Source organism: Streptomyces sp. NPDC059787, assembly GCF_042732315.1.
GTDB lineage: Bacteria > Actinomycetota > Actinomycetes > Streptomycetales > Streptomycetaceae > Streptomyces > Streptomyces atrovirens.
Window position 1 is genome coordinate 1 of sequence record NZ_JBHWHX010000038.1, and the last position, 56267, is coordinate 56267.

General features: G+C 72.1%; 49 protein-coding genes (1 of these 49 running past the window's edge). 18 read left to right on the plus strand and 31 right to left on the minus strand.

The window, feature by feature from the left end; genetic code table 11:
- Positions 1-35: 35 nt before the first annotated feature.
- The 7 genes from ACFV5H_RS28510 to ACFV5H_RS28540 all read right to left on the minus strand — a co-directional run bounded on the left by ACFV5H_RS28510 (position 36) and on the right by ACFV5H_RS28540 (position 9666).
- Complete coding sequence (locus ACFV5H_RS28510; protein WP_385197860.1) at positions 36-731, minus strand: hypothetical protein; 696 nt, start codon at positions 729-731, stop codon at positions 36-38.
- 48 nt (positions 732-779) lie between these two features.
- Complete coding sequence (locus ACFV5H_RS28515; protein ID WP_385058591.1) at positions 780-1085, minus strand: hypothetical protein; 306 nt, start codon at positions 1083-1085, stop codon at positions 780-782.
- A gap of 32 nt (positions 1086-1117) precedes the next feature.
- The gene (locus ACFV5H_RS28520) at positions 1118-3322 is read right to left on the minus strand and encodes a glycoside hydrolase domain-containing protein (protein ID WP_385197862.1); all 2205 of its coding nucleotides are present in this window, start codon (positions 3320-3322) and stop codon (positions 1118-1120) included.
- 593 nt (positions 3323-3915) lie between these two features.
- A complete protein-coding gene (locus ACFV5H_RS28525) occupies positions 3916-5076 on the minus strand; it encodes an acyl-CoA dehydrogenase family protein (protein WP_385058588.1) in 1161 nt (386 codons plus the stop codon).
- A 5-nt stretch (positions 5077-5081) separates the two neighbouring features.
- The gene (locus ACFV5H_RS28530; RefSeq protein ID WP_385058587.1) at positions 5082-6029 is read right to left on the minus strand and encodes a hydroxymethylglutaryl-CoA lyase; all 948 of its coding nucleotides are present in this window, start codon (positions 6027-6029) and stop codon (positions 5082-5084) included.
- Positions 6026-8035, minus strand: coding sequence for an acetyl/propionyl/methylcrotonyl-CoA carboxylase subunit alpha (locus ACFV5H_RS28535; protein WP_385197864.1), 2010 nt, complete (start codon positions 8033-8035; stop codon positions 6026-6028). The genes ACFV5H_RS28530 and ACFV5H_RS28535 overlap by 4 nt, the downstream gene beginning before the upstream one ends.
- 14 nt (positions 8036-8049) lie before the next feature.
- Positions 8050-9666 (minus strand): carboxyl transferase domain-containing protein, encoded by a 1617-nt coding sequence (locus ACFV5H_RS28540; protein ID WP_385058584.1) that lies wholly within the window; start codon positions 9664-9666, stop codon positions 8050-8052.
- Positions 9667-9753: 87 nt separating this feature from the next.
- Here ACFV5H_RS28540 and ACFV5H_RS28545 point away from each other — a divergent pair, with 87 nt between their 5' ends.
- The 4 genes from ACFV5H_RS28545 (at position 9754) to ACFV5H_RS28560 (ending at position 13348) form a co-directional block, all read left to right on the plus strand.
- Positions 9754-10350, plus strand: a complete 597-nt coding sequence (locus ACFV5H_RS28545; RefSeq protein WP_385058582.1) for a TetR/AcrR family transcriptional regulator — start codon at positions 9754-9756, stop codon at positions 10348-10350.
- 184 nt (positions 10351-10534) lie between these two features.
- Positions 10535-11692, plus strand: coding sequence for an acyl-CoA dehydrogenase family protein (locus tag ACFV5H_RS28550; protein ID WP_073931749.1), 1158 nt, complete (start codon positions 10535-10537; stop codon positions 11690-11692).
- 35 nt (positions 11693-11727) lie between these two features.
- Positions 11728-12597, plus strand: coding sequence for an acyl-CoA thioesterase II (tesB, locus tag ACFV5H_RS28555; RefSeq protein WP_385058580.1), 870 nt, complete (start codon positions 11728-11730; stop codon positions 12595-12597).
- 229 nt (positions 12598-12826) lie between these two features.
- On the plus strand, positions 12827-13348 hold the full coding sequence (locus tag ACFV5H_RS28560; RefSeq protein ID WP_385197866.1) for a DUF4232 domain-containing protein: 522 nt from the start codon (positions 12827-12829) through the stop codon (positions 13346-13348).
- Positions 13349-13411: 63 nt separating this feature from the next.
- Here the strand turns inward: ACFV5H_RS28560 and ACFV5H_RS28565 are convergent, their stop codons facing one another.
- Complete coding sequence (locus ACFV5H_RS28565; protein WP_385059227.1) at positions 13412-14203, minus strand: phosphatase; 792 nt, start codon at positions 14201-14203, stop codon at positions 13412-13414.
- Positions 14204-14321: 118 nt separating this feature from the next.
- Entirely contained in the window at positions 14322-16016 is a 1695-nt protein-coding gene (locus tag ACFV5H_RS28570) for a helix-turn-helix domain-containing protein (RefSeq protein WP_385197868.1), read from the minus strand.
- A gap of 152 nt (positions 16017-16168) precedes the next feature.
- Here ACFV5H_RS28570 and speB point away from each other — a divergent pair, with 152 nt between their 5' ends.
- Both speB and ACFV5H_RS28580 read left to right on the plus strand, forming a co-directional pair.
- Positions 16169-17137: an agmatinase gene (gene speB / locus ACFV5H_RS28575; protein WP_004931144.1), complete on the plus strand. Its 969-nt coding sequence runs from the start codon at positions 16169-16171 to the stop codon at positions 17135-17137.
- Entirely contained in the window at positions 17134-18819 is a 1686-nt protein-coding gene (locus ACFV5H_RS28580) for a thiamine pyrophosphate-binding protein (RefSeq protein ID WP_385197870.1), read from the plus strand. The genes speB and ACFV5H_RS28580 overlap by 4 nt, the downstream gene beginning before the upstream one ends.
- Positions 18820-18882: 63 nt before the next feature.
- On the opposite strand, the gene ACFV5H_RS28585 is transcribed toward ACFV5H_RS28580, so the two are convergent.
- The 5 genes from ACFV5H_RS28585 to ACFV5H_RS28605 all read right to left on the minus strand — a co-directional run bounded on the left by ACFV5H_RS28585 (position 18883) and on the right by ACFV5H_RS28605 (position 22338).
- On the minus strand, positions 18883-19068 hold the full coding sequence (locus ACFV5H_RS28585) for a hypothetical protein (RefSeq protein ID WP_385059236.1): 186 nt from the start codon (positions 19066-19068) through the stop codon (positions 18883-18885).
- A 600-nt stretch (positions 19069-19668) separates the two neighbouring features.
- Complete coding sequence (locus tag ACFV5H_RS28590; RefSeq protein ID WP_385058736.1) at positions 19669-20025, minus strand: peptidase inhibitor family I36 protein; 357 nt, start codon at positions 20023-20025, stop codon at positions 19669-19671.
- Positions 20026-20615: 590 nt separating this feature from the next.
- Positions 20616-21227: a hypothetical protein gene (locus ACFV5H_RS28595; protein WP_385197872.1), complete on the minus strand. Its 612-nt coding sequence runs from the start codon at positions 21225-21227 to the stop codon at positions 20616-20618.
- A 117-nt stretch (positions 21228-21344) separates the two neighbouring features.
- Entirely contained in the window at positions 21345-21551 is a 207-nt protein-coding gene (locus ACFV5H_RS28600) for a DUF397 domain-containing protein (protein ID WP_385197874.1), read from the minus strand.
- The gene (locus tag ACFV5H_RS28605; protein WP_385197876.1) at positions 21544-22338 is read right to left on the minus strand and encodes a helix-turn-helix domain-containing protein; all 795 of its coding nucleotides are present in this window, start codon (positions 22336-22338) and stop codon (positions 21544-21546) included. The genes ACFV5H_RS28600 and ACFV5H_RS28605 overlap by 8 nt, the downstream gene beginning before the upstream one ends.
- 160 nt (positions 22339-22498) lie before the next feature.
- On the opposite strand from ACFV5H_RS28605, the gene ACFV5H_RS28610 reads away from it, so the two are divergent.
- Positions 22499-22813 carry a hypothetical protein gene (locus tag ACFV5H_RS28610; RefSeq protein ID WP_385197878.1) on the plus strand — a complete coding sequence of 105 codons (315 nt, stop codon included), beginning with the start codon at positions 22499-22501 and terminating at the stop codon, positions 22811-22813.
- Positions 22810-23124, plus strand: a complete 315-nt coding sequence (locus tag ACFV5H_RS28615) for a hypothetical protein (RefSeq protein ID WP_385058726.1) — start codon at positions 22810-22812, stop codon at positions 23122-23124. The genes ACFV5H_RS28610 and ACFV5H_RS28615 overlap by 4 nt, the downstream gene beginning before the upstream one ends.
- On the opposite strand, the gene ACFV5H_RS28620 is transcribed toward ACFV5H_RS28615, so the two are convergent.
- Positions 23087-23899, minus strand: coding sequence for an endonuclease I family protein (locus ACFV5H_RS28620; RefSeq protein ID WP_385197880.1), 813 nt, complete (start codon positions 23897-23899; stop codon positions 23087-23089). The genes ACFV5H_RS28615 and ACFV5H_RS28620 overlap by 38 nt on opposite strands.
- 222 nt (positions 23900-24121) lie before the next feature.
- Here ACFV5H_RS28620 and ACFV5H_RS28625 point away from each other — a divergent pair, with 222 nt between their 5' ends.
- The 4 genes from ACFV5H_RS28625 to ACFV5H_RS28640 all read left to right on the plus strand — a co-directional run bounded on the left by ACFV5H_RS28625 (position 24122) and on the right by ACFV5H_RS28640 (position 31215).
- Positions 24122-25405: a HEAT repeat domain-containing protein gene (locus ACFV5H_RS28625; RefSeq protein WP_385197882.1), complete on the plus strand. Its 1284-nt coding sequence runs from the start codon at positions 24122-24124 to the stop codon at positions 25403-25405.
- A gap of 90 nt (positions 25406-25495) precedes the next feature.
- On the plus strand, positions 25496-29203 hold the full coding sequence (locus ACFV5H_RS28630) for an ABC transporter ATP-binding protein (RefSeq protein ID WP_385197884.1): 3708 nt from the start codon (positions 25496-25498) through the stop codon (positions 29201-29203).
- A 95-nt stretch (positions 29204-29298) separates the two neighbouring features.
- Entirely contained in the window at positions 29299-29685 is a 387-nt protein-coding gene (locus tag ACFV5H_RS28635; RefSeq protein ID WP_385058719.1) for a hypothetical protein, read from the plus strand.
- Positions 29686-29781: 96 nt separating this feature from the next.
- Positions 29782-31215: a S28 family serine protease gene (locus ACFV5H_RS28640; RefSeq protein ID WP_385197886.1), complete on the plus strand. Its 1434-nt coding sequence runs from the start codon at positions 29782-29784 to the stop codon at positions 31213-31215.
- A gap of 14 nt (positions 31216-31229) precedes the next feature.
- Here ACFV5H_RS28640 and ACFV5H_RS28645 read toward each other — a convergent pair whose 3' ends face one another.
- The 3 genes from ACFV5H_RS28645 to ACFV5H_RS28655 form a co-directional block, all read right to left on the minus strand.
- On the minus strand, positions 31230-31871 hold the full coding sequence (locus ACFV5H_RS28645) for a hypothetical protein (protein ID WP_385197928.1): 642 nt from the start codon (positions 31869-31871) through the stop codon (positions 31230-31232).
- Positions 31872-32018: 147 nt separating this feature from the next.
- Positions 32019-33863: a glycoside hydrolase family 3 protein gene (locus ACFV5H_RS28650; RefSeq protein WP_385197888.1), complete on the minus strand. Its 1845-nt coding sequence runs from the start codon at positions 33861-33863 to the stop codon at positions 32019-32021.
- A 391-nt stretch (positions 33864-34254) separates the two neighbouring features.
- A complete protein-coding gene (locus ACFV5H_RS28655; protein ID WP_385197890.1) occupies positions 34255-35172 on the minus strand; it encodes a LysR family transcriptional regulator in 918 nt (305 codons plus the stop codon).
- Positions 35173-35262: 90 nt separating this feature from the next.
- Here ACFV5H_RS28655 and ACFV5H_RS28660 point away from each other — a divergent pair, with 90 nt between their 5' ends.
- Positions 35263-36192, plus strand: a complete 930-nt coding sequence (locus ACFV5H_RS28660) for an EamA family transporter (RefSeq protein WP_385197892.1) — start codon at positions 35263-35265, stop codon at positions 36190-36192.
- Positions 36193-36220: 28 nt separating this feature from the next.
- The gene (locus tag ACFV5H_RS28665; RefSeq protein ID WP_385058966.1) at positions 36221-36871 is read left to right on the plus strand and encodes a GNAT family N-acetyltransferase; all 651 of its coding nucleotides are present in this window, start codon (positions 36221-36223) and stop codon (positions 36869-36871) included.
- Between the two features lie 139 nt (positions 36872-37010).
- On the opposite strand, the gene ACFV5H_RS28670 is transcribed toward ACFV5H_RS28665, so the two are convergent.
- From ACFV5H_RS28670 to ACFV5H_RS28680, 3 genes are all read right to left on the minus strand, one after another.
- On the minus strand, positions 37011-38249 hold the full coding sequence (locus ACFV5H_RS28670) for an MFS transporter (protein ID WP_385197894.1): 1239 nt from the start codon (positions 38247-38249) through the stop codon (positions 37011-37013).
- A gap of 92 nt (positions 38250-38341) precedes the next feature.
- Positions 38342-39142 carry a sugar phosphate isomerase/epimerase family protein gene (locus ACFV5H_RS28675; RefSeq protein ID WP_385197896.1) on the minus strand — a complete coding sequence of 267 codons (801 nt, stop codon included), beginning with the start codon at positions 39140-39142 and terminating at the stop codon, positions 38342-38344.
- 433 nt (positions 39143-39575) lie between these two features.
- A complete protein-coding gene (locus ACFV5H_RS28680; protein ID WP_385057670.1) occupies positions 39576-40622 on the minus strand; it encodes a LacI family DNA-binding transcriptional regulator in 1047 nt (348 codons plus the stop codon).
- Between the two features lie 243 nt (positions 40623-40865).
- Between ACFV5H_RS28680 and ACFV5H_RS28685 the strand changes: the two genes are divergently transcribed.
- Genes ACFV5H_RS28685 through ACFV5H_RS28695 form a run of 3 tightly spaced genes read left to right on the plus strand, consistent with a single transcriptional unit; the run spans position 40866 to position 43998 of the window.
- Positions 40866-42017, plus strand: a complete 1152-nt coding sequence (locus ACFV5H_RS28685) for a Gfo/Idh/MocA family protein (RefSeq protein ID WP_385057671.1) — start codon at positions 40866-40868, stop codon at positions 42015-42017.
- Positions 42014-43168, plus strand: a complete 1155-nt coding sequence (locus ACFV5H_RS28690; protein ID WP_385057673.1) for a dihydrodipicolinate synthase family protein — start codon at positions 42014-42016, stop codon at positions 43166-43168. The genes ACFV5H_RS28685 and ACFV5H_RS28690 overlap by 4 nt, the downstream gene beginning before the upstream one ends.
- A 32-nt stretch (positions 43169-43200) precedes the next feature.
- Positions 43201-43998 (plus strand): sugar phosphate isomerase/epimerase family protein, encoded by a 798-nt coding sequence (locus ACFV5H_RS28695; RefSeq protein ID WP_385057705.1) that lies wholly within the window; start codon positions 43201-43203, stop codon positions 43996-43998.
- Between the two features lie 363 nt (positions 43999-44361).
- On the opposite strand, the gene rbsD is transcribed toward ACFV5H_RS28695, so the two are convergent.
- The 9 genes from rbsD to ACFV5H_RS28740 all read right to left on the minus strand — a co-directional run bounded on the left by rbsD (position 44362) and on the right by ACFV5H_RS28740 (position 55161).
- Positions 44362-44751 carry a D-ribose pyranase gene (gene rbsD / locus ACFV5H_RS28700; RefSeq protein WP_385197898.1) on the minus strand — a complete coding sequence of 130 codons (390 nt, stop codon included), beginning with the start codon at positions 44749-44751 and terminating at the stop codon, positions 44362-44364.
- Complete coding sequence (locus ACFV5H_RS28705) at positions 44748-45719, minus strand: ribokinase (RefSeq protein WP_385057677.1); 972 nt, start codon at positions 45717-45719, stop codon at positions 44748-44750. The genes rbsD and ACFV5H_RS28705 overlap by 4 nt, the downstream gene beginning before the upstream one ends.
- Positions 45720-45801: 82 nt before the next feature.
- On the minus strand, positions 45802-47760 hold the full coding sequence (locus ACFV5H_RS28710; protein WP_385057678.1) for a substrate-binding domain-containing protein: 1959 nt from the start codon (positions 47758-47760) through the stop codon (positions 45802-45804).
- On the minus strand, positions 47750-49270 hold the full coding sequence (locus ACFV5H_RS28715) for a sugar ABC transporter ATP-binding protein (RefSeq protein WP_385197900.1): 1521 nt from the start codon (positions 49268-49270) through the stop codon (positions 47750-47752). The genes ACFV5H_RS28710 and ACFV5H_RS28715 overlap by 11 nt, the downstream gene beginning before the upstream one ends.
- Complete coding sequence (locus tag ACFV5H_RS28720) at positions 49267-50301, minus strand: LacI family DNA-binding transcriptional regulator (RefSeq protein ID WP_385057682.1); 1035 nt, start codon at positions 50299-50301, stop codon at positions 49267-49269. The genes ACFV5H_RS28715 and ACFV5H_RS28720 overlap by 4 nt, the downstream gene beginning before the upstream one ends.
- Positions 50302-50615: 314 nt before the next feature.
- Positions 50616-51029 carry a hypothetical protein gene (locus ACFV5H_RS28725; protein WP_385197902.1) on the minus strand — a complete coding sequence of 138 codons (414 nt, stop codon included), beginning with the start codon at positions 51027-51029 and terminating at the stop codon, positions 50616-50618.
- A complete protein-coding gene (locus tag ACFV5H_RS28730) occupies positions 51013-51168 on the minus strand; it encodes a hypothetical protein (protein ID WP_385197904.1) in 156 nt (51 codons plus the stop codon). The genes ACFV5H_RS28725 and ACFV5H_RS28730 overlap by 17 nt, the downstream gene beginning before the upstream one ends.
- A gap of 1010 nt (positions 51169-52178) precedes the next feature.
- Positions 52179-54044, minus strand: coding sequence for a hypothetical protein (locus tag ACFV5H_RS28735; RefSeq protein WP_385197906.1), 1866 nt, complete (start codon positions 54042-54044; stop codon positions 52179-52181).
- 64 nt (positions 54045-54108) lie between these two features.
- Complete coding sequence (locus ACFV5H_RS28740; RefSeq protein ID WP_385197908.1) at positions 54109-55161, minus strand: aldo/keto reductase; 1053 nt, start codon at positions 55159-55161, stop codon at positions 54109-54111.
- Between the two features lie 105 nt (positions 55162-55266).
- On the opposite strand from ACFV5H_RS28740, the gene ACFV5H_RS28745 reads away from it, so the two are divergent.
- The gene (locus ACFV5H_RS28745; protein ID WP_385197910.1) at positions 55267-55896 is read left to right on the plus strand and encodes a TetR/AcrR family transcriptional regulator C-terminal ligand-binding domain-containing protein; all 630 of its coding nucleotides are present in this window, start codon (positions 55267-55269) and stop codon (positions 55894-55896) included.
- 59 nt (positions 55897-55955) lie between these two features.
- Here ACFV5H_RS28745 and ACFV5H_RS28750 read toward each other — a convergent pair whose 3' ends face one another.
- Positions 55956-56267, minus strand: partial view of an ATP-binding protein gene (locus ACFV5H_RS28750; protein WP_385197912.1) — the 3' portion only. The gene runs 93 nt beyond the window's last position; the window shows 312 of its 405 coding nt (coding positions 94-405); the start codon falls outside the window, past its right edge — the gene reads right to left on this strand; its stop codon occupies positions 55956-55958.

The window sequence follows — 56267 nt, forward strand, 5'->3', positions numbered from 1 at the left end:
GAACCGGTGACGGGACGGCCCCTCGTGTCGTCCGGTCAGTGCGCCCGCTGCTCCCGGTGCAGGCGCTTCGCGCGCTCGCGCCGGGACGGGGCCAGCACGTCCACGGTGACGCCGGCGCCCAGGCCGGGCGTGACCTCCTGGACGCGGAACCGGTCGGCGACCTCCCGCACCCGTGCGTCGTCCGGGCCGAGACCGATGTAGAACAGCGACTCGTCGGCGGGGTCGTCGTCGCCGCCCCAGCGCACCACGCCCTCGCAGTCGGCGAGGATGTCCCGCACGGTCAGCACCTGCAACGGGAAGAGCGAGCCGCTCGCGCCGGCGCCCGGACGGATCCGCACCGCGGTGCCGGAGGCGAGGTTCGACTCCGGCCCGTCCTTCTTCAGGCCGCCGATCGGCTGCCAGCCGGTGAGGTCGACGCGGGGCAGCTGCTCGACCTCGTAGTGGTAGCGCCGTACGACGTGGAGCAGGATCGCCTCCACGTCGCCGATCCGCACGTCGACCTCCAGCCCGGTGCCGGACACCTGGCGGGTCCACACGGTGGAGACGTGGTTGGCCTCCTTCTCCAGGGACCAGCCGTTCGCCGACGTGGGCGCCTTCTTCCCCGGCGCGGCCGCGGGCCCGGTCGTCGCGCCGTCCCGGGGACCGGCCAGGGCGGTGCCGGGGGCGACGAGCCCCGCGGCGACCGCGGCGGTGATCACCCCGGTGGACTTCACCAGGACTCGTCTCGACATGCCGTTCACGCTGCCGCGCCTCTCGGTGTGCACGTCATTGTTCCCTTCTCACGGTGAGTAGATGATGAGCGCCGTGGTCGGCAGGAAGGTGGCCAGGGCGCTGAGCAGCCAGTAGGTGCGGGGTACGAGCGAACTGCGGCGCTTGAAGGGGCGGTTCACGGCGAGCCAGAGCATGACGTACGGGACGACGATGACTGCGGCGATCGGCAGCCAGAACACCATGGGGTCGTCGTCCGTCGGTTCGGGACCGCCCGCCCAGCTCGCCGCGAGGAACCACAACAGCCAGATCGGTATCACGCCCGGGACGCCGAGAAGCACGTTGACACCCAGGGCGACCTGCCACCGTCCGGTCATCGGGGCCGGCCCTCCTTCGTTCGCCGCCGCCACTAGCCGCGCGACAACGCGTTGTACTGCTCCAGGACGTGGTACAGGCCCATCAGCTCCCGGCCGTACTGCTCGGCGTCCGGACCGGTGCCGTTGTACTGGCCGAGCACGGCCTCCGTGACGTGGACGTTTCCGCTCAGGTCGGGCCGGTCGATGCCGAGCAGCTCCGAGTTCCACAGCAGCACGTAGGCGACGGTGCGGACGTTGTACTCCTGGTCGTCGTGGAGCTGGTACCAGACCTTGCGGAGGTCGGCCGAGGAGTTGTAGTCCATCCCCTCGCCGTTGATGATGCCTTCGCCGATGCAGTAGTTGCGGGCCTTGATGGCGGTCGCGGCGAAGATCTGTCCCCAGCCGGTGCTGCAGTCGTCCCTCTCGCCCGCCTTGACCGCCGCGTCGGCGATGAAGTCGAGCGGGTTGAGCTTGCGCAGCTCCCACAGGACCGGTGCCTGGATGAGCGCCTTGCGCATCCGCAGCGACCGGGCCAGCGAGGTGAACAGCCAGTCCGCGTCCATCACCGCGTCGAACGCCTCGGTGGTGGAGATGCCGCCGAGGGAGGCCCAGTCCTTGTCGGTCCAGCCGTCGCCGCCGGTCTCCGGTACGCCGATCGACTCCAGGTACGCCTTCACGTCCTGGAGCATCGGGGCCCGGTAGGCGTCCTTGTCCAGGTCGGTGTCCAGCTCGTTGAGGTCGGCGCCCGGATTGAAGTCGCTCTGGCCGTAGTCCCGTCCGGACGCGATGTTGTTGTCGATCTCGATCGAGCCCGAACCCGAACCGACCGTGATGGTGGAGATCTGGTCGAACGCCCAGTTGGTGGGCAGCGGGTAACCGAGGTTGCCGGAGAAGCCGCTGGACATGTCGCAGACGAAGCTCGTCACCGCGTAGCCGGCGTCGGAGACGCGCTGGCAGACGTTGCGCGGGCCGTAGATGCCGACGCGGTAGCCGGAGTTCTCGCCGATGGTGCGCATGATCCCGCGGAAGTGCGGGATGACGTAGTCGGTGACCTCGCCGTCCATCGCGTCGTAGTCGACGGCGAAGTAGATGATGGTGCCGGCCTTGAAGCCGTGGTACCTGGCCCACTCGATCGCGCGGAACGCGTCGATGGTGCCCTGGTTGTGGCTGAAGTAGTCCGCGGACCGGCTCCACGTCTGGAAGATCGGGAAGCAGCTGAGCCCGTACTCCTTGATGGTGGCGAGCTCACCCGGCTGGATCTGCTTCTCCGGCAGGCTGGTGGCGGAGGGGTTGAAGAGGTAACGGCCGATGTACCTGTAGCCGGCGTCCTTCAGGGCCTGCGCACGCGCGGGCGTGATCTGGGTGACGCCGTCGCAGGCCGTGCCCTTGCGGGACTGGTCGCCGTAGGAGACCAGCAGCGAGGCCCAGGTCTGGAAGTCGCCCTTGCCGGTCACGGGGAGCTTGCTGAAGGACTGGAAGGTCTCCACGCCGGACTGCACCGCGGAGGTGAAGTTGCCGAAGGGGACGTTCCGCTTGTTCAGGATCATGGCCGCGGTGAAGAGCTGCGCCCAGACGCCGGTGGTGCCGTTCGACACGGTGTGGCTCTTCAGGCCGGACTGGGTGCCCGGTCCGAACACGCCGTTGGCGACGCCGTCCGCCATGCCCAGCTCGTACTGGATCGCGAACAGCATCGACTTGGCCACGTCACGGGAGTGGTGGCCGTCGCAGGGGATGATGTAGAAGTCCTTGCGCAGGATGTACCGGCCGTTCAGCCACTGCTGGATGGAACGGATGGTGTCCGAGCCGTTGCTGACGGTGACGTAGGCGTCCATGTTGAACAGGCCCTTGACCACCTTGGGCCACAGGGAGCTGCCCGGGTAGGTGCCCGAGACGCCCATGTTCTGGTTGAGCTTCACGACCGCGTCCTTGACCCGGTCGTTGTACTGTCCGTCGATGTCGCCGCCGTCGTAGCCCTTGCAGTACAGGGCGGACTGGATGATGCGGCAGAAGTTGGCCGACGGGATGGTCGTCTCGTCGAGCTTGCCGTACAGCTCCCCCAGCTTTCCGAGGGTGGTCGGGCCGAAGGAGTTGGACAGGGCGGTGATGCCCATCTCGTACTGGAGCGCCCGGGTCAGGGCGTACATCACGGGCCAGCCGGTCTGGCCGTTCTCGCTCAGCTTGGATATGCCCAGGGTCGCACCGTCGTTGTACGTGGTGTTGATGAATCTCTGGGCGCGAAGCACCATTTCGTCAGCCATGACTCCGTCTTCTCCTGTCGGTCCGGCACGGAGCGGACCCTGTGGGGCCCGCCGGTCATGAGGTCGTTCGTGGCCTGTACGGCTGCGTCGGGTGCGGCGCCGTCCGCCCGGCCGTGAGCGGTGACGGCGCGTGGGGACGTGTGACGGCCCCGCCCGATGGTGGAGCCGCCGTTCAGGGGCGCGGGTCGGTGGAGTGCCCGCCACCGGATCGTGGCGCGGCGATGTGGGACAGGCCCCCCCGGGTGTCCGTGCGCGCCGCCCGTACGGTGGCGCGCTGCTGGAAGCTGTTGCGCGGCCCCGGACGCCCCCTCGGCTCTGTGCCCGGCACACCGGTCGCGTGCTCCGTGGCAACTTTCGTGATCTTGCTTTTCCCTTGACGCCCGGTCAAGTCCGCTATGAACGGACTGTGTTGTTCCGGGAGTCGGGGAGGGGGGTTCGTGATGGAACCGTGACCGAAGGGGAATGGAGATCGTGCACAACCCGGAGGCCGTGTCGGGCGTCGCGGGACGCGACGCGGGCGTCCGCACACGCCGACCGGCCCCGCGCCTGACGACGCGGGGCCGGTGTCCGCCGGGGCCCGGGCGGGCGGTGGCTCAGCCCGCCAGACCCAGCTCCCGGGCGATCAGCATCCGCTGGACCTCGCTCGTGCCCTCGCCGATCTCCAGGATCTTCGAGTCGCGCCACATACGGGCCACCGGGTACTCGTTCATGAAGCCGTAGCCGCCGTGGATCTGCGTGGCGTCACGGGCGTTGTCCACGGCGACCGTGGACGAGTACAGCTTCGCCAGCGCCGCCTCCTTCTTGAACGGCTCGCCGGCCACCAGACGGCTGGCCGCGTCGCGCCACGCGAGGCGGGCCGTGTGGGCTTTCATCTCCATGTCGGCGATCTTGAACTGGATCGCCTGGTTGGCGCCGATCGGCCTGCCGAAGGCGTGCCGCTCCTTGGCGTACTTCACCGACTCGTCCACACAGCCCTGCGCAAGACCCGTGCCCAGCGCCGCTATGGCGATACGGCCCTCGTCCAGGATGCGCAGGAACTGCGCGTAACCCCGGCCCTCCTCACCCAGCAGGTTCGCCGCCGGGACGCGGACGTCCTGGAAGGACAGCTCCCTGGTGTCCGACGCGTTCCAGCCGACCTTCGAGTACGGGGCCGCCACCGTGAAGCCCGGCGTGCCCGACGGGACGATGATCGCCGAGATCAGCGGCCTGCCGTCGGGTTTGCGGCCCGTCACCGCCGTGACCGTGACCAGGCCCGTGATGTCCGTGCCCGAGTTGGTGATGAAGCACTTGGCGCCGTTGACGACCCACTCGCCCGTCGACTCGTCCAGCCGGGCCGTCGTACGGGTCGCGCCCGCGTCACTGCCGCCGTCCGGCTCCGTCAGACCGAACGCGCCCAGGATCTCGCCCGAGCAGAGCCGGGGCAGCCACTCGCGCTTCTGCTCCTCCGTGCCGAAGAGGTGGACCGGCATCGCGCCCAGCGAGACGCCCGCCTCCAGGGTGATCGCCACCGAGGAGTCCACCCGCGCCAGCTCCTCCAGGGCCACGCCCAGGGCGAAGTAGTCGCCGCCCATGCCGCCGTACTCCTCCGGGAACGGCAGCCCGAATAGGCCCATCCGGCCCATCTCCCGCACGATCTCGTACGGGAACTCGTGCCGCTCGTAGAAGTCACCGATCTTCGGTGCCACCACGTCGTGCGCGAACTCCTCCACCGTGCGGCGGAGTTCTTCCAGTTCGGGGGAGAGCTTGTGGTCCATGTCGTTCACTGCTCCTGGTGGGAGAGGGCTCGTACGGTGCGGGACGGGCTGGGTCGGCCCAGGTGGGCGGCCATCCAGACGCTCGTGGCGACCAGACGGCCGAGGTCGACTCCGGTGTCGATGCCGAGACCCCGCAGCATCCACACGAGGTCTTCGGTGGCGAGATTGCCGGTGGCGGACTTCGCGTACGGGCAGCCGCCCAGTCCGCCGGCGGAGGCGTCGACCGTGGTGACGCCCCGCTGGAGCGCGGCCAGCGTGTTGGACAGGGCCTGGCCGTAGGTGTCGTGGAAGTGCACGGCCAGCGCGGACACGGGCACGTCCGCCTCGCCGAGCGCGGTGAGCAGGGCCGTCACATGGCCCGGGGTCGCCACCCCGATGGTGTCGCCCAGGCTCAGCTCGTCACAGCCCATGTCGAGCAGGGCCCGGCACACCTTCACCACCTGGGGGACCGGGACCGCGCCCTCCCACGGGTCGCCGAAGCACATCGACAGGTAGCCGCGGACGTGGACGTCCTGCGCCTTCGCCCGCCGCACCACCGGCTCGAACATCGCCAGCGCCTCGTCCACCGTGCGGTTGAGGTTGGCCCTGGCGAAGGACTCCGTGGCGCTGGCGAACACCGCGACCCGCCGGGCGCCCAGCGCCAGCGCGCGGTCCAGTCCGCGCTCGTTCGGCACCAGGACCGGCAGCGACACCGGCAGGTCGGACACCGCCGGGTACAGGTCCTCGGCGTCCGCGAGCTGGGGCACCCACTCGGGGTGCACGAAGCTCGTCGCCTCGATGGTGCTCAGACCGGTGCCGGCCAGGCGGCGGACGAACTCCGCCTTGACTGCCGTCGGGACGGTCGCCTTCTCGTTCTGCAGTCCGTCGCGCGCGCCGACCTCGTGGATCCGTACCCGCGCGGGCAGCCCCGCGGCCGGTACGGCCGTCGGCAGGCCCAGTTCCGGGGCGTTCATGCCGTCTCCTCCTCCACCGGTGCGATGACCGCCAGCACCTGGTCCATCGCGACCGTCGTGCCCGGGGCCACGTCCAGTTCGGTGACCGTGCCGGCGTGCGGGGCGGAGATGACGTGCTCCATCTTCATCGCCTCCACCACCAGCAGGCTCTGGCCCGCCGCCACCTCGTCGCCGACGGCGACCTTCACCACCGTCACCGTGCCCGGCATCGGCGCGGTCAGCGAGTCGGCGCCCGCCTGGCCGGCGCGGGTGAGGGACGCGGCGACCGGGTCGTGGTCGCGGACGTGCCAGGCGTCGCCGTCCCGGCCGAGCCAGGTGCCGTCCGGCAGGGCGGCGAAGGTGTGGGCGACGCCGTCGAGCGTGCAGGTGAACCGGTGCCCGCCCACCGGGCCCGCGGACCCCCGCACCGGGGTGCCGGCGCCCGGCAGCAGCAGTTCCGTCCCGCCGTCCGCCGTGCCGCGCACGCGCACGGTCACCGGGTCGTGGCCCGCCACCCGCAGGTGGTGCGCCGTCCACGCCCGCTCGCCGCCCATCCGCCAGCCGTCGGCGGCGGCGAACGGGTCGGCCCAGCCGGATCCGCCGGCGGGCTGCCGGAGGGAGGCCTGGCGCAGCAGCGCCGCCGCCGCGTACGTCTCCGCCGGCACCTCGTCCGGTACGAGCCCGTCCACCTCACGCTCCACCAGCCCGGTGTCCAGGTCGCCGCCGACCACCGCCGGATGCGCCAGCAGCCGCCGCAGGAACCCGGCGTTGGTCTGCACGCCCAGCGTCACCGTCTCCGCCAGCGCCGCCCGGAGCCTGCGCAGCGCCGTCGCGCGGTCGGGGCCGTACGCGATCACCTTGGACAGCATCGGGTCGTAGAGGCTGCCGACCTCCGTGCCCTCGCTCAGCCCGGAGTCGGTGCGGACGCCGTCGCCCTGCGGTTCGCGCAGCTTCAGCACCGTGCCGCCGGAGGGGAGGAAGCCGCGCGCGGGGTCCTCCGCGCAGACGCGGGCCTCCACCGCGTGCCCGGTGAGCCGGACGTCGTCCTGCCCGAAGCCGAGCGGCTCGCCCGCCGCCACCCGCAGCTGCCACTCGACCAGGTCAAGCCCCGTGACCAATTCGGTGACCGGGTGCTCCACCTGGAGGCGGGTGTTCATCTCCATGAAGTAGTACGACGAGGGGTCGTTGCCCGGGACGATGAACTCCACCGTGCCCGCGCCCCGGTAGCCGCAGGAGCGGGCCGCCTGGACCGCCGCCTCGCCCATCGCGGCCCGGGTCCCCTCGTCGAGGAGCACACTGGGCGCCTCCTCGATGATCTTCTGGTGGCGGCGCTGCAGCGAGCACTCGCGCTCGCCCAGGTGGACGACGCCCCCGTGGCCGTCGGCCAGCACCTGGATCTCGATGTGCCGGGGGCGGTCGATCCACCGCTCGACGAGCAGTGTGTCGTCGCCGAAGGAGGCGCGGGCCTCGCGCCGCGCGGCGGCGATCTCGTCGGCCAGCACCGACGCGTCCCGCACCAGGCGCATGCCCTTGCCGCCACCGCCCGCCGACGGCTTCAGCAGCACCGGCACACCGATGTCGCGGGCCGCGTCGGCCAGCTGCCCGTCCGTGAGGCCGCTGCCGCTCGAACCCGGGACCACCGGGACCCCGGCCGCCTTCACCGTCTCCTTCGCGCGGATCTTGTCGCCCATCAGGGCGATCGCGTCCGCCGGGGGCCCGATGAACACCAGCCCCGCCCGATCGCACGCCCGCGCGAAGGCGGCGTTCTCGGCGAGGAAGCCGTACCCCGGGTGCACCGCCTGCGCGCCGCCGAGGGCGGCGGCCTCGAGCAGCCGCTCCACCGACAGATAGCTCTCCGAGGCCGGCGCCGGCCCGATCCGTACCGCCGTGTCGGCCTCCCGCACGTGCCGCGCGTCGGCGTCCGCGTCGGAGTACACCGCCACCGAGCGCACGCCCATCGACCGCAGTGTGCGGATGACGCGCACCGCGATCTCGCCCCGGTTGGCCACAAGCACTGTCTCGAACATCGTTGTCCGTCCCCTCACATCCGGAAGACGCCGAACTGAGGGTCACTCAGTGGCGCGTTGGCGCACGCGGTCAGGGCCAGGCCCAGGACCTGCCGGGTCTCCAGCGGGTCGATCACGCCGTCGTCCCAGAGGCGGGCCGTCGCGTAGTAGGCGTTCCCCTGACGCTCGTACTGCGCGCGGATCGGGGCCTTGAAGGCGTCCTCGTCCTCGGCCGGCCACTCCTCGCCGCGTCCCTCCAGCTGGTCCCGCTTGACGGTCGCGAGGACGGAGGCGGCCTGCTCGCCGCCCATGACCGAGATCTTGGCGTTGGGCCACATCCACAGGAACCGGGGGGAGTACGCCCGCCCGCACATCGAGTAGTTGCCCGCCCCGTACGACCCGCCGACCACCACCGTCAGCTTCGGCACGCGCGTGCAGGCGACCGCCGTGACCATCTTGGCGCCGTGCTTGGCGATACCGCCCGCCTCGTAGTCCCGGCCCACCATGAAGCCCGAGATGTTCTGCAGGAACACCAGCGGGATGCCGCGCTGGTCGCACAGCTCGATGAAGTGGGCGCCCTTCTGCGCGGACTCGGAGAACAGGATGCCGTTGTTGGCGACGATGCCCACCGGGTGGCCGTGGATCCGGGCGAAGCCGGTGACGAGGGTCTGCCCGAACTCCGACTTGAACTCCGCGAAACGGGAGCCGTCGGTGATCCGCGCGATGATCTCGCGTACGTCGTAGGGCGTGCGGGAGTCGACCGGCACCGCCCCGTACAGCCCCGCCGGGTCCACCTTGGGCTCGACGGCCGGTTCCACCTGCCAGGGAAGCCGCCCTCGCGCGGGGAGCGTGGAGACGATGGTGCGGACGATCCGCAGCGCGTGCGCGTCGTCCTCCGCGAGGTGGTCGGTCACGCCCGACACGCGCGAGTGGACCTCGCCGCCGCCCAGCTCCTCCGCCGTGACCACCTCACCGGTGGCCGCCTTCACCAGCGGCGGGCCACCGAGGAAGATCGTGCCCTGGTTGCGGACGATCACCGCCTCGTCGCTCATCGCCGGGACGTACGCCCCGCCCGCCGTGCACGAGCCGAGCACCGCCGCGATCTGCGGGATGCCGGCGCCGGACATCCGGGCCTGGTTGTAGAAGATCCGCCCGAAGTGGTCCCGGTCCGGGAACACCTCGTCCTGCATCGGCAGGAAGGCACCGCCGGAGTCCACCAGGTAGACGCAGGGGAGCCGGTTGTCGAGGGCCACCTCCTGCGCGCGCAGGTGCTTCTTCACCGTCATCGGGTAGTACGTGCCGCCCTTGACGGTGGCGTCGTTGGCCACGACCACGCACTCCCGGCCGCCGACCCGCCCGATCCCGGCGATCACTCCGGCCGCCGGGGCCTGCCCCTCGTACATCCCGTCGGCCGCCAGCGGGGCCAGCTCCAGGAAGGGCGAGCCGGGGTCGAGGAGGGTGTCCACGCGCTCGCGCGGGAGCAGTTTCCCGCGCGCGGTGTGCCGTGCCCGCGCCCGCTCGCCGCCGCCGAGCGCCGCCGCGGCCAGCTTGCCGCGCAGCTCCTCGACGAGCGCGCGGTGCGCCTCCTCGTTGGCCCGAAAGGCCTCCGACGCGGGATCGGCCGCGCTGTGAAGCTCCGGTGCCTCATGCATCCTGCGGGTCCCCTCACCTTGTTAATGAGCGTTAACGCATTTCCTTCAGGTTAACGACCGCTAACCGTGCTGTCTAGAATCGTCTTCATGGCCACCAGAACCGACGCCCCCACCCGCCGCGAGCAGATCCTCAAGGAGGCCGCCCGGCTCTTCGCCGATCGCGGCTTCCACGGCGTCGGGGTCGACGAGATAGGCGCCGCGGTCGGCATCAGCGGCCCCGGGCTCTACCGGCACTTCGCGGGCAAGGACGCGATGCTCGCGGAGCTGCTGGTGGGGATCAGCGGCCGGCTGCTGACCGGTGCGAAGCGGCGCCTGGAGGAGGCCGACGGGGTGGCCCCCGAGGCGGTCCTCGACTCGCTGATCGAGGGGCACATCGACTTCGCGCTCGACGACCGCCCCCTCATCACCTTGCACGACCGTGAGCTGGACCGCCTCCGGGACACCGACCGCAAGCTGGTGCGCCAGTTGCAGCGGCAGTACGTCGAGCTGTGGGTGGGCGTGGTGCGCGAGCTCTACCCGGAGCTGGCCGAACCGGCCGCCCGCTCGGCGGTCCACTCGGTGTTCGGCCTGCTCAACTCCACCCCCCACCTGACCCGCACCGGCTCCCTGCCCGGCCGTACCGGCACCGCCGAGCTGCTGCACCGGATGGCCCGGGGCGCGTTCGCGGCGGCGGGCGCGCGATGACCCCGGCGGAGTGACGAGCGTTACGGGGCCCCCGCTCTGGACGGCTGTGGATACTCGCCGGTATCTTGAATGAGCAAGCGCTTAGCCATGCGGGCCGTAGCCATCAACTGAGGAACCCCGACGGCGAGCAACCACGTACGCGAGAGCGGCGCCGGTTTAGGCGCAGGGATTGGGGTGGCGGACAGTGCGCCGTACGGTTTTCAACGAGGATCACGAGGCGTTCCGGGAGACCATCCGCGCCTTCATCGAGGCCGAGGTCGTCCCCGTCTACGACGAGTGGTTCGCAGCGGGCCAGGCGCCCCGCGACTTCTACTACAAGCTCGGTGAGCTGGGCATCTTCGGCATCAGCGTGCCCGAGGAGTTCGGCGGCGCGGGCATGGACACCCACAAGTTCGAGGCCGTCCTCTACGAGGAGACCGCCCGCGCGGGCGTCCAGTTCGGCGGCTCCGGCGTGCACGTGCTGCTCGCCCTGCCCTACCTCAAGATGCTCGCCACCGACGAGCAGAAGAAGCGCTACCTGCCGAAGTTCGTCACCGGCGAGGAGATGTGGGCCATCGCGATGACCGAGCCGGGCACCGGCTCCGACCTCGCGGGCATGAAGACCACCGCCAAGCTCTCCGAGGACGGCTCCCACTACGTCCTCAACGGCGCCAAGACCTTCATCACCGGCGGCGTCCACGCCGACAAGGTGATCGTCTGCGCCCGCACCGCCGCCCCGACGGCCGAGGACCGCCGCCACGGCATCTCCCTCTTCGCCGTCGACACCAAGTCCGAGGGCTACTCGGTGGGCCGCAAGCTCGACAAGCTCGGCCTGAAGACCTCCGACACCGCCGAGCTGGCCTTCGTCGACGTCAAGGTTCCCGTCGAGGACCTGCTCGGCGAGGAGAACAAGGGCTTCTACTACCTCGGCCACAACCTGGCCTCCGAGCGCTGGGGCATCGCCTTCGGCGCCTACGCGCAGGCCAAGGCCGCCGTCCGGTTCGCCAAGCAGTACGTGCAGGAGCGCACCGTCTTCGGCAAGCCGGTCGCCCACTTCCAGAACACCAAGTTCGAGCTGGCCGCCTGCCAGGCCGAGGTCGACGCCGCCGAGGCCGTCGCCGACCGCGCCACCGAGGCCCTGGACGCCGGCGAGCTCACCCCCGCCGAGGCCGCCTCCGCCAAGCTGTTCTGCACCGAGGTCGCGCACCGCGTCATCGACCGCTGCCTCCAGCTCCACGGCGGCTACGGCTACATGAACGAGTACCCGATCGCCCGCCTGTACGCGGACAACCGCGTCAACCGCATCTACGGCGGCACCAGCGAGATCATGAAGACGATCATCGCCAAGGACATGGGCCTGTAAGCCCCCCGAAATCCCTGCCGTATACAACTGACCACATGAGTCAGGCACTACAGGAACTCCTCGATCTGCTCGACCTCGAGCAGATCGAGGAGAACATCTTCCGCGGCCACTCCCGCAGCGCCGTCGTCCCCCGCGTCTTCGGCGGACAGGTCGCGGCGCAGGCACTGGTCGCCGCCGGGCGGACCGTCCCCGAGGACCGGCCCGCCCACTCCCTGCACGCGTACTTCCTGCGCCCCGGCGACCCCGGCGCCCCGATCGTCTACACCGTCGACCGGATCCGCGACGGCCGCTCCTTCACCACCCGGCGGGTGGTCGCGGTCCAGCACGGAAAGCCGATCTTCCACCTCTCGGCGTCCTTCCAGACGTACGAGGAGGGCCTGGACCACCAGGACCCGATGCCGCCGTCCCCCGACCCGGCCACGCTGCCCACGTCGCAGGAACGCCTGCGCGGGTACGCCCACCTCGCCCCCGAGGTCGTGGAGCGCTTCCTGGAGGCCCGCGCCGCCGTCGACCTGCGCTACGTCGACGAGCCGCCCTACGGCCGCTTCGGCGAGCCCCGCGAACCCCACTCCCAGGTCTGGTTCCGCACCAACGGCAAGCTCGCCGACGACCCCCTGCTGCACGTCGTCCTCGCCACGTACGTCTCCGACATGACGTTGCTCGACTCCGTCCTCCTCGCCCACGGCCGCGGCGGCTGGGCCGTCGGCGACGTCGTCGGCGCCTCCCTGGACCACGCGATGTGGTTCCACCGCCCGTTCCGCGCCGACGAGTGGCTCCTGTACGACCAGCAGTCCCCCTCGGCCCACGGCGGCCGAGGCCTCGGCCAGGCCCGCATCTACACCCAGGACGGCCGCCTCGCGGTCTCGGTCATCCAGGAGGGCGTGGTCCGGGTCCCGCGCTCCTGAGCCGGCTCCGGACGCCCTCCCCCTCTCCACGGCGCACGGGCCGGACGGCTGTCCGCGTCCCAGCGGACCGTTCCAGGCGGTCGGCATCCGTGCTGGTCAGAGGCCGTTCCAGCGTTCCGGCGTCCCGTGCTGGGCGTCCGGTGTGGCGGGTGGGACGGATCACGGCACAAGCTGCGGTCATCCCGGCAGCCCGCCGGCCGATCCACCACGTCACACCATGGAGACCACCATGCGTTCTCGCTTCGCCACCCGCTCCGCCCGCCTCGCCCTGGCCGCCGTCGCCGCGCTCGCCCTGGGCGGCGCCGCCACCGCCACGGCCACCGCCGACAGCGGCAGCCACACCACCCGGCCCTGCGCGACCAGCGACCTGAACCTCAAGGTCACGTCCGAGACGCAGGCGGGCGGCTACTACCTGATCACCGCCAAGGCCAAGCCCGGCATCGTCTGCCACCTGGAGGGCGTGTTCCCCTCCGCCTCCTTCGGCTCCCACCCCGACACCGAGGTCTCGCCCGCCGAGCACGGCGTCAGCGACGACGTCGTCCTCGGCGGCTCCGCCGTCGCCTACGCCGGCATCAGCCCCAAGAGCACCAACAACAACAACGGCGTGCAGTTCGACCGGCTCCACCTCTCGGTCGCCGGTGACGAGGAGAACTCCGTCACGCTCCGCCTCCCCGACACCGCCACGGTCGACCGGCCGATCGCCACCAACTGGCACGCCGACCGCGCCGACGCCGTCCCGTTCGTCAACTGACCCCCGCGTCCACCGGCTGCCCCGTCGGCCGGGCGTGTCCCCGCGCCCGGCCGACGGGGCCTTTCACTGCGCCAGACCGGCCTCCGCCAGCAGGTACGCCGTCATCGGGTCGTAGTGGCGGGGGCTGGTGACGTGGTCGTCGAGGGGGACCGTGACCTGGACGGTGCCCTCCGCCTCGGCGACGAACAGGGCCGGGTCGTTGCAGTCGGCGTAGCCGACGGAGTCGACGCCGTACTGTCCGGCCGCACCCGCCCAGCCGTGGTCGGCGACGACCAGGTCCGGCAGCGGGCGGCCCTCGCGCTCCAGGGCGGTCAGGATGGCCTTCATCGGCTCACCGGAATGGGTGTGCCACAGCGTGGCGCCGTGCTCCAGCACCGCCACGTCCGCGAACTGCATCACATAACCCTCGTCCGTCGTCAGCCCGTCCGGGATGACCACGATCTCGCAGCCGACGGCCCGCAGCGCGGCGGCCGTCGCACGGTGCACGTCCAGCAGCCCGCCCGGATGACCGGTCGCGAACAGCACCCGCTGCTGCCCGTCCGCAGCCTTGCGCAGCCGCCCGGCCATGCGCTCCAGCCCGGCCACGGTCAGCTCCGGGTCGATGGTGTCCTGCCCGTACCGGTGCTCGGGGTCGTCGTTGACGCCGACCCGCTCCGCCATCACCGCCAGCACGTCCTGCTCGTCGGTCCAGCGGTCGCCGAGTTCCAGGCCGAGCCAGAAGTGACGGTCGCCGTTCGCCAGTTTGCGGTAGTGGGAGAGGTTGTTCTCGCGCGGCGTGGCGACATCGCCCGCGATGCGCGTGGCGACCAGGTGCTCGACGAGTTCGGCGCGGCTGGGTGTCCCGGGTATCGGCATGCCCCCATTGTGGAGCAGCGGCCTGTGGGCGTCCCTGGCGTATCGCGCGCTGGGACGTGCGTCACGTACTCAGCCGACTCCGTACGGCTACTCAGTGGCTCGGTGCCGCCCGTACGGCTCACGTGCGCCGCAGCGCGAACCACAGCTCCATCCGTACGTCCGGGTCGTCCAGGTCCGCCTCCAGCAGCGCCGCGCACCGCGCGATGCGCTGCCGCACGGTGTTGCGGTGCACGGACAGCGCCACCGCCGTACGGTCCCAACTGCCGTGCAGGGAGAGCCAGGTGCGCAGGGTGTCCGTGAGGGCGGGAGCGGCCGCTATCGGCGCGAGCAGCGACCGGGCGTGGGCGTCCGCGTCGCGCGGCGGGACGAGGTCGGCGAGGGCGGGGCGGTCGCCGTGCCGGAGCAGCGGGGCGCGGGTGGCGCGGGCCCGGGCCAGGGCGCGGGCGGCCTGGGTGTCGGCGTCCGGCCAGTCGGGCGGGGCGGCGGCGGTGCTGACGCCGAGGGTCCAGCCGGGAAGCGGCTCCACGGGGCGGTCGGCGGGCACCAGGACGCGTACGAACTCGCCGGCCGGGTCGACCAGGGGGGAGCCGAGCGCCGTGCCGAGTGCGGAGGTGGTCAGGGGGTCCGGTGCGGTGTGGCCGTCCGGCCGGGCGTGGACCACCTGCCACCGCTCTCCGCCGAGGAGCGGGGCCACGTCCTGGGGCGGGCTGCCCAGCAGGAGTCGTACGAGTGCGGAGGCGCGGGCCGCGGTGGTGCCGCTCTGTTGCCGGGCGGTGAGGAGGGTGAGCAGGACGGCTGCGACGGAGGCGATGCTGTGGTTGCCCGGGTCGCGTTGTGGCGAGGCCACGCCGAGTACGTATCCGGTGCCGAGGGCGTAGGCGGCGAGGTGGGTGCCGTCGACTGTGTCGCTGGCGGTGGTGGGCGCCGCTTGTCGGTGCTCGCCGGGTGCGGGTGTCACTTGCCGGCGTTCGCCGGGTGCCGCCGCGCCCACCCGTGCCGCCCCAGCGGCACGACTGCCCGCGGCTACGTCGGCACGACTGCCCGCGGCTACGTCGGCACGACTGTCCGTAGCTGGGGCGGTGCGGCTGCCCGCGGCTACGTCGGTGCGGCTGTCCGTGGCTGGGGCGGTGCGGCTGTCCGTGGTCGGGGCGGTGCGGCTGTCCGTGGTCGGGGAGGGGCGTACCAGATCGGCCAGGTCCGTCAGGGACTGTCTTGTCTCCGGGGGTGGGGTGGTTCCCGCGGTGGCCAGTTCGGTGGTGTCCGGGGTGTACAGGGCGGCCCAGCCTCCGATCCGTTGGGCCAGTCGGTGGAGGACCGGGCGGACCGGGTCCGGGCGGGACGCCGCGGTGGCGAGGCTCTGCTGGGCCTCCGCGACCCGGCGCAGCTCCGCCAGCCGGGCCTGCGCCATGAGCTGCCAGACCGCCCGCGCCACCCCCGAGAACGTGGTCCGCGGCGGCACCTCCAGCAGCGGCAGCCCGTGCATCTCGCACGCCTCCGCCAGCTCCTTGGGCACCGCCTCGTGCACCGGTGCCACGCCGAACCCGAGCGCCGCCCCGCCCGCCGCCACGATCCGGGAGACGTACGCGTCGAAGTACCCCGCGCCCGCCCCCTCCGGGATGTGCACCCCCGCCGACAGCAGCAGCTCCCCGCCCAGCAGATACGGGTACGGGTCCGCCATCTCCGAGGCGTGCGCCCAGTGCACGACGGCGCCGGGGTCGTCGGGCCCGGCGATCCGGCGCAGTCCGAGGTCCTCGCGTGCCAGGAGCGCGTCCAGACGCACAGGTGGCGTGGGGGGAACCATGGGGTCCGACATGCTGGACACTTCCTCCATTCCGTGTGGCGGGAATGGATGAAACGTACACTTCGCAGGTGCTTTCCGCCGCTCTATGGTCGGGACAGACCGGCAGCCCGCGGGTGCGGGCGGACGCATGAGCCAAGGCGAAGAGCAGGAAAGAAGGCAGTCCCATGAGCAGCAACGAGACGCCCCGCGGCCCCGTCGACTCCTCCCGCGTCCCCCGGTACGCCGGTCCCGCGACCTTCGCCCGGCTGCCCCGTCTCGACGAGGTCGGCCGCGCCGACGTCGCCGTGGTGGGCGTGCCGTTCGACTCGGGTGTCTCCTACCGGCCGGGCGCCCGCTTCGGCGGCAACGCCATCCGTGAGGCGTCCCGGCTGCTGCGCCCCTACAACCCCGCGCAGGACGCCTCCCCCTTCGCCCTCGCCCAGGTCGCGGACGGCGGCGACATCGCCGTGAACCCCTTCAACATCAACGAGGCCGTGGAGACGGTCGAGGCCGCCGCCGACGACCTCCTCGGTACCGGCGCCCGCCTGATGACCCTGGGCGGCGACCACACCATCGCCCTGCCGCTGCTCCGCTCGGTCGCCAAGAAGCACGGTCCCGTGGCCCTGCTCCACTTCGACGCCCACCTCGACACCTGGGACACCTACTTCGGCGCCGAGTACACCCACGGCACCCCGTTCCGTCGCGCGGTGGAGGAGGGCATCCTCGACACCTCCGCCCTCTCCCACGTCGGTACCCGCGGCCCGCTCTACGGCAAGCAGGACCTCACCGACGACGAGAAGATGGGCTTCGGCATCGTCACCTCCGCGGACGTCTACCGCCGGGGCGCCGACGAGGTCGCCGACCAGCTGCGTCAGCGCATCGGCGACCGCCCGCTGTACATCTCCATCGACATCGACTGCCTCGACCCGGCCCACGCCCCCGGCACCGGCACCCCCGAGGCCGGCGGCATGACCTCCCGCGAGCTCCTCGAGATCCTGCGCGGACTGGCCTCCTGCAACCTGGTCTCGGCGGACGTCGTCGAGGTGGCCCCCGCGTACGATCACGCCGAGATCACCTCGGTCGCCGCGTCCCACACGGCGTACGAGCTGACCACGATCATGTCCCGTCAGATTGCGGAGGCCCGCGCGCAGTGACCCACGACCACGACCTGGTGCTCCGCCCGACCGCCGCGCAGACGGAGGCCGCGCTGAATCCTCCCCCCGGCCGCAACGGCGGAGACCTGGTCGTGGAGACCCTGGCCGGGCTCGGCGCGACCACCGTCTTCGGCCTGCCCGGCCAGCACGCCCTCGGCGTGTTCGACGCCCTGCGCCGCTCCGACCTGCGCTACATCGGCCTGCGCGTGGAGAACAACGCCGGTTTCGCGGCGGACGCGTACGGCCGGATCACCGGCGAGGCCGCCCCGCTGCTGCTGTCGACCGGCCCGGGAGCGCTGACCTCGCTGGCCGCGCTCCAGGAGGCGGCGGCGGCCTCGGCGCCGGTGCTGGCGATCTGCAGCCAGGTCCCGACGGCCGGGCTGGGCGGCGGCCGCCACGGCCACCTGCACGAGCTCCCCGACCAGTCGGCCTCGTTCCGGGGGGTCGTCAAGTCCGTCCACACGGTGCGTACGGCGTCCCAGATCCCGTCGGCGATCGCGGAGGCCTGGAAGTCGGCGCTGACCGTCCCGCACGGTCCCGTGTGGGTGGAGATCCCGCAGGACGTGCTCCTCGCGGAGACGGTCCTGCCGGTGGTGACGGCGATGGACGCCACCCCCGACGAGCTGCCCCCGCGCCCCGAACTCACCGCACTCGCCGCCCACCTGCTGGCGAACGCCGCCCGCCCCGCGATCATCGCGGGCGGGGGAGTGGTCCGCTCCGACGCCTCCGGCAAGCTGAAACAGCTCGCCGAGCGCGTCCGGGCCCCCGTCGTCACCACCCCCGGCGGCAAGGGCGCCTTCCCCTGGACGCACCCGCTGTCGCTGCAGTCCTGGCTGGAGGACCGCCACACCACCGACTTCCTGGAGGACGCCGACGTCCTGCTGGTCGTCGGCTCCGGACTCGGTGAACTCTCCTCGAACTACCACACGTTCGAGCCGCGCGGCCGGGTGATCCAGATCGAGGCCGACCTCGGCAAACTGGAGTCCAACCACCCGGGCCTCGGCATCCACGCCGACGCCCGCCTCGCCCTCCAGGCCCTGCTGGAGACGGTGGAAGCCCGCGAGGACGCGACCGCGTCCGAGCGCGTACGGGGAGTGCTGGACCGCGTCCGCGAGCGCCTCGCCTCCCAGGAACTCGCCCTGGAACAGCAGGTGCTGACGGCGGTCCGCCGCGCCCTGCCCACCGGCTCGCCGTCCTTCTGGGACATGACGATCCTGACGTACTGGGCCTGGTCCGCCTTCGACGCCATGGGCCCCAACCACCTGCACTCCGCGCAGGGCGCCGGCGGCCTCGGCTACGGCTTCCCGGCCGCCCTCGGCGCGGCCGTCGCCGACCCCACCCGTCCGGTCCTCGCGGTCTCCGGTGACGGCGGTGCCCTGTACTCCGTCGCCGAACTGGCCACCGCCCGCCAGCACGACCTCGACGTCACCTGGCTGATCGTCGACGACGGCGGCTACGGCATCCTCCGCGAGTACATGACCGACGCCTTCGGCGAACCCACGGCGACGGAACTGACCCGCCCCGACTACGTGGCCCTGGCGGAGTCCTTCGGCGTACCCGGCCTGCGCACCAGCCCCGAAACCCTGGAACAGGACCTCGCGAAGGCCCTGACGACACCGGGCCCGGCGGTGGTCGTACTCCCCGCCGTGCTGCGGATGTTCGCCCCGACCCACATGAAGTGACCCTCACATGGAGTGATCGGCGAGGTCCCGCCCCGGGTTCGGACGTGTGTCGAGTTCCTGTGTCTACCAGGGGTACATGACCACGTAGTTGCCTTCCTGCACGCAGTTGAAGCCCGTCAGCCACCCCTTCTGCGCCAACTGGTTGCCAAGGGTCTGACACTCCAGGAAGGAGGTGGTCACGTGCGGGCGCAGGTTCGTCTCGGCGGCGGCCGAACCGGCCAGCGGAAGCGCGATTGCCGCGGAAGCCATGGCCCCTACGAGTGCGATCCTGGTGGCACGCGGTTTCATCATGGTCCTACCCCTTCAACGTGTCTGATGGCGAGGGGAAACCCTCTGGCAGCCATTACAGCGACGTCTCCCCGGGGAAGGCGCGCGAACCACTGATCATTAAGGGTTCCGCCCCTCGGGCGTCACCGACGCGTCATGAGGTGACGCCCATGTGTCCGCGACCCCTCCTCGCCGTCTCGTCGCCGCCCTTCGGCTCGGTGACGAGATCACGGCCGTTGTCAGCGAGATCGACCGGCGTAGGCGAACAGCGACCCTGACGTGCAGCCGTTCGCCCTCTGACACGGGACCGGGGACCGAACACCGGCACCGAGTCGTCCGGGATCCGGACGTCCGTACGGCCCCGGACGTCCGTACGGCCCCGGACGTCCGTACGGCCCTGGACGTGTACGGCCCCGGACGTCCGTACGGCCCTGGACGCCCTTACGGCCCTGGACGTCTGTACGGCCCTGGACGTCCGTACGGTTCCGGACGCCCTTACGGCCCTGGACGTGTACGGCCCCGGACCCGGGAAGGCCGACCTCGCGAGGGCGTTGCCGGCGCTACCGGGTCGGATCCGCCGGGTCAGCAGCCGCCCGGGCCCACCCCGTCGATGCGTCCGCCGAAGTCGCCGAGGTAGCGGGAGCGCCAGTCGCCGTTGAAGACGTCCCGCTTCTCGGTCGGCTGCCAGTTCACGAAGCAGGCCCGGGTGCTGGCGACGAACGAGCCGACGTGGTCGTGGAGGCGGGGCGGCATGTCGCGGTAGCCACTGCGCGCGGTCCACTCCCAGTAGTCGCCGTCGAAGCCCTCGCCGCTCCAGAAGCACACCGACCCGTCGGAACAGGCGGGGGGTGCGGCCGGGGCGGCGGACGCTGTGTGGGCGGGCAGCAGGAGCGCGGTCAGGGCGAGGGCGGCGGCGAGGGACCAGGAGCGAGTTTTCACGGCATTCTCCGGTAAGGCGTCGTGGAGGCATGGAACGGCCCCGGCGGACGTGCCGGGGCCGTTCCATGGTTGCGGCGGGTCGGGCCGATCGCCCGGCGTCGCCGCTCACACCACCTGATGGAGCGAACCGGAGGCTCGACGGGTGTGCTGTGCGTCGGGCACCGGGCGCCGCCTGCGCGGGGCGCACGGCCCGTGGCCCCGGCGTCCTGCCCGCCGATCGACCCTGCCGATCCATGCGGTGGGGGTGCCGCGCGCGCCGCCACCTGCCTGCGGGGCGCTGGCCGACTCCGCCCTGTGTGCTTTGGCGTCGGCCGGTGTGCTGTGTCCTGTGCGCTCTGGTATCGCCCTGTGTGCTTTGGTGTCGGCCGGTGTGCTGTGTCCTGTGCGCTCTGGTATCGACCTGTGTGCTTTGGCGTCGGCCGGTGTGCTGTGTCCTGTGCGCTCTGGTATCGACCTGTGTGCTTTGGCGTCGGCCGGTGTGCTCTGCTCCCGTGCGCTCCGGCATCGACCGGTCGGCCACAGCCGGGTCGGTGCGCGGCGAGCGCCCGGGTTTGTCGTTCTCCTGACCGCGGGCAGGTCGTCCGCGGCGGTCACGGCGTGGTGGTGCCCCAGGGGGCCAGTAGGTCGAGTGTCAGCTCCGTGAAGGCGGTGTCCAGCGTTGTTTCCCGGTCCTGGTCGCCTACGGCCTCGTAACAGAGGGCGGCGGGACGGGCGACCCACAGGATCTTCCAGGGCCTGGAGGCAAGTGCGGGGTCGCTCCAGACACCGCCGTGCGGATAGAGAGGGTGCAACAGGTCGCTGATGCGTTCCGTCGCGACCTGCATCAGCGGCGCCTCGGTCGCCGACTGGGCCGACCGGAACGCCTCGGGAGAGGAACGCGCGACGGCGGCCGTGGTCGGGTGACGGCGGACGACCCGTACGACCTCGGTCAGGTGCCCGGCGATTCCCCGCGCGGTGCCGTCACTCGGGCGGGCGTGCGCTGCCGTGTTGAAGGCCTCCGCCAGCTCGGTCCTCAGCGCGTGCAGGTGAAGCGCCGAAACCGACTTCCAGTTGGAGTACAGGAAGTTGCGTGTGATCCCGCAATGGCGGGCGATGGAGGCCAAGGGCACGTCCAGGCCGTCGGTGCGCATGAGGGCGCGCGTGGTGCTGATCACGTGCGCCGTGCTGTGGGGGTTGTGGCCGTAGGCGAATCGGGAGGTCATGGGGACCACCTTGCTGAAAAAGAGTGAGCACTACGCCACTGAATGTCACTTGGCCACTCAAATGAGCGACGTGTGGACAGTGAGCGCTCGGATGCTCACGCTTTTCAAGCGAGTGGGTCAGTCCCTGAGAGCGGCAATGAACGACGCCCAACCGGCCATGGAGAAGACCACGGCAGGCCCGTCCGGCACCTTGGAGTCCCGAACCGGCACACCCGCCGGATACCCGTCAAGAACCTCCAGACAGCTGCCGGCTTCGTTTCCGCTGTACGACGACTTGCGCCAGCCTCTCGGCGTTGTGACGTCGGCTATGGATCGATCAGTCATCGGGTCCGTAGTCCTTTGCTGTGGCTTTCAGGAGGGCAAGCGACTCGCGTAGCGGGAGCGCGTCGCTCAGTGCGAGATGGTAAGCGCCTTGCAACTGCTCGACGACGGCCGGGACATCATGGACCTTGGCGACGTGCACGCCTTCGGAGTAGGCCACCGGAGGCTGGTCCTCGAACCACATCAAGCTGAGCATCCCCTGCATCACAGGATAGGCGCCGGTGCCACGCGGCATCACATGAACGCGGACCCGGCTGTTCTCGACGAGACGTACGAGGTGCGTCAACTGCTCCGCCATGACGTCACGGCCGCCGACAACTCGGTACAGCAACCCCTCGTCCAGTAGAGCCCAGAAGGTGGGCGTCACGGGATCATCGAGGATCCTCGCGCGGTCGAGCCGTGTGACAAGGCGTTTGTCACGTTCCTCGTCGCTCAGAGGAGGGAACGTCGTACTCAGGACGGCGCTTGCGTACCTTTCCGTCTGCAGCACTCCCGGTACGAACGTCACCGCGGACTCCCGGATCATCACCGCCTGTTGTTCGAGCTGGCGGGCCGCCTCGAAGTAGTCCGCGACGGCGACGTCCCGCTCCGGCAGGAAACTGCTCAGCACGTTTCCCGTGTTCAACGCTCCATCCAGCCGACGCGCGTCCTCTTTCGACGGCACCCGGCGGCCCGCCTCGATGTGGGCGATGTGCGAACGCGTCATGATCGCCCGGTCGGCCAGCTGCTGCTGGGTCAGGCCCTCCGCCTCGCGCTGCGCCTTGAGCCAGTCCCCGTAGATGCTGCCCAATTCGTCATCCCCCTTGTGACAAAAGCTCTGTCACCTGCTCCTCTCTGGCGAGCCTAGCTCCGCCCGTCCCACTCTGTGAGCACATCGCTACGGAAAGCGAGGGCTCGTGGCCGGTACCGGCCCGAGACGCGGTCATCAACACATCCTGAGAGTCGACGACATGAGCAACCGCACCGCCAGGTTCTTCGAACCGCTGCTACGGCTTCTGCTTCCTGGCCGTGGGCGGCACCGCCACACCGAGGTCCCGCCCGGCCGGCACGCGCGCGTTCCGTGTGCCGGGGCGCCGACCACCCGGCGGTTCGGGGCACCGATCCTCCGGGGCGAGGACGACGCCGTGGTCCGCCCCTACCTCGTGGCACATGAACGCGCGGAGGAAGCCCGGCGCCAACAGGCCCGGCGCCGTGCGCTGCGGCTCGCCGTCCACGGGATCGACATCGAGCCGCGCGTCGTCCACCGCGTGGAGGTGACGGCGTGAGCAGCGGGAACGACCACGCGCGGCTGCTGCCGTGGACAGGGGAGGAGGGCAAGCCCTGCTATCTCCTCACGGACGGAACCGGCCGCCTCTCCCGCCTCGCGGACACCGTCGAACAGGTGCAACTGGCCATGGCCGACGACCTCCTCGGTCACGCGGCGGACCTGCTCGCCGACCGCCGCGCGACCCCGGACCAGCTCCGCTTCCTGCTCGCCCGTATGCACGAGTCGCTGACCGACGTGCGCCGGATCGCCGGGAGCAGGGCCGTCCGCCCGCCTACCAGATCGACTCGACCCACTCCGGGTGGTCGATGAACGGGTTGCGGTTGTGCTGGTAGGAGTCGTAGATGACCTCGTTGCGGTTCTCCTCGAACGCGCTCGGCGGGTCCTCCTGGTGCCACTGCTTCAGCACCGAGAGGCGGCCGTGGTACGGGTCGCTGCCGTTGGTCACGGAGTCGTTGGGCTCCAGGTCGGGCCAGCCGTCGGTGCCCTCGTAGCGGACGGCCATGTAGAGGATCATGCGGGCCACGTCGCCCTTGACCGCGTCGCGCGGCTCGAAGGAGTTCGAGTCGGTCAGGCTGCCGCCGCTGTCGGTGAACGAGCTGCCGCCGTTGTCGAAGTCCTTGTTGCCGCGGACGGAGTTGACCTGGACGTCCTCGGGGCGCAGGTGGTGCAGGTCGGTGCCGGGGCCGGTGGAGGTGCCGAAGTCGCCGTGGGACTTGGCCCACACGTGTTCGCGGTTCCAGTCGCCCACGTCACCGCCGTTGAGGGACTTGCTGCGGGAGATGCCCGAGTACAGCAGGATCACGTTGTTGCTGTTGTCCGGGTCCTGGTCGGTGACCTTCAGGGCGTTCCAGACGGCCGAGTACGAGATCTTCGTCTGGTCGCTGATGATCGTGTGCAGGGAGTCCTTGAGCGCCGTGCCGGACTTGCCGATCGCGGCGGCGTAGTAGGTGTCGTCGTACGCGGTGGTCGCGGCGCCGGCGGTGGGTGCGTTCAGCGTCGGGGCGACGAGGCCGGCGAGGACGGTGGCCGTGGCGAGCGCCACCGCTTTCCGGCGCCGGCCTGCGGATATGCGGATAGCGAGCATGGGAGGCATCCGATCTACGCGGGTTGACGTCTGAGTGATACCGCAGAGAGTGACATGAACATGCGGTCGAGGGCGTGAAGGGAAGGTGGCGGTTGCGTGACGAGGGTCCGCTCTCCCCGCCGGCTCCCGCGGCCTCCTCGCCGGCCCCCGCGGACGGGACGTCAGGTGCGCCGCTGGCATAGTGATCGCCGCCCCCACACCCGAGCGACAGGAGGCAGTGGCGTGGAGCTGGTCAGGGACCTGGCGGACCCGGAGTGGCGGGAGGCCGCCCGGGAGGCCTTGACGTCGCTCGGGGCGGCGGCGGTGCCGTCACTGCTGCGCGAGATGCTGGACGAGGCCTCGCCGGTGGACTGGTTCCGGATCAAGCTGCTCCTGCACGCCATCGGACCCGCGGCCTACGACGACGTGCTGGCGGCCCTGGAGACGGCGCACGACGAGGGGACGAGGCGGCGGGTGAGCGCGGCGTTCAGCGGCCTGGGTGCCGTGGAGCGCTATGTCGAGGCGCTGTCCCACCCCTCGGCGACCGTCCGCGAGTCCGCCGCCTTCGGCATCCAGTCCGCGTGCTCGGTGGCGTTCGACCGCACCCCCGCCTACCGGGGCGACATCGCTCCGGTGATCGAGGCGCTCGTCCCCCTGGTCGCCGACCCGGACCCGGGCGTGGCCCAGCGCGCCCTGTGGGTGCTGCCGATGCTGGGGGACGCCGTCCTCGAACCGCTCCGGCGGGTACGGCGCGACGGACCCGGGGCCCTGCGGGCGGACGCCCTCACGGCGCTGGCCTCGGCCGGCGGCGAGGAGGCCCTGTCCGAGCGGGACCGGGCGGCCGTCGCACGGCTGATCCGCGTCAAGGCGGCCGACGACCGGGCCGAGCCACTGGAGGCGTGCTCCGCCTCCTGGATCGCGGTACCCGGCGGGGACCGGGCGGGAATCGCCGAGGTGCTGGGGCTGTCCGGCGAACGGCTCGCGACGTTCGCGCTGGGATACAGCGTCGTCCTCCGCGACAGCGACGACTGGCCCGACCCCCGCCGCGTGTACGTCACTCCCGAGGTGGACGGCTGGACGCTGGTCCTGGGGCCGTGGTGCAACCCCGTCGATCCGGAACGCGCCGACGAGGTGCTCGATGCCCTCACCGCACTGAGCCGCCGCTACCGCCGGGCCCAGGCGTACCACTACGGCGAGCACGGCGGCGGATCCGGCTGGGCTCTGGCCGAGGACGGGGTCGTGGTGCGCCGCTTCGACGCCTCCGCCCAGGGTGGCGGGCAGATCCCCGAGCTGGGCGAGCGGCTCCCCGAGGAGCTCGCGCTGCACGCCGAGTGGACGCGGGACGAGGAGGACGCCGACTGGGAGGACACCACCCCGTACATGGCCCCGGACCTCGCGCTCCGGCTGGGCGCGACGAACCCCTTCGCCCTGGGCCCGGGGACCGCCGTCCGCGGCCGGGGCGTCGTGGCGCTCACCGCGCTCGCGGCCGAGCAGGGCGCACCGGAAACGGGCGCCTACCGCATCTGAACCGGTCGCCCGCATGTTGCGGAGGGATGAAATCCGCTTCCGGCGGTGTTGGTGCCTTCCGGTAGATCAGGACGATCGGAGGGCACCCGCGTGACACCGCAACGGGGATGGGCACGGCGACTGGCCGCATACGCGTGGCGGCATCCCAAGGACGTCGTCCTCGCGCTGGGCTCCTCCCTCGGCGGCATGGCCGTCATGGCGCTGGTCCCGCTGATCACCAAGGTGATCATCGACGACGTCATCAGTGACAAGACCAGGTCCATGACCACCTGGGCGGGCGTCCTGATCGGCGCCGCGCTCGCCGTCTACGTCCTCACCTACATCCGCCGCTACTACGGCGGCCGGCTCGCCCTCGACGTCCAGCACGACCTGCGGACCGAGATGTACGGGACGATCACCCGGCTCGACGGCAGACGCCAGGACGAGCTGTCCACCGGGCAGGTCGTCGGACGCGCCACCAGCGACCTCCAGCTCATCCAGAGCCTGCTCTTCATGCTGCCGATGACCATCGGCAACCTCCTGCTGTTCCTGATCTCCCTCGTGATCATGGCGTGGCTGTCGCTGCCGCTCACCGCCGTCGCCCTCGCCGTCGCCCCCGCCCTGTGGTGGATCGCCAAGCGCAGCCGCACCCGGCTGCACCCCTCCACCTGGTACGCGCAGGCGCAGGCGGGAGCCGTCGCCGGGGTGGTCGACGGCGCGGTCAGCGGCGTACGCGTGGTGAAGGGCTTCGGACAGGAGGAGCAGGAGACCGGCAAGCTGCGCGAGGTCGGACGGCGGCTGTACGCCGGGCGGCTGCGCACCATCTGGCTGAACTCCCGGTACACCCCGGCCCTCCAGGCCGTCCCCGCCCTCGGTCAGGTGGCGATGCTGGCCCTCGGCGGCTGGCTCGCCGTACGCGGGCACATCACGCTCGGCACGTTCGTCGCCTTCTCCACCTACCTCGCCCAGCTCGTCGGCCCGGTCCGGATGCTCGCCATGGTGCTCACCGTCGGCCAGCAGGCCCGCGCCGGCACCGAACGCGTCCTGGAGCTGATCGACACCGAGCCGTCCCTGACCGACGGCACCAAGGAACTGCCCGCCGACGCCCCGGCGACCGTCGAGTTCGACGACGTCTCCTTCGGCTACGACCCCGGCCGGCCGGTCCTGGAGGGCCTCTCCTTCGAGATCCGTCCCGGGGAGACCCTCGCCGTCGTCGGCGCCTCCGGCTCCGGCAAGTCCACCGTCTCCCTGCTCCTGCCGCGCTTCTACGACGTCGCCCACGGCGCCGTACTCGTCGGCGGCCACGACGTGCGCGAGCTGACCACCGAGTCCCTGCGGGCCGCGATCGGGCTGGTCCCCGAGGACTCCTTCCTCTTCTCCGACACCGTGCGCAACAACATCGCGTACGGCCGCCCGGACGCCACCGACGAGCAGATCACCGCCGCCGCCCGCGCGGCCCAGGCCGACCGGTTCATCGACGAGCTGCCCGACGGCTACGACACCACCGTCGGCGAGCACGGACTGACCCTCTCCGGCGGCCAGCGCCAGCGCGTCGCCCTCGCCCGCGCGATCCTCACCGACCCGCGCCTGCTGGTCCTGGACGACGCGACCTCCGCCGTGGACGCCCGCGTCGAGCACGAGATCCACGAGGCGCTGAAGGGGGTCATGCGGGGCCGTACGACGCTGCTGATAGCCCACCGCCGCTCCACCCTCAACCTCGCCGACCGCATCGCCGTCCTCGACGGCGGCCGGCTCGCCGACATCGGCACCCACGACGAGCTGCAACGGCGCTCCGCCCTCTACCGCAGGCTGCTCACCGACCCCGACGAGCTGGGCGCCGTCTCCCCGGGCCACACCCCGCCCGCCGGGCCGCGGGAGGAGGACACCTCGGTCCGCGCGGAACTGGACGCCGAGTTCGACGCCGAGCGCGGGGTCACGCCCCGGCTGTGGACCGGCGACCGCGAACCCAAGGACACCGCGCTGGCCGGCACCCCGGCCACCCCGGAACTCCTCGCCCAGGTCGAGGCGCTGCCCCCGGCGGACGACGTCCCCGACGTCGACGAGGACCGGGCCGTCCGGCCCGAGGACTCCTACGGCCTGCGCCGTCTCCTGCGCGGCTTCCGCACCCCTCTCCTGATCAGCCTCGGCCTGGTCGCCGTGGACGCCGGGATGGGCCTGCTGCTGCCGGTGCTGATCCGGCACGGCATCGACCAGGGCGTCACCCGGGCCGCCCTCGGCGCGGTCTGGGCGGCCTCCCTGCTGGGCCTGCTCGCCGTGATCGCCCAGTGGGCGGCGCAGATCGGCGAGACCCGGATGACCGGACGCACCGGCGAACGCGTCCTCTACGCACTGCGGCTGAAGATCTTCGCCCAGCTCCAGCGGCTCGGCCTGGACTACTACGAGCGCGAGCTGACCGGCCGGATCATGACCCGGATGACGACGGACGTCGACGCGCTGTCGACGTTCCTGCAGACGGGGCTGGTCACGGCGTTCGTCTCGGTGGTCACCTTCTTCGGCATCATGGCCGCCCTGCTGGTCCTCGACGTCGGGCTCGCCCTCGTCGTCTTCGCCACCCTGCCCCCGCTGGTCGTCGGCACGTACTTCTTCCGCCGGGCCAGCGTGAAGGCGTACGAGCTGGCGCGGGAGCGGGTGTCGGTGGTCAACGCCGATCTGCAGGAGTCGGTGGCGGGACTGCGGATCGTGCAGGCGTTCCGCCGCGAGCGGGACGGCGGACGCCGCTTCGCCGAGCGCAGCGCCGACTACCGCGAGGCGCGCATACGGGGCCAGTGGCTGATCTCGGTGTACTTCCCGTTCGTGCAGTTCCTGTCCTCGATCGCGGCCGCGGCCGTACTGGTCGTGGGCGGCGGCCGGGTCGACGACGGGACGCTGGCGATCGGCTCGCTGGTCGCGTACCTGCTCTACATCGACCTGTTCTTCGCGCCGGTGCAGCAGCTCTCCCAGGTCTTCGACGGCTACCAGCAGGCGTCCGTCTCGCTGGGCCGCATCCAGGAGCTGCTGCGGGAGCCGGCCTCCACGGGGACCGCCGCGAAGCCGCTCGACGTGCCGTCCCTGCGCGGGGAGATCGCCTTCGAGGACGTGCGCTTCGCCTACGGGGACGGCGAGGAGGCGCTCGACGGCATCGACCTCACCGTCCCCGCCGGACAGACCGTCGCCTTCGTCGGCGAGACCGGCGCCGGAAAGTCCACGCTGGTCAAACTGGTCGCCCGGTTCTACGACCCCACCGGCGGGCGGGTCACCGTCGACGGCACGGATCTGAAGGACCTGGACATCACCGCCTACCGGCACCGGCTCGGGGTCGTACCGCAGGAGGCGTACCTCTTCCCCGGCACCGTCCGCGACGCCATCGCCTACGGCCGCCCGGACGCCACCGACGCCGAGGTGGAGGCGGCGGCCCGCGCGGTCGGCGCGCACGAGATGATCGCCACGCTGGACGGCGGCTACCTCCACGAGGTCGCCGAACGCGGCCGCAACCTCTCCGCCGGACAGCGCCAGCTGATCGCGCTGGCCCGTGCCGAACTCGTCGACCCGGACGTGCTGCTGCTCGACGAGGCGACGGCCGCGCTCGACCTGGCCACCGAGGCGCAGGTCAACCAGGCGACCGACCGCCTGGCGGGACGTCGTACGACGCTGGTCGTCGCCCACCGCCTCACCACCGCCGCCCGCGCCGACCGGGTGATCGTGATGGACCACGGCCGGGTCGCGGAGGACGGCACGCACGACGAACTGCTGCGGCTGGGCGGCAAGTACGCCGCGCTGTGGCGGACGTTCGTCGGGGAGGACGTACCGGCGCCGGCGTGAGGGGCGGCGCCCCGGGCGCAACCATCCGACATACGTCATGCGTCCGTACACGCGTACGCCGCCTGACGCGGCAGGCGCGGTACGGGAGGACGACTGTGGGCAGTGGAGCGATACGCCGGCGACTCACGCCGGTCCTTGCGGTGCTGATCACCTCGGGGCTGCTCGCCGTCGCCGCGCCGGGGGACGCGCACGCCGCCTCCCACTGTGCCGGGCGCAAGGTGCGCACGCTGCCGTTCTCCACCGGCTCGGTCGTCGTCTACAAGCGGGGCGGCTACGTCTGCGCCGTCACCCTCACCAAGAAGCCCGGCACCAAACGGAAGATGTCGGTGAGCGTACGGGCGCGCGGGGGCCGCCCGGTCGTCGACGAGGGCGACTTCAAGCACCACGCCGGGCCGGTGACCGTGCACGCCGGCCGCCGCTGCGTGTGGGTGAAGGGCAGGGTCGGCGGGGGGTCCGTCAGCTCCGGCTGGATCCTGTGCTGACCGGCTCCTGACCGAGGGTTAACCCTATGTCCCCTGGTGCTGCGGGGAGTCGGTCCAGTAGCTTCCGGCGCACATCTGTCTCACAGGGGAGTGCGCATGCGCAAGGCGCTCAGATGGCTGCTGGCGCTCACGGTGCTCATAGGCACACTGAGTACGGCCGGGGCGGCCACCGCCGCCGAGCCGGAGGCCACCGGCACCACTGACATCAAGGAGAGACTGCTCTCCATACCGGGCATGAGCCTGATCGAGGAGAAGCCGTACACCGGGTACCGCTTCTTCGTCCTCAACTACGAACAGCCGGTCGACCACCGCAGGCCCTCCAAGGGCACGTTCGAGCAGCGGATCACCGTGCTGCACAAGGACACCGCGCGGCCGACCGTCTTCTACACGGGCGGCTACAGCGTCTCCACGACGCCCCGCCGCGCCGAGCCGACCCAGATCGTGGACGGCAACCAGGTCTCCATGGAGTACCGCTTCTTCACCCCGTCCCGGCCCGAGCCGGCCGACTGGTCGAAGCTGGACATCTGGCAGGCCGCCAGCGACCAGCACCGCATCTTCAAGGCGCTGAAGGAGATCTACTCCGAGAACTGGATCTCCACCGGCGGCTCCAAGGGCGGCATGACCGCCACCTACTACGAGCGCTTCTACCCGCGTGACATGGACGGCGTGGTCGCCTACGTCGCCCCCAACGACGTGGTGAACAAGGAGGACTCGGCCTACGACCGCTTCTTCCGCACCGTCGGCACCAAGGAGTGCCGCGACCGGCTGAACGCCGTGCAGCGCGAGGCGCTGGTGCGCCGGGCCCCGCTGGAGAAGAAGTACGAGGCGGTCGCCGCCGAGAACGGCTACACCTTCGACACCATCGGCAGCCTGGACCGGGCGTACGAGGCCGTCGTCCTCGACTACGTGTGGGGCTTCTGGCAGTACAGCACCCTCGCCGACTGCGAGGACATCCCGGCGGACGCCAAGAACGCCACCGACGACGAGATCTGGACGTCGATCGACACGATCTCCGGGTTCTCGTTCTACACGGACCAGGGCCTGAGCCCGTACACGCCGTACTACTACCAGGCCGGTACGCAGCTCGGCGCGCCGACCATCCACTTCCCGCACATCGAGAAGAAGTACGTCCGCTACGGCTACCAGCCGCCGCGCAACTTCGTGCCCCGCTCGATCGACATGAGGTTCGAGCCGTGGGCCATGCGGGACGTCGACTCCTGGGTCCGCCACAACGCGAACCACATGCTGTTCGTGTACGGCGAGAACGACCCGTGGGGCGCCGAGCGGTTCCGTCTCGGACACGGCGCGCGTGACGCGTACGTCCTCACCGCGCCCGGCATGAACCACGGTGCGAACGTGGCCGGTCTGGTCGCCGAGGAGAAGGCGCTGGCCACGGCCCGCATCCTGGACTGGGCGGACGTCACGCCGAGCACGGTGCGGGAGAACCCGGCGGCGGCGAAGCCGCTGGCGAAGTTCGACGCCAAGCTGGACAAGCGGGACGTCGAGCAGGAGCGGACGCTGCGCCCGTAGGGCACGCGGCGGGACTACACCGGGCGGGCACAGCCCACCGGTGACGTGCCGCCGAGCCGCACGTAGAGGGCCGTGGACGCCGGGCACTTCGACCGGTCGTCCACGGCCCTCACCACCTTGAACTCCGGTTCCCGCTCCTCACTGCCGTCGCACGCCGTCTCGCGGACCTTGCCGTCGCCCAGGTCGTAGACGCAGTCGCCGACGATGGTGCGCGGCCCGCCCCCGCCGCCCGGATCGCCGGGGTGCGGCGGCTGGAGGTGACGCATACAGGCGTAGCCGCGCGGCACCGCGCCGTCGCCGTCCTCGTCGGAGGAGGGGCGCTGCTCGCTGATGTGCAGCACGAAGTCGGTGGTGGCCGGGCAGCGCGGCCCGTCGCGCGCGGTCCCGTCGTGGCGGGCGACGACCCGGGCCGCCGCCCGTTCGCTCCTGCAGGACACCTCGGTGAAACTGGTCCGGCCGAAGGAGCTGCACTCGTCGATCGCGAGGAACACCGTCCCGTACCCGGACTGCCGGACCGGCGTCGGCGTCGCCGTACGCCGCTCGACCGGCCCGCCCTCCTTCTCGGCGCCGCCCGGCGCGCCCTGGCAGCCGGTGAGCAGCACCGCGACCGCCGCCGCGAACGCGGCGCGCGTCCCCCACCCACTTCGCACGTGCATCGTCATCCCCCGGACACCCCCGTCCAGCGTGACCCGGTCCGTCGGGGCACGCCAGACATCTGGTGAGCTTTCACCACATCGGGGAAGGTGCGTCGGATGTGTGACGTACGCGCGCTACGTCCGGCAGGGGGACGCGCCCGCGTGCGTCTAGTACCTCAGCCCGTGCCCGACGGGGTACAGCACCGTCGCCGGGTCGTCCGCCCGCTGCACCGGCACCGGCAGCGTGCCGCGCGGGTCCACCTTGCCCGCGATCACCCGTGCCGCCGCCCGCAGTTCGACGTCGGTCCAGGAGTACGTCGCCAGACACGCCGCCACGCCGGGCAGGTGGGCCACGTCGTAGGGGTTGCGGACCGAGACCACGACCACCGGCCTCCCGGTCGCCAGCAGTCGCTCGACCAGCGTCTTCTGGCTGCTGGACGCCGTGACGTTGTACGTCCCCACGACGACCGCGTCCGCGTCCTGGGCCGCCGTCACCGCCTTGGCGATGGTGGCGGCGGACGGTGCGGTGCCGGTGGACAGGGCGGTGGCGGTGAAGCCCAGCCCGGTCAGGGCGTCCGCGAGGACACCGGTCGGCGGTCCCGTCGTACCGGACGGGGAGGCAGGGTCGGCGCCGACCACCAGCAGCTTCTGCTGCCTGCGCCGGGACAGCGGCAGCAGACCGCCCTCGTTGACCAGCAGGGTGGTGGTGCGCTCGGCGATCCGGTCGGCGGTGGCCAGGTGCGCACGGGTGCCGACGGTGCGGTCGACTCCGGCGTGCGAGACGTACGGGTCCTCGAACAGGCCCAGTCCCGCCTTCAGCCGCAGCACCCGCAGGACCGACTCGTCGAGCCGGTCCTCGGTCAGCTCGCCGTCGCGTACGGCGTTCAGCACCGCGTTCCAGGCGACGTCCAGGGAGGGCGGGTTGAGCAACTGGTCCACGCCCGCCTTCAGCGCCAGCACCGGCACCCGGTCGTCGCCGTACTTCGTGCGGACGCCCTCCATGCCGAGGGAGTCGGTGACCACGACCCCGTCGTAGCCGAGTTCCTCGCGCAGGATGCCGGTGAGGATGGGGCGGGAGAGCGTGGCCGGGTCCTCGGAGGCGTCGAGGGCCGGGACGACGATGTGCGCGGTCATGATGGAGTCGATGCCCGCGGCGACGGCGGCCCGGAACGGCGGTGCGTCCAGCTCCTCCCACTCCTCGCGGGTGTGGTGGATGTACGGCAGCTCGGCGTGGCTGTCGGTGATCGTGTCGCCGTGTCCGGGGAAGTGCTTGGCCGTCGAGGCGACACGGGACGACTCGTAGCCCTCGACCTCCGCCGCGACGAGGCCCGCGACCGCCTCCGGGTCGGAGCCGAAGGAGCGGACGCCGATGACGGGGTTGGCCGGATCGACGTTGACGTCGGCCACGGGGGAGTAGTTCTGGCGGATGCCCAGCGCGCGCAGTTCGGCGCCCGCGATCCGGCCGAGGGCGCGGGCGTCGGAACGGGAGCCGCCCGCGCCGACGGCCATCGCGCCGGGGAACAGGGTGGCGGGTTCGCCCACGCGGGCCACGATGCCGTGCTCCTGGTCGGTGGAGATCAGCACGGGCAGCCCGCGCGGCAGACCGAGGGACGCCTTCTGGATGCCGTTGGACAGGTCCGCGATCTGGTGCGGGTCGCGGGTGTTGTGCGCCCAGGCGAAGTAGATGATGCCGCCGACCCGGTACTCGGCGAGCAGTTCGGCGGCCGTGCGGACGCCGATCTCCGCCAGGTTGGCGTCGGCGTCGGCCTGGTCCGGGTCGGTGGCGGAGTGCCCGTAGACCCGCATCACGAACAGCTGGCCGACCTTCTCCTCCAGCGTCATACGGGAGATGAGGGCGCGCAGCCTTCTGTCGTCGTGCGCGGACCGGCCGGTGGCCGCGTGGACGGTGCCGCCGGCCGCGAGGGCGGTGGTGACGCCCGCCGTCGCGGCGAGGACGGTACGTCTGGACGGACGTGCGGTGCTTCCCGTGCTTCCGGTGCTGCTGTCGGGCACGTGCGCTCCTTTGGAAGGTGATCCGCGGGGGACCGGGGATCCGCTGAAGGACATCCTTGAAGGAAACTGCCAGGAGGTCACCAATATCCGGGAAGTTTCTGCCAGTCAAGGGAATGCGCAGCAACCGGGCGGGACCCGCAGGACCTGGAGGGCTCGGGGCCCCGGGGCCTGGGGCCGTCATCGGCGCGACGGGAGGGGGCGCGCCGATGACGGCGTGCTGCCGGCCACGGCACGGCGGAGAGGGGTGGTCGGCCCTCGCAGCCGGCGGCGAGGGCCGACACCGCACCACGGAGACTCGTCCGGCAGCCTGCACATGGGACGGACGGAGGCGGGGACGGGTTCCCCGGCCGGACCGTATTTCCCGAAATCGGGACCGGGGGTCCGGACGGGGTCAGCGGGGCGAGTGCGCCGACACCTCGGGCCAGTGCCCGCACAACGTGCGGACGGTCTCCGCGATCGCCGGACGGCGGGCCGCCCCGGTGCGCCACAGCGCGTACAGCCGTCGTACGGGCATCGGGTCGAGCGGTACCTCCACCACACCGGCGGGCAGCGGACCGCGCCCCAGCCGGGGGATCAGCGCGATGCCGAGCCCGGCCGCGACCAGGGCGACCAGGGTCGGGTTCTCGTCGGCCTGGTGGACGATCTCCGGCTCGTGCCCGGCCGCGCGCAGGGTGCGCACCAGCCACTCGTGGCAGACCCGTCCCGGCGGCTGGCAGATCCACCGCTCACCGCCCAGCTCCTCCCGCCGTACCGCCGTACGCCCCGCGAAGGGGTGGTCCTCGGGCACCAGCAGATCGCACAGGTCGTTCCCGATGACCGCCTGCTCCACGCCCGCCGGGGCGGGCAGCGGCGCGATGTCCCAGTCGTGCGCGACGACGAGGTCGACCGCGCCCTTGGCGACCAGGTCCACGGAGAGGTGGGGGTCGATCTCGGTGAGCCGCGTGTCGAGCGCGGGGTGCCGGCGAGCCAGGTCGGCCAGGACGGGCGGCATCAGCCCCCGGGCCGCCGACGCGAACGCGGCGATGGTCAGCCGCCCGGCCGGCACCCCGCGCCGCTCCTCCAGCTCGGTCTCCGCCCGCTCCACGATGGCGAGCAGCTCCCGCGCGGTACGCACCAGTTGATGCGCCTCGTCGGTCAGCCGTACGCCCCGGCCCTCCCGCTCCAGCAGCACCGTCCGCGTCTCCCGCTCCAGCTTGGCGATCTGCTGGGAGACGGCGGACGAGGTGTAGCCGAGCGCCACGGCGGCGGCACCGACGGTGCCGTGGACGGCGACGGCGTGCAGGGCGCGCAGCCGCTGGAGGTCGAGCATGACGGCTCCCCGATCGGTTAGCGATGCTTCATCCAACCATGCAGGAATCATCGCTGGTGCTGAAGTGTGGTGGGCGGTGATCCTCGACGTATGCGACCTTCCCACCTGTTCCTCGCCGTCCTCGTCACCGCCGTGTGGGGGGTGAACTTCACCGTCATCGAGGTCGGGCTCGACCACTTCCCGCCGCTGTTCTTCTCCGCCCTGCGCTTCCTGGTGGCGGCACTGCCCGCGGTGTTCTTCGTGGGGCGGCCCAAGGTGGCGTGGAAGTGGATCGTGGGGGTGGGGCTCGCGCTGGGGGTGGCCAAGTTCGGGCTGCTGTTCGTCGGCATGGACGCGGGGATGCCGGGCGGGCTGTCCTCGCTGGTGCTCCAGATCCAGGCGGTGTTCACGGCCCTGTTCGCCTTCGCGCTCCTCGGCGAACGCCCCTCGCGGGTACGGCTGGTGGGCATGGCGGTGGCGCTGGCCGGGATCGGCGTGGCGGCGGTCGACGAGGGCACCTCCGGGCCGCTGCTCGGCTTCGCCCTGGTTGTCGCGGCGGCGGCCTGCTGGGGCGTCTCCAACATCCTCACCCGCAAGGCGGCACCCCCGGACGCCCTGAACTTCATGGTCTGGGTGAGCACGGTGCCGGTACTTCCGCTGCTGGGCCTCTCCCTGCTGCTGGAGGGCCCGTCACGGGACCTGGACGCGCTGCGCGGCCTGGACCGGGCGGGCGCGGGCACGGTGCTCTTCGTCGCCTGGATCGCCACGGTGTTCGGCTTCGGCGCCTGGGGCTGGCTGCTGCGCCGCCACCCCGCCTCCACGGTCGCGCCCTTCTCCCTGCTCGTCCCGGTCTTCGGCATGTCGTCGGCCGCGCTGTTCCTGGGCGAGTCGGTGACCCCGCTGCGGTGGTGCGCGGCGGCACTGCTGGTGGGCGGGGTGGCGCTGGCCTCGGTGACACCGCGGCGGCCGGCGGCGGTGCCGGTGGTGAAACCCGTTCGACGGGCGGAGGTCCGTACGGAAGACTCCCCGGTCGGCGGATGAGGAAGATCGGGAGACCGGGAGATCGCACATGGGTTTTGCTCTGGAAGGACCGGTTCTCGAGGGCGCGTCGGTGCGCCTGGAACCACTGGAGCACCGGCACACGGCAGACCTCGCGCTGGCCGCGGAGGAGAACCGGGACACCTACGCCTACACCTGGGTGCCCAGGGCCGACGAGGTCGGCGCGTACATCGACGCACAGCTCGCCCGCGCGGCGACCGGCCGCCTCGCCCCCTACGCGCAGATCTCCCTCGCCACGGGACGCGCGGTGGGCGCCACGGCGTACTGGGAGCCCCGTTCCTGGCTGAACGAGGACCGGCTCGACGCGATCGAGGTCGGCTTCACGTGGCTCGCCGGTTCGGCCCAGGGCACGGGCCTCAACGCCGAGTCCAAACTCCTGCTCTTCGGCCACGCCTTCGAGGGGTGGGGAGTGTCCCGCGTCGACCTGAAGACGGACGCCCGCAACACCCGCTCCCGCACCGCGATCGAACGCACCGGCGCCCACTTCGAGGGCGTCCTGCGCAACTGGTCCCGCTCCTGGGCCCCGGGCGAGGAGGGCCGCCTGCGCGACTCGGCGATCTACTCGATCACGGAGGAGGACTGGCCGGAGGTCCGCCACCGACTGGAACAGAGAGCGGCGCCCCGGGCCGCCGTCCAGGGGCGCGGGGAACTGCGCGAATAGGGGCGCGGGGAACTGCGCGAATAGGGGCGCGGGGAACTGCGCGAATAGGGGCGCGGGGAACTGCGCGACCAACCACGACGCACCCGCACCCGCCCCACGAAGCCACCACCCGGAGCTCTCCGGCCCACCCCCCGGAGGGTCAGGGCGCCTCCCGCGAGGGAGAACCCTCACGCAACTCCGGCGTACTCGTACCGACGTACACCACCGCCACCACACACAACACCCCGCCCACCACCAGCGCCGCCGCCCCGGACGTCACCCCGGCCACCAACCCCGCCCGCATGTTGCCGAGGTGCGGGCCCGCCTGCCCGACGATCTGCTCCGCGGCCGTGACCCGCCCCAGCAGCGCGTCAGGCGTACGGGTCTGCACGATCGTGGTACGGGAGAGCACCGACAGCGCGTCGGCCCCACCGGCCACGACCAGCAGCCCCAGACCGACCCAGGGGGTGCTCATGACCCCGAACGAGGCCAGCGCGGCACCCCACACACCGGCACCGAACAGCATCACGAGACCGGGACGGCCCAGGTGGGTCACCGCCCCGGACAACGCCGACGCCAGCACACCACCGATCGCGATCGCCGACAGGAACAGGCCCAGCGTGCGCGGATCACCGCCGAACCGTTCGTCGTTGATCAGCGGGAACAGGCTGACCGGCATCGCCAGGACGGTGGCGGCGAGGTCGGTGACGAGCGCGCCGCGCACCACCCGGTGGCCGGCCAGGAAGCGCAGCCCGTCCAGCACCCCGTGCAGCCCCGCACGGGACGGCTCGCCCTCGGGCGGCAGCGCGGGCAGACCGAACGCGCCGTAGAAGGACAGCAGGAAACTCAGCGCGTCGAGCAGATAGCAGACGCCGATGCCGAACCAGCCGAGCAGCAGACCCCCGAGCGCGGGCCCGAGGAACATCATCGCCTGACCGGTGACCTGGTAGAGCGCGAGTCCGGAGGCCACCTGCTCCTTGGGCAGCAGCCGGGGCACGAACACACCGGCCGCCGGACCGCCGACCGCCGCGCAGGCGGACTGGGCGGCGACCAGGGCGAGCACACCGCCCACCGGCACGTTCCCGGTGAACCCCTGGACCGCAAGGAGCAGCGAGCAGACCGCCTGGCCGACCGTCGCGGCCAGGAAGATCCGGCGCCGGTCACCCCGGTCGGCCCAGGCCCCGGCGAACAGCCCGAAGCAGACCAGCGGCAGCGCCTGCGCGAGCCCCACCGCGCCGCTCCAGGCCGCGCTGTGCGTCATCTCCCAGACCTGGTACATGACGGTGACCATGGTCATGAAGCCGCCGAGGAGGGACACCGTCCGCCCGATCAGCAGGCGCCTGAAGACCGGTGAGGTACGCAGGGGACGCACGTCGATCAGCGTGCGGGACAGGCTCACGAGGGCAGGACGGCGGGGCGGGGCACGGGCTGAGGCACGGCGGGGACGTTATCCGGCCGCCGCCCGCCCCGGCCAGTGGATTTTCCGTCCGGTCAGGCCGACTCGCTGAGCAGCCGGGCCAGATGCTCCCGGCCGGGGGTGAGCAGGCCGGGCAGCGGGGCGGCGTCGGCGTACCAGCGCTTCTCGTACTCCCAGCAGAGCCAGCCGTCCCAGCCGTGCCGGGAGAGGATCTCCACGCAGTCGGTCAGCGGGAGGACACCGGCGCCGAGCGGGAGCGGGGTCGTGTCGTCGGCGGAGGCGATGTCCTTGACCTGGACGTAGCCGAGGTGCGGGGAGAGGGCCGCGTAGCTCTCGGCGGGCTGTTCGCCGCCGAGCCAGGTGTGCATCACGTCCCACAGCGCACCCACCTGACGGTGGCCGACCAGGCCGAGGACCCGCATCGCGTCGGCGCCGGTGCGGTGCGAGTCGTGGGTCTCCAGCAGGATCCGTACGCCCAGGTCGGCGGCATACTCGGCGGCCGTGCCCAGCCGGCGGGCGGCCGTCGCGTCCGCCTCCTCGGGGCTCTGCCCGGTGCCGCCGCCGGGGAAGACGCGGACGAAGGGGGCACCGAGGTCCCGGGCGAGGCCGAGGAGGGCGCGGATCTCGGCGAGGACGGGTTCGTCCTCGCCGGGCGCGGCGACCCGGGCGTACCCGGCGAGCCCCAGGATCTCGATGCCGGCCGCCTTGAACTCGGCGGCCACGTCGGCACGTTCGACGGGGCCGAGCCCCGGATGGACGGGTTCCTCGGGATGGGCGCGCAACTCCACGCCGTGGTAGCCGTGCGCGGTCGCGAGGGCCAGCACGTCGGTGAGGGGCAGCCCGGGGACGCCGAGGGTGGAGAACGCCAGCTTCATGAAAACGGACCCTACCCGCGAGGGACCGGACCGGCTCCTCTTCCTCACCCGGGTGTCGGCGTCGCGGGTTCGTGGAGCCTTGTCGCGCAGTTCCCCGCGCCCCTGAGGGGGGCTCCGGTCGGGTGCGGGTCCGTTGTGGCTAGTCGCGCAGTTCCCCGCGCCCCTGGGGGCCGCCCCCACCGACGCCACAGAGGCCCCGGCAAGCAGCTCCCACGGGCCCGCACTCGACGACGCACCCATCAAGGGGCGCGGGGAACTGCGCGAAAACCCCCCACGGGCCCGCACTCGACGACGCACCCTTCAAGGGGCGCGGGGAACTGCGCAAAACCTCCACGGGCCCGCACTCGACGACGCACCCTTCAAGGGGCGCGGGGAACTGCGCAAAACCTCCACGGGCCCGCACCGGCGGTGCAGACCCCGGACCGAGGTCCGATCAGTCCCGCGGCCCCGCCGTGGACCCCCGCACCATCAACTCCCCCCGCACCGCCGCGATCCCCCCGTGCGGCGGCTCCTCCCGCCCCATGGCGATCCGCCCCGCACGGGCCCCCGCCTCCGCCAACGGCAACCGCACCGTCGTCAGCGCCGGCACCGCGTCGATGCTGAACGGCAGGTCGTCGAACCCGGCCACCGACACATCGTCCGGAATCCGCAGCCCCGAGTCCCGCAGCGCCGCGCACGCCCCCAGCGCGACGGAGTCGTTCGCCGCGACCACGGCCGTCAACGACGGGTCACGCCGCAGGAGTTCGAGCGTCGCCTCGTACCCCGACCGCCGGTCGTACCGGCCGTGCACGGTCCACCGAGGGTCCTCCTCGATGCCGTGCGCGGCCAGCGCGTCCCGGTGGCCTTCGAGCCGGTGCCGCGTCGTGGTCCGCTCCAGGGGCCCCGCGATGTACCCCAGCCGCCGGTGCCCCAGCCCGATCAGATGCTCGGTGAGTTCCCGCCCGCCGCCCCGGTTGTCGAAGGTCAGCGCGATCGCCCCGGTCTCCGCCGCCGGCGGCCGGCCGCACAGCACCACCCGGGTCCCGGCGTCCGCCAGTTTCCGCAGCTTCGCGTCCATGGCCGCCTTGTGCGGCGCGTCCTCGATCGCGCCACCGGTCAGCACCACCGCCGCCGCCCGCTGCCGCTGGAGCAGGGTGAGATAGGTCAGTTCGCGTTCGGGCGAGCCGCCCGTGTTGCACACGACCGCGAGTCTCTCCCCGCCCGCGCGCCCGCCCGGCCCGCCGATCTCCGCCTGGATCGCGCTCGCCATGATCCCGAAGAACGGGTCGGCGATGTCGTTCACCAGGATGCCCACCAGGTCGGAGGTGGCGGCGGCCAGCGCGCTCGCGGGACCGTTGAGGACGTAGTCCAGCTCGTCCACGGCCTTCAGCACCCGTTCACGGGTGGACGCGGCCACGGGATAGTTCCCGTTGAGCACGCGCGACACCGTCGCGGGGGAGACCTGTGCGCGAGCCGCCACGTCCGCCAGGGTCACCGTCATGTCTCGTCCTCCGCCTCGCGCGTTCGCCGTACGCCGTCGTACACATCCACGCCCACACCCGTGGTTCCGAGCAGACCCTACGGCCATCCGCGCGGTTGTTCGCCCCCTCGAACAACTCGGCTCCGCCGTGGTCTTGTCCGCACCGCCGTTCAGAGGCTAGCTTCTCTCTACATAGAAAGCGCTTGCTGTCACGCTCACCAGTGGGGCGTACGCGGCGCGCGAACCGCGTACGAAGGGAATGACGTGACACGCAAGACGGTGCGTATCGCCATGAACGGTGTGACCGGGCGCATGGGCTACCGCCAGCACCTCGTCCGCTCCATCCTGGCCCTGCGGGAGCAGGGTGGCCTCGACCTCGGTGACGGCACCGTGCTGTGGCCGGAGCCGATCCTGGTCGGCCGGCGGGAGCACGCGCTGAAGGCGCTGGCCGAACGGCACGGACTCGAACACATCTCGACGGACGTGGACGCCGTCCTCGCCGACGACAGCGTCGACATCTACTTCGACGCCCAGGTGACCTCCGCCCGCGAGGAGGCGATCAAGAAGGCGATCGCGGCCGGCAAGCACATCTACACCGAGAAGCCGACCGCCACCGGCCTCGACGGCGCCCTGGAACTCGCCCGCCTGGCGAACGCGGCCGGCATCAAGCACGGCGTCGTCCAGGACAAGCTCTTCCTCCCCGGCCTGCTCAAGCTGAAGCGCCTCATCGACGGCGGCTTCTTCGGCCGCATCCTCTCCGTGCGCGGCGAGTTCGGCTACTGGGTCTTCGAGGGCGACTGGCAGGACGCGCAGCGCCCGTCCTGGAACTACCGCAGCGAGGACGGCGGCGGCATCGTCGTCGACATGTTCCCGCACTGGGAGTACGTGCTGCACGAGCTGTTCGGCCGCGTGAAGTCCGTACAGGCCCTCACCGCCACCCACATCCCGCAGCGCTGGGACGAGAACGGCAAGCCCTACGACGCCACCGCCGACGACGCCGCCTACGGCGTCTTCGAACTGGACGGCGGCGCCATCGCCCAGATCAACTCCTCCTGGGCGGTCCGCGTCAACCGCGACGAACTGGTCGAGTTCCAGGTCGACGGCACCGAGGGCTCGGCCGTCGCCGGCCTGCGCAACTGCCGCGTCCAGCACCGCTCCGCCACCCCCAAGCCGGTCTGGAACCCGGACATCCCCGCCACCGAGGTCTTCCGCGACCAGTGGCAGGAGGTCCCGGACAACGGCGAGTTCGACAACGGCTTCAAGGCCCAGTGGGAGCTGTTCCTGCGCCACGTCTACGCCGACGCCCCCTACCACTGGGACCTGCTGGCCGGCGCCCGCGGCGTCCAGCTCGCCGAGCTGGGCCTGAAGTCCTCGGCCGAGGGCCGCCGCCTCGACGTGCCGGAGGTCACGCTGTGACCCTCCACCTGCCCGACGCGAACGGCACCCTGCGCGCCTACGAACCCCGCACCGAGCCCCTCGCCGTCACTCCGGGAAGCGGTTTCACCTCCCGTACGGTCTTCTCGGCGGCGCACGTCGTCGCCGACCCGTACGCGGACGTGTCACCCGACTCACCGGCCGCCGTCGACTGGGACGCCACCCTCGCCTTCCGCCGCCACCTGTGGTCGCACGGCCTGGGCGTCGCCGAGGCCATGGACACCGCGCAGCGCGGCATGGGCCTGGACTGGGCGGGCGCGGCCGAGCTGATCCGCCGCTCCGCCGCCGAGGCGAAGGCCGTCGGCGGCCGCATCGCCTGCGGCGTGGGAACGGACCAGCTCACCGCCGCCGCCACCCTCGCCGAGGTCCGGGCGGCCTACGAGGAACAGCTCGCGGTCGTCGAGGAGTCCGGCGCGCAGGCCATCCTGATGGCGTCCCGCGCGCTGGCCGCGACGGCGAAGAGCCCGGACGACTACCTGGAGGTCTACGGCCACCTGCTCCGCCAGGCCGCCGAGCCGGTGATCCTGCACTGGCTGGGCCCGATGTTCGACCCGGCGCTGGAGGGCTACTGGGGCTCGTCCGACCTCGACGCGGCCACCGACACCTTCCTGGAGGTCATCGCCGCACACCCCGACAAGGTCGACGGCATCAAGGTCTCCCTCCTCGACGCCCGGCGCGAGGTCGACCTGCGCCGCCGTCTCCCGCAGGGCGTGCGCTGCTACACCGGCGACGACTTCAACTACCCCGAGCTGATCGCCGGCGACGAGCAGGGCTTCAGCCACGCCCTGCTCGGCATCTTCGACCCGCTCGGCCCGCTCGCGGCGGAGGCGGTCCGCGTCCTCGACACCGGGAACACGGAGGGCTTCCGCGCCCTCCTCGACCCCACCGTCGAACTCTCCCGCCACCTCTTCCAGGCACCCACCCGCTTCTACAAGACGGGCGTGGTCTTCCTCGCCTGGCTGGCCGGGCACCAGTCCCACTTCACGATGGTCGGCGGCCTGCAGTCGGCGCGCTCCCTGCCGCACTTCGCCCGCGCCTACGAACTCGCCGACGGCCTCGGCCTGTTCCCCGACCCCAAGCTCGCCGAGGAACGCATGAGGACCCTGCTGCACCTGTACGGAGTGACCCCGTGACCGCCGACCTCGCGCGTTTCAGCATCAACCAGATGACGGTCAAGCAGCTGTCGCTGCCGGACCTCGTCGACGCCTGCCGCGAGCTGGGCGTACCGGGCGTCGGCCTGTGGCGCGAGCCCGTCCAGGCGTACGGCGTCGAGGCGGCCGCGAAACTGGTCCGCGACGCGGGCCTGGCGGTGACGACACTGTGCCGGGGCGGCTTCCTCACCGCGATCGACCCCGGCGAGCGGGCCGCCGCCCTGGCGGACAACCGCCGCGCCGTCGACGAGGCGGCCACGCTCGGCACCGACACCCTGGTCCTGGTCTCGGGCGGCCTCCCGGCCGGCTCCAAGGACCTGCGCGGCGCCCGCGAGCGCATCGCCGACGCACTGGCCGAACTCGGCCCCTACGCCGAGGAACACGGGGTGAGACTGGCCATCGAGCCGCTGCACCCCATGTTCGCCTCCGACCGCTGCGTGGTCTCGACGCTCACCCAGGCCCTGGACATCGCGGAACGCTTCCCCGCCCACCAGGTCGGCGTCACGGTCGACACGTACCACATCTGGTGGGACGACCAGGCCCCCGCCCAGATCGCCCGCGCGGGCGCCCAGGGCCGCATCCACACCTTCCAGCTCGCCGACTGGACCACCCCGCTGCCCGAGGGCGTCCTCAACGGCCGCGGCCAGATCGGCGACGGCGCGGTCGACATGCGGGAGTGGAAGGGCTACGTGGAGGCGGCCGGCTACACCGGCCCCATCGAGGTCGAACTCTTCAACGACGACCTGTGGGCCCGCGACGGCCGCGAGGTCCTGGCGGAGACGGCGGCACGGTTCGTGGAGCACGCGGGCTAGGAGCCGCACGCGGCGATCCGGGTCTTGTGCGGGACCCGGGTTCCGCCCGCGTGGCGTCCCGGGTCCTGTGCGGGGACCGGGACGCCGCGCGCGGAGGCGCGGGGCACGGGAGAAGCTCTGGGGAGAGGTCTTCCCGTGCCCCGCACCGTCCAGGCGGACATCGTGAGGAGCCGGAGCCGGAGCCGGAGCCGGAGCCGGAAGAATTCCGGGGAGACCGTGCAACCCTCTCCGCACCTCGCGGGTCGTACTCGGCGTCAGGACTTCTGGGAGGGGACCCGGGGGGGACTTGAGGGGTTCTGACGGGGGAGGGACGAGGGGGCCCGGTCGACGGACCGGGCCCCCTCGAAGTGCGTGCGGGCCGCCTCAGAAGAACACCCCGCAGCGCAGCAGCACGTTCGCGTACGGCCGTGCCTCGCCGGTGCGCACGACGAGCCGCGCGCCCGCGCTCAGTTCCTTGAGCCGCTCGTGCGGGACCAGGCCGAGGCCGGGGAAGTGGCCCGCCAGCAGCTCGGCCGCCACCGGATTGGCCTCCCGCACCTCGGACGCGGCCGTGGCGCCCTCGACGACCAGCTCGTCGAGGAGCCCCTCCAGCACCTCCGCGAACGACGGCACCCCCGCGCGGAAGGCCAGGTCCACCACGCGCGGCCCGCCGGGTATCGGCATGCCGACGTCGCACACCAGCACCCCGTCACCGTGCCCGAGCTCGGCCAGGGCGCCGGAGAGATGCCGGTTCAGGATTCCGTGCTTCTTCACCGGGTGCCGCCTTCCGGGGCCACGCCGGACGCGCTGTCCGGCCCCCGGCCGGGGTCGGCACGGCACAGCGCCGCGACCTCCTCCGCCGTCGGGAAGGACACCTGCGCGCCCTCCTGGGTGACCGTCGCCGCGCCCACCCGGGCCGCGTACGCCGCCGCCTCGGCGAGCGGTTCGCCCGCGCCGAGGCGCCAGGCCAGCGCGGCGGTGAACGCGTCACCCGCACCGGTGGTGTCCACGGCGCGCACCTCGACGGACGGGACGCGGGCGGCACCGTCGGCGGAGGCCACCAGCGCGCCCTCGCCGCCCAGCGTCACCACCACCGACCGCGGGCCCTTCGCCAGCAGCAGCCGCGCCCACTCCTCGGGCCCGTCACCCGCCACGGTGTCGTCGCCCAGGATCACCTTCGCCTCGTGCTCGTTGACGATCAGCGGGTCGCAGGCCGCCAGCACCTCCGCCGGAAGCGGGCGCGGCGGGGACGGGTTCAGTACGAACCGACTGCCCGGCACCAGGCTCCGCACCACCTCCACCACCGTCTCCAGCGGGATCTCCAGCTGCGCGGAGACCACCCGGGAGGCGTGGAACAGGCTCCCGGCCGCCCGCACGTCCGCCGGCGTCAGCCGGCCGTTGGCGCCCGGCGAGACGACGATGCTGTTGTCCCCCGACGGGTCCACCGTGATCAGCGCGACCCCGGTCGGCGCCCCGCCGACCAGCACGCCCACCGTGTCCACCCCGGCCGCCCGCTGCGAGTCCAGCAGCAGCCGCCCGTGCCCGTCGTCGCCGACCCGCGCCAGCAGGGCCGTACGGGCACCGAGCCGGGCGGCCGCGACCGCCTGGTTCGCGCCCTTGCCGCCCGGGTGGACGGCCAGGTCGGAACCGAGCACCGTCTCCCCGGCGCCGGGCCGGCGCTCGACCGCGGTCACCAGGTCGGCGTTGGCCGATCCCACGACCAGGAGGTCGTAGTCGTACATGTGTTGCTCCCCGATCCGAGTGAATCCGAGTGAGGGCGGGCGGTCGTCGTGACCGCCCGCCCGGGTGTCCCCGCGTCCGGCGTCAGCCCTCGAAGCCGGCCACGTTCTCCTGGGTGACCACCTTCACCGGCACCTTCACCATGTTCTCCACCTTCTTGTCCTCGGCGGCCCGCAGCGCGTTCCGTACCGCGATCCTGCCGAGTTCCGACGGCTGCTGCGCGACGGACGCGTACAACGTGCCGGCCTCGACCGCCTTCAGCCCGTCCGGCGTACCGTCGAACCCGACGACCTGGACCGACTTGCCGGCCTTGGAGCCGAGCGCCTTGATCGCGCCGAGCGCCATCTCGTCGTTCTCGGCGAAGACACCGTCGATGTCGGGGTGCGCCTGGAGCAGGTTCGTCATCACGTCCAGGCCCTTGGTGCGGTCGAAGTCCGCGGGCTGCTTGGCGACGACCTCGATGCCCGGGTAGTCCTTCAGCCCCTCGGCGAAGCCCGCGCCGCGCTCCCGGCTGGCGGAGGTGCCGGCCTGCCCCTGGAGGATGACGATCGTGCCCTTGCCGCCGAGCTTCTCGGCGAGCGCCTTCGCGCCCAGCGCACCGCCCTCGACGTTGTCGGAGGCGACCAGCGCGGCCGTCTCCCCCTTGTTGACCCCGCGGTCCACGGCGACGACCGGGATGCCGGCCTTGTTGGCGCCGCGCACGGCGGGACCGGCGGCGTCGGAGTCGACCGGGTTGACGACGACCGCGGAGAGCGAGCCGCTGGTGAAGTTCTGCAGCTGGTTGGCCTGCTGGGAGGCGTCGTTCTGCGCGTCCGTGACCGTCAGGTCCACGCCCAGCTTCTTCGCCTCCTCCTCGGCACCGTTGCGGATCTGCACGAAGAACGGGTTGTTGAGCGTCGACAGCGACAGGCCGATCTTCTGCGTCTTCGCCGCCGAGGACCCGTTGTGCAGCAGCGAGGTCGCGCCGACGACCGCGACGGCGACGACGGCTGCGATCACGTACGTGAGTGCCTGCTTGCCCCTGTTGCCGTTCCCGGACGCCCCGGCCGCCGGGGTGGTCGCGCCCGCCTTGCGGCGCAGCGTGTCGAAGAGGACGGCCAGCGCGATGACGACACCGATGACGACCTGCTGCCAGAACGCGGAGACGGACAGCAGGTTGAGCCCGTTGCGCAGCACCGCGAGGATCAGCGCGCCGATCAGCGTGCCCGACGCCTTGCCGGTGCCGCCCGCGAGGGAGGCGCCGCCGATGACGACGGCGGCGATCGCGTCCAGCTCGTAGCCCTGCGCGGCCTGCGGCTGCGCGGAGGACAGCCGGGAGGCGAGCACGATGCCCGCGGCGGCGGCGAACAGACCGGAGAAGGCGTAGATGGCGAGCTTCTGCCGCTTCACCCGCAGGCCGGAGAGGCGCGCGGCCTCCTCGTTGCCGCCGATGGCGTACATGGAACGGCCGATGTACGTCCGTCCGAGCACGAAGGCGGTGAGCAGCCCCATGACGACCATCACGAGCACCGGCACGGGCAGCCAGCCGCCCAGCGTGTCACCCAGGTGGGAGACGGAGTCCGGGAAGGCGATGGGCGAGCCCTGCGAGATGACGAGCGACAGACCGCGCCCCACCGACAGCATGGCGAGCGTCGCGATGAACGGCGGCAGTTTCCCGTACGAGATGAGGAAACCGTTCACCAGACCGCAGGCGATGCCCGTCGCGACGGCCAGCAGGACGGCCAGGGCGACCGGGATCCCGGCCTCGGTCGCGCTCCACGCCAGCACGGTCGCGGACAGCGCGGCGACCGAACCGACCGACAGGTCGATGCCCGCCGAGACGATCACGAAGGTGACGCCGAAGGCGAGGATCGCGGTGACGGCGGCCTGGACGCCGACGTTGAGGAGGTTGTCGGCGGTCAGGAAGTCCCCGGACAGCGCCGACATGGCGATGACGAGGACGATCAGCGCGGTCAGCGCGCCGTTGTCGAGAAGCAGGCGGCGCAGGCCGGCCGTGGCGCCGCCCTGCGCGCCCGGCTTGCCCTTGAGCGTGTCAGTGGCCACGGGAGGCCTCCGTTCCATTGGTGTGAGTGCTGACGGCGAGGGCCATCACGGCGTCCTGGGTGGCCTGTTCGGCGGTGAGCTCGCCCGCGACGCGCCCCTGCGCCATGACGACCACCCGGTCGCTCATGCCGAGCACCTCCGGCAGATCGCTGGAGATCATGAGCACGGCGGCGCCGGCGGCCGTCAGTTCGTTGACGAGCTGGTAGATCTCGACCTTCGCGCCGACGTCGATGCCGCGCGTCGGCTCGTCGAGGATGAGCACCTTGGTGTCCGCCAGCAGCCACTTGCCGATGACGACCTTCTGCTGGTTGCCGCCGGAGAGCGTGCGGACGTGCTGCCCGAGGCCGGCCATCCGCACGCCGAGCTGCCCGGCGATCCGCTCGGCGGCCTCGTGCTGCCCCTTGAGGTCGACGAGCCCCGCGCGGGAGGCGGACCGCAGGGTGACCAGGCCGAGGTTCTCCTCGACGGAGGCGTCGAGGACGAGCCCCTGCCCCTTGCGGTCCTCGGGCACGAGCCCGATCCCGGCCGCCATGGCGGCGTTCACGTCGTGGCGGCGCAGCGGGGTCCCCGCGACGTGCACGGCCCCGGCGTCGTACGGATCGGCCCCGAACACCGCCCGGACCACCTCCGTCCGCCCGGCCCCGACGAGCCCCGCGATGCCGACGACCTCACCGGCCCGCACCTCGAAGCTCACGTCGTGGAAGACACCGTCCCGGGTCAGTCCGTCGACCTTGAGCAGCGCGTCACCGGCGTCGGCACGCTCACGCGGGTACTGCTGCTCGATCGACCGCCCGACCATGAGCCGTACCAGCTCGTCCTCGGGCGTGGAGGCGGGCACCTGCCCGACGCTGCGCCCGTCCCGGATCACGGTGACCCGGTCCCCCAGGGCGGCGATCTCCTCCAGGTGATGCGTGATGAACACGATCCCGACGCCGTCCTCGCGCAGCCGCCGCACGATCGCGAACAGCTTCTCGACCTCCTCGGAGGTCAGCACGGCGGTCGGCTCGTCCATGACGAGCACGCGCGCGTCCAGGCTGAGCGCCTTGGCGATCTCGACCATCTGGAGCCGCGCGATACCGAGTTCGCGTACACGCGCACGGGGGGAGACGTTGACGCCCACGCGCTGGAGCAGCACCTCGGCATCGGCGTCCATCCTCTTCCGGTCGATCATCCCGAACCGGCGCGGCTGCCGCCCGAGGAAGATGTTCTCGGCGACCGTCAGATCGGGGACGAGGTTGAACTCCTGGTAGATGGTGGCGATCCCGAGCCGCTCGGAGTCCTGCGCACCGTGGATGCGCACCTCCTCGCCGCCGACCGTGATCCGGCCGGCGTCGGGCGTGTAGGCACCGGAGAGCATCTTGATCAGCGTGCTCTTGCCGGCGCCGTTCTCACCGAGGAGCACGTGCACCTCGCCCCGGCGCAGGTCGAAGTCGACGCTGTCGAGGGCGACCACGCCCGGGAAGGTCTTGCGGATGCCCTCGATGCGCAGCAACTCGTCCGGGCTGCTCACGACGTACTCCTTCGTACGGGGGACGGGGACTGTGGGGGTACCGGCTCACCGCACGAGCGGCGTACGACGAGCCGGGCGGGAAGGGTGACGGACTCGCCGGGTCCGCCCTCGATCCGGTCGACGAGCGCGCGTACGGCGGCCCGGCCCAGCGCGCCGGTCGGCTGGGCGATGGCGGTGACCGGCGGATCGGTGTGCACGAACCAGCGGATGTCGTCGAACGCGGCCAGCGCGATGTCGTCGGGCACCCGCAGCCCGCGCGCGCGTACGGCGTCCAGCGCGCCGAGCGCCATCAGGTTGTCGGCGGCGAACACGACCTCGGGCGGCTCGGCCAGGTCGAGGAAGCCCTCGGTGACCCGGCGCCCGCTGTCGGCCTGGAAGTCGCCCTGGCCGATGTAGGCGTCGGGGAGGGGGAGCCCGTACGCGCCGAGCGCCTCCCGGAAGGCGTCCACGCGCTCGCGGCCGGTGGTGGTGGCGGCGGGCCCGGCGATGATCGCGAGCCGCCGGTGCCCGAGGGCGTACAGGTGCGCGACCAGGTCCCGTACGGCGCCACGCCCGTCCGACCTGACGACGGGTACGTCCACGCCGGGGATCCACCGGTCGACGAACACCATGGGCGTGCCCGCGCGGGCGGCGTCCAGCATGCGCGGGGAGCCGCCGTCGGTGGGGGAGACGAGCAGCCCGTCGATACGCCGGTCCAGCAGGGTGGTGACGTGGTGGTCCTGGAGATCGGGCCGCTCGTCGGCGTTGCCGATGATCACGCTGTACCCGAGCGCGCGGGCCTCCTCCTCGACGGAGCGGGCCAGCTCGGTGAAGTACGGGTTCATCACGTCGCTGATGACCAGTCCGAGGGTGCGGGTCTGATCGGTGCGCAAGGAGCGTGCGACGGCGTTCGGACGGTAGCCCAGCGCCTCGACGGCGGCCAGCACGCGGGTGCGGGCGTCCGCGCTGACCGACGGGTGGTCGTTCAGGACGCGCGACACCGTGGCGACGGACACCCCGGCCCGCGCGGCGACGTCCTTGATGCTCGCCATCGCCGTTCCACCTCCTCGTGGAATCGATTACACGGAGGATTGGAATCGATTACACGGGTGGCTGACAAGAGGGTGCGGGGTGGCCGAAATCGAATCGTGACCGGGGTGGGGGAGCGTGGCGGGGGCGCCCGTCGGCGAGGCGGCCCTCGGGCCACCTCGCCTCTTCACCGGTGTCGCGCTTCCGCGAGCCGGGCGAAGGGCGCTCCGCCGCACCCCGCGTCGCTCACGGCGACGGCACTCCGGGCCGCAGGCCGGCGGTCACGTGTGCTCGCGCGGCGTCGTCACCGTCGGAGTCGCCGTCGACGTCCGCGCGGTCACTGGAGGGCGCCGCTGCGCCTGCCCTCGGCGAGCAGAGCCTGGACCAGGGCGGACTTCGCCCCCGGAGCCACGAGCCAGAGGGGCGCGCCGGAACGGCTCCTGAAGATCTCGACGCGGTGGCAGCCCATGACGAAACCCACTGTCGCCGTCTGCTGCACCCCGGTCACCTCGTTCCACGCCGCGGAGTCGCGTACCCGGCCGAACCGGTCGGTGACGGCCACGCCGTCCGTGCACAGGTGACACCTGTTCACGCCGAGCCGGGCGGTCAGCAGGCGCCACCCGAACTTCAGGGCGTACACCACGGCCACCACGACCGTCGCGACGGCGGCGTTGTCGTTGACCGCGTCCGGATTGACGACGGTGGCGATCAGCAGGGCGATCCAACGGTGGCGATCAGCAGGGCGATCCAACGGTGGCGATCAGCAGGGCGATCCAGAGGATCAGCAGGAGCCCTCGCAGCACCTGGAACATGGTGCCCATCGCCGGGTTGATGACGGCGTGGTCGCCACGGATCCCACCGAGTCCCGGACCTGCCACTCTGTCGCGCATGGATCCCCCTCGGTCCAAGCCGGATCCGCGCGCCTGGCATGCGCGTGGCAGGGCATGGCGTGCGCGTGGCAGGGCATGGCGTGCGCGTGGCAGGGCATGGCGTGCGCGCGGCAGGGCAGGGCATACCCGCGCCGCCGGTCCCCCGAACAGGATCGCCCCGGCGGATTCCCCGTTCCTTACGTCCCTCAAGTGGCCGCTGTGGGGCAGCAGTCGGCCTTTGCGGGGGTGCGCCCGTGGAACGCGGGCCGGGGGTGTCCCCACGGGGTGTCGGCCCGAGCGCATCGCTCCGGGCCGTGCCGCCCCGGCAGACCGCCTGCATCCAGGGCGTCGGTGGTCTCCGCCCCTACGACGACGGGGGCGGACCGGTTGCCGTTGCGGTGGGCGGCGGGGTTGTCGGTGAGGCGATCCGTCGTGGCGGACGAGTTCACCGGTGGCCGGTACCGGTCGTGGCGGAGGAGTTCACCGGTGGCCGGTACCGGTCGTGGCGGAGGAGTTCACCGGTGGCCGGTACCGGTCGTGGCGGACGCGGACCGGCCGCTCCGGGACCGGACGCCGCCGGGGAGGATCGGACCGCCTGCGTTCGGGACGAGCTCGCGGCAGGTGTCGGCCACACCGGACGAAAAACCGGCAGCCCGCCGAGGCCGGTACTCCTGTGGGCCGCCGTGGGAACGGCTCGGCCGGTGAATCCTGGAGTCCGACCGGTTCGACGCGAGCGGTGCGACCGCGCACTCCTGGGATTCCTCCGGGCGTCCCGGGCTCGTCGGCGTCACCGTCCACGGGCGCACCGGCCCGCAGGCCGCCCCGGCCGGCACTCCGCTGACCGGCCAGGTCCCGGCTCCTGCCGCTGGAACTGTGGCTCCCGAACAACCCGACGACACCACGGGACAGGATCTCCCGGAGGCTCGCGCCACCTCACCTCGTTGAAAAGGGTGAGCATCCGGCGGGTGGATGTAACTTGCGCGCTCAGACGAGCGGGATGTGAACACCGTGGGCCGAGATGCTCCCGATTTTCAGGAGAGAGTGAGCAAGCTCCAGGCGGCCGCGCGGAGTTCCTCGTCCTCGTGGTCCTCGGAGAAGGGGGAGTCGCCGAGCAGGCGGCGCGGGGAGAAGGCGCAGGCCCGGAGGGTCGGGCGCAGCTCCTCGGGGGTCCGGCCGATGGCGGCGAGGGCCTTGAGGGCGTGAAGACCGACCGGGCTGGGACCGGCCAGTTCGGCGAGGACGGGGACGGCGTCGTCCGGGGAACCGGTGATCCAGTGGTGCGCCTCGGCCGCGGTCGCCCGCGTCCACTCGTGTCGCGCCGTCAGCATCGGCTCGACGAGGGGGAGCAGGGGCGCGGCGGCGCGGCCGAGGGGCCGGAGGCGGCCCAGGTGCCAGTGTGTCGGGCCCTGCGCCGCCGAGAGCAGCTCCTCGAAGGCGTGAAGCGCCGGGGCGGGGTCACCGGTCAGCCGGTAGCGGGCGACGGCCGCCTCGGCTCGCAGTGGGGCGTCGCTGCTCCGTCCGGCCTCCCGCAGGACGGAAGGGACCTCCCCGGTCAGGATGCCGGTCAGGCCGAGTTGCCGGGCGGCGGCGACGGCCGCCCGGCGGGTCCGGAGACATTCCACCAGTTCGGGCCTGGCCTGCAGGGCGGAAGCGCCGAGCGGTTCCAGCGCTGCGATCAAGGCGTTGGCCGCGTTCCCGGTGGCACCCGCCGACAATTCCTGGCGGATCACCGCCGTGAGCTCGTCCCCCGCCTCCGGGAAGGCCGTCGCCGCGGCTCGGACCGCCTCGGCGTCAGGGCGGCGCAGGAGCAGCTCCAGGGCGCGCGGGTCACCTGACCGGACCAGGGCGAGGAGGGCAGGCCGTGCGGTCTCCCCGTCCGTACGGGCGTGGTCGTACAGCGTGTCCCGGAGCTCGTCGCCGGGCTCGGGCAGACGGCCGACCCAGCGACCGATGACGTCCAGCGTGTGGACGAGTGAGCGGGTGTCCCGCTGGTGGGGCAGGGCTGCGAGCAGGAGATCCAGCACCTCCGGCTCCCGGTCGCGCCAGACCTCCGTGATCTCCCGGGCCAGCCACGATCCGCGTGAGCCCAGGTCGCCCGCGTCGATCCAGTGGGCCGCCACGGCGAGGGCGGCGTCCGGGTCGTCGGTCAGCAGCCCGGCGAGGTGGGACTCCGGGGTGTCGGTGCCCGGCCACGGGAAGTCGTCCTCCCCGGGATCGGGTTCGGCCCCGTCCTCGGCGAGCACCGTCACCAGCTCCGCCGGGTACGGCGGGCCGGACCGCTCGGCGGCGAGTGTGGCCGCCGCCAGCCTGACCTCGGACCACGCGCTGTCGAAGGGCAGCGGTTCCCGCCCGCTCCGGTTCAGGACGACCAGTGCGTCGGCCCGTACCGCCGGGACCGCGTCACCGGAGTACAGCTCGCCCACCTGCTCCTCGACGGAGGCCCACAGCCCGGCGGGGAGCGTGTCCGCCACGGCCGCGACCACGCGGAGCGCCGCCCGGCGCACCGACCGCTCGGTGTCCGTCAGACAGGGCAGCAGCTCCGGAAGCACCCGGCACAGCTCCGCGCAGACCTCGGCGACCGGGCTGAGCGGCCAGTGCGGTGACCCGGTGTCCGAGGGGGAGTGGTCGGCGAGCGTCGCCAGCAGCATCAGCAACTCGGTGCGCCTGCCGGGAACGTGCCGGGCGGCGTGCGCGAGGAAGGGAACGGCGGGCGCCGACGCCGAGTACACCGTGCCCTGGTGGTGGATGTTCCCGTACAGCTCGTGAACGGCTTCGTCGACGGTCGTGTCATCGCCCTGATGGAGCGCCCTGATCAGGTCGGGCACGTCCACGGCCGGGCCATAGGCGTGGGTCAGTGTCTGCCACTGGACGGCGTCCAGTTCGGCCGGGGACTTCATGGTCGACGCTCCTTCGCTGATCAGGTGCGCCGACCCTACGGAACACCACCGACAGCGCCGGTCCTCACGCGGCGGGCGGAGGCGCGACGACGGGCGGGTTGAGGCGGGCGAAGCCTTCCTGGCGCTGGTAGGGGAAGTACGGGTAGGGCACCGTCCTGGCGCTCGCCGCGTCGAGTCTCGCCGTCTGGTCGGGCGTGAGCGTCCAGCCGACGGCGCCGAGGTTCTGGCGGAGCTGGTGCTCGTCGCGGGCGCCGATGATGACGGAGGAGACGGTCGGCCGCCGTAGCAGCCAGTTGAGGGCGATCTGCGGAATGCTCCTGCCGGTCTCCCGCGCGACCTCGTCGAGGGCGTCGACCACGCGGTGGAGGTGTTCGTCCTCGACCGGCGGGCCGTAGTCCGCGGTGCGGTGCAGTCGGCTGCCGGCCGGGAGCGGCCGGCCGCGGCGGATCCTGCCGGTGAGCCGTCCCCAGCCGAGCGGGCTCCAGACGAGGGCTCCGAGTCCCTGGTCGAGCCCGAGGGGCATCAGCTCCCATTCGTAGTCGCGCCCGACGAGCGAGTAGTAGACCTGGTGTGCCACATAGCGCGGACGGCCGTACCTCTCCGCGCTCGCGAGGGACTTCATCGCCTGCCAGCCGGAGAAGTTGGAGATGCCGAGGTAGCGGACCTTCCCCGCCCGTACGAGATCGTCGAGCGCGGACAGGACTTCCTCGACCGGCGCCCCGGCGTCGTAGGCGTGCAGCTGGAACAGGTCGATGTGGTCGGTGCCGAGCCGGCGCAGGGCGTCCTCGCACGCGGTGATCAGACGCGAGCGGGAGGTGCCCGCGTCGCCGGGGCCGTCGCCCATCGGCAGGCCGGTCTTGGTGGACACGATCACCTGGTCCCTGCGGCCCTTGATCGCTTCGCCCAGCACCTCCTCGGAGGCCCCGCCGGAGTAGACGTCGGCGGTGTCGAACATGGTGATCCCGGCGTCGAGGCAGATGTCCACGAGACGTCGCGCCTCCCGCGCGTCCGTGGTGCCCCAGGCGCCGAACAGCGGTCCCCGGCCGCCGAAGGTGCCGGCGCCGAAGCTCAGTGCGGGGACCTTGAGGCCGGACGCGCCCAGCCGCCTGTACTCCATGGCTGTTCCTCTCTCGTCACACTGCCTGGCTAACGGGTCTGGAGTTCCGTTAGTGTGGGCCTCAACGTAGCAGGTGTGAGTGATTAATGGAACTGGAGTCCCGTTATGGAGTTCGAGGGTGCGGATCCGGGGACCGTCCGTCCTGGTGGGCGCACGGCGCGGGTGCGGGCGTCGGTGCTGCGGGCGGCCGGGGACGCCTTGGCGGAGCACGGCTTCGCCCACCTGGACCTCGCCGACGTCGCGCGCCGTGCCGAGGTGGGCAAGACCACCGTCTACCGGCGCTGGGGGACGGCGACCGGCCTGGTGGCCGATCTGCTGCTGGACATGGCCGAGCAGTCGCTGCCGCGTACCGAGACCGGCTCGCTGCTCGGTGACCTCAAGGCCAACGCCCGGCTCGTGCGGCGCACCTTGTCCGACCCGCGGCAGGGAGCGCTGTTCAAGGCGGTGATCGCCGCCGCCACCTGCGAGGCGAGGACGGCCGAGGCCCTGCGCCGCTTCTACGAGGTCCGCGTCGAGGAGTGGGCGCCCTGCGTCCAGCAGGCCGTCGACCGGGGCGAGGTCCCCGAAGGCACCGACGCCCACGAGGTGATCCGCGCCGTCTCCGCCCCCCTCTACTACCGCCTGCTGACCACCGGCGCCCCCCTCGACGAAGCGGCCGCGGACCGGGCCGCCGAGGCCGCGGTGGCCGCGGCGCGTGCGGGAGCGTATGCGCGGGGCGGCGAAGGCCGTACGTGACGGGGGTCGAGCACGCGCGGGAAGCCCTGTACGGACAAGCCGTGTGTCCCGGCCGCGCGTCAGGCCGCCGACAGCTCGCACCACACGTACTTGCCCCGGCTGCCCTGTCTGGCCGGCGGCTGCCACCCCCACACGTCGGCACAGGCCCGCACCAGTGCCAGCCCCCGCCCGTCCTCCGTCTCGTCTTCGAACGGCCTCGGCGGCTCGGGCGGTTGGGGGTCCGCGTCCCACGCCCCGATCCGCAACGTCCCCGGCGGCGACCAGCGCACGCGCAGGCCGGCGGGGCCCTTGGTGTGCCGTACGGCGTTGGAGACCAGCTCGGTGGCGAGGAGTTCGGCGACGTCGACGAGGCGGATCAGTCCGTGCACGGT

What these genes read in the sequence shown, in the direction of transcription:
- ACFV5H_RS28535 (WP_385197864.1), bottom strand. Translation starts at nt 8,035, where the DNA reads ATGTTCGAGACAGTGCTTGTGGCCAACCGGGGCGAGATCGCGGTGCGC.
- ACFV5H_RS28610 (WP_385197878.1), top strand. Translation starts at nt 22,499, where the DNA reads ATGAGCAACCGCACCGCCAGGTTCTTCGAACCGCTGCTACGGCTTCTG.
- ACFV5H_RS28680 (WP_385057670.1), bottom strand. Translation starts at nt 40,622, where the DNA reads ATGACGGTGACCCTGGCGGACGTGGCGGCTCGCGCACAGGTCTCCCCC.
- ACFV5H_RS28720 (WP_385057682.1), bottom strand. Translation starts at nt 50,301, where the DNA reads ATGGCGAGCATCAAGGACGTCGCCGCGCGGGCCGGGGTGTCCGTCGCC.
- ACFV5H_RS28740 (WP_385197908.1), bottom strand. Translation starts at nt 55,161, where the DNA reads ATGGAGTACAGGCGGCTGGGCGCGTCCGGCCTCAAGGTCCCCGCACTG.
- ACFV5H_RS28745 (WP_385197910.1), top strand. Translation starts at nt 55,267, where the DNA reads ATGGAGTTCGAGGGTGCGGATCCGGGGACCGTCCGTCCTGGTGGGCGC.
- ACFV5H_RS28600 (WP_385197874.1), bottom strand. Translation starts at nt 21,551, where the DNA reads ATGACTGATCGATCCATAGCCGACGTCACAACGCCGAGAGGCTGGCGC.
- ACFV5H_RS28530 (WP_385058587.1), bottom strand. Translation starts at nt 6,029, where the DNA reads ATGAACGCCCCGGAACTGGGCCTGCCGACGGCCGTACCGGCCGCGGGG.
- ACFV5H_RS28665 (WP_385058966.1), top strand. Translation starts at nt 36,221, where the DNA reads ATGGGTTTTGCTCTGGAAGGACCGGTTCTCGAGGGCGCGTCGGTGCGC.
- ACFV5H_RS28695 (WP_385057705.1), top strand. Translation starts at nt 43,201, where the DNA reads ATGACGGTCAAGCAGCTGTCGCTGCCGGACCTCGTCGACGCCTGCCGC.
- ACFV5H_RS28640 (WP_385197886.1), top strand. Translation starts at nt 29,782, where the DNA reads ATGCGCAAGGCGCTCAGATGGCTGCTGGCGCTCACGGTGCTCATAGGC.
- ACFV5H_RS28675 (WP_385197896.1), bottom strand. Translation starts at nt 39,142, where the DNA reads ATGAAGCTGGCGTTCTCCACCCTCGGCGTCCCCGGGCTGCCCCTCACC.
- ACFV5H_RS28540 (WP_385058584.1), bottom strand. Translation starts at nt 9,666, where the DNA reads ATGCATGAGGCACCGGAGCTTCACAGCGCGGCCGATCCCGCGTCGGAG.
- ACFV5H_RS28545 (WP_385058582.1), top strand. Translation starts at nt 9,754, where the DNA reads ATGGCCACCAGAACCGACGCCCCCACCCGCCGCGAGCAGATCCTCAAG.
- ACFV5H_RS28525 (WP_385058588.1), bottom strand. Translation starts at nt 5,076, where the DNA reads ATGGACCACAAGCTCTCCCCCGAACTGGAAGAACTCCGCCGCACGGTG.
- ACFV5H_RS28735 (WP_385197906.1), bottom strand. Translation starts at nt 54,044, where the DNA reads ATGAAGTCCCCGGCCGAACTGGACGCCGTCCAGTGGCAGACACTGACC.
- tesB (WP_385058580.1), top strand. Translation starts at nt 11,728, where the DNA reads ATGAGTCAGGCACTACAGGAACTCCTCGATCTGCTCGACCTCGAGCAG.
- ACFV5H_RS28660 (WP_385197892.1), top strand. Translation starts at nt 35,263, where the DNA reads ATGCGACCTTCCCACCTGTTCCTCGCCGTCCTCGTCACCGCCGTGTGG.
- ACFV5H_RS28520 (WP_385197862.1), bottom strand. Translation starts at nt 3,322, where the DNA reads ATGGCTGACGAAATGGTGCTTCGCGCCCAGAGATTCATCAACACCACG.
- ACFV5H_RS28510 (WP_385197860.1), bottom strand. Translation starts at nt 731, where the DNA reads ATGTCGAGACGAGTCCTGGTGAAGTCCACCGGGGTGATCACCGCCGCG.
- speB (WP_004931144.1), top strand. Translation starts at nt 16,169, where the DNA reads ATGAGCAGCAACGAGACGCCCCGCGGCCCCGTCGACTCCTCCCGCGTC.
- ACFV5H_RS28730 (WP_385197904.1), bottom strand. Translation starts at nt 51,168, where the DNA reads ATGCGCGACAGAGTGGCAGGTCCGGGACTCGGTGGGATCCGTGGCGAC.
- ACFV5H_RS28655 (WP_385197890.1), bottom strand. Translation starts at nt 35,172, where the DNA reads ATGCTCGACCTCCAGCGGCTGCGCGCCCTGCACGCCGTCGCCGTCCAC.
- ACFV5H_RS28515 (WP_385058591.1), bottom strand. Translation starts at nt 1,085, where the DNA reads ATGACCGGACGGTGGCAGGTCGCCCTGGGTGTCAACGTGCTTCTCGGC.
- ACFV5H_RS28565 (WP_385059227.1), bottom strand. Translation starts at nt 14,203, where the DNA reads ATGCCGATACCCGGGACACCCAGCCGCGCCGAACTCGTCGAGCACCTG.
- ACFV5H_RS28560 (WP_385197866.1), top strand. Translation starts at nt 12,827, where the DNA reads ATGCGTTCTCGCTTCGCCACCCGCTCCGCCCGCCTCGCCCTGGCCGCC.
- ACFV5H_RS28595 (WP_385197872.1), bottom strand. Translation starts at nt 21,227, where the DNA reads ATGACCTCCCGATTCGCCTACGGCCACAACCCCCACAGCACGGCGCAC.
- ACFV5H_RS28645 (WP_385197928.1), bottom strand. Translation starts at nt 31,871, where the DNA reads ATGCACGTGCGAAGTGGGTGGGGGACGCGCGCCGCGTTCGCGGCGGCG.
- ACFV5H_RS28570 (WP_385197868.1), bottom strand. Translation starts at nt 16,016, where the DNA reads ATGTCGGACCCCATGGTTCCCCCCACGCCACCTGTGCGTCTGGACGCG.
- ACFV5H_RS28705 (WP_385057677.1), bottom strand. Translation starts at nt 45,719, where the DNA reads ATGTACGACTACGACCTCCTGGTCGTGGGATCGGCCAACGCCGACCTG.
- ACFV5H_RS28585 (WP_385059236.1), bottom strand. Translation starts at nt 19,068, where the DNA reads ATGGCTTCCGCGGCAATCGCGCTTCCGCTGGCCGGTTCGGCCGCCGCC.
- ACFV5H_RS28620 (WP_385197880.1), bottom strand. Translation starts at nt 23,899, where the DNA reads ATGCTCGCTATCCGCATATCCGCAGGCCGGCGCCGGAAAGCGGTGGCG.